Below are 57,671 nucleotides of genomic sequence, written 5' to 3'. Positions count from 1 at the left end.
ACCGTCACGGAGCTCGCCATAGCCGTCGGCCATGGTGGCCAGATTGACGTTGATGAACAGGGTGTCCCAGTCTGCGGTCATGCGTCGGTCTTCGCTTGTGCTTGAGTACTCAAGTAATTAATGGGGGATGATGTCGGCCACCAGCACGGTGGCCTGGATGGTGTCCATGGTCCACGCCTGGTCCGAGTCGAGCACCACGGCGTCGTAGCGCACCAGGGCGATGCGTTCCGTGGCGCTGCTCAGGGTCAGGCTTTCCCCTTCGGCCAGGAACAGCACGGTGGTGGCGCTGCGCCGCACCAGCTCCTGCCGGCCGCGCACCACGCGCCGTTCCAGCCGGTGGCGGCAACGGCCGCGCCGCGTCATGACGTTGAAGTCCGTCGTCAGGCCACCCGTGATGGTCGCTTCGACGGTCGCTTCGCCGGGAAATTCGATCAACGGTTCGCTGGGACTGAGCACGAAGCGTTCGTTGCCGAAGTCCAGCAGCACGCCGTCGCCGTCCACCAGCGCCAGCGAGCGGTCGATGCCGGGGAACGGCGAGAACGGTCCGTCCTGGGTGATGGTGGCCAGGCTGACGCGCCAGTCGAAATGGTCGAAGTCCGCGCCGGGCGGCATGACGACGATTTCCGTGGTGCTGCCGCCACCGTTCTTCCATGGGGTGGGCCGTAGGCTTGCGTACTGGATCAGCTGGGTCATCGGAACTCCCTCAGTTCGGCCAAGGTTTGCCGGAAGCGCGCGGCGATGGCCTGCTGCGCCACGTGCTGCTGCTTGCGCACCACCCACTGGCCGCCCACCATCACGTCCCGCACCAGGTTGTCGTTGCCGCTGAAGATGAAGGTGCCCAGCACCTCGTCCAGCGCCAGCCCGAACAGGTTGGGATGGTCGTCGTCCAGCACGATCACGTCGGCACGCTTGCCGGGCGCCAGCGCGCCCAGCGGCCGTCCCGCCGCCTGCGCCCCGCCTTGCAGGGCGCCCTGCCACAAAAAGTCGCCCACGTTGCGCTGCGCGGACGATACCGCAATATTACGCCGCTGTTGGGCCAAACGCTGCCCATATTCGAGCCAGCGCAACTCCTCCACCGCGCCCTGCGAGATATGGCTGTCGCTGCCGATGCCGAAGCGGCCACCGGCCGCCAGGTAATCCTGCAGGGGGAACAGGCCATCGCCCAGGTTCGCTTCCGTAGTCGGGCACAAGCCCGCCACGGCGCCGCTGGCCGCCAGCGCCGCCACTTCATCGTCCAATAAATGCGTGGCGTGGATCAGACACCAGCGCTGGTCCACAGCCATGTTTTCCATCAGCCACTGCACGGGGCGGCGTCCGCTCCAGGCCAGCGACTGCGCCACTTCCGCCTGCTGCTCGGCGATGTGAATATGCACCGGGCGCTCGGTCGGCAATACCTGCAGCACCTGGCCAATCTGTTCCACCGTCGCCGCGCGCAGCGAATGGGGCGCCACGCCCACCTCCGTCTGCCCGTCGCGCAACGCTTCCAGCGCCTCGATCACGGCCAGCACGTCGCGCACGTCCGTGCGGAAACGCTGCTGCTCCGGCTTGAGCGCCTGCGCGCCGAAGCCCGAATAACTATACAACACAGGCAGCATGGTGATGCCGATGCCGGCCAATCGTGCGGCGGCAATCACCCGCTCCGCCGTCTCGGCCGGACGCGGGTACAGCGCGCCATCCGGCGTGCGTTGCACGTAATGGAATTCACACACGGCCGTGTAGCCGTGGCGCAGGCATTCCGAGTACAGTTGCGCCGCGATGGCTTCCATCTGCGCCGGCGTGATGTTACGGGCGAAGCGGTACATCAGCTCGCGCCAGGTCCAGAAGCTGTCCGGGCCATCGCCGGCCCGCTCCGTCTTGCCGCCCAGCGCGCGCTGGAAGCTGTGCGAATGCAGGTTGATCATGCCTGGCAGCGCGTACTGCGCCACCTCCACGCCGGCCGGTTGGGACGCATCGGGCGTGACGGCCGTCAGGCTGCCACTCGCATCCCATTCCAGCAGCACGTCCTGGCGCCAGCCTTCGGGCAGCAGCGCGTGGCGCGCGTACAAGGCGCGGCCGGCCATCATGCGCGAGCCCAATCGGCTGCGGCCTGTGTCATCTGCTGCAGCAATCCTTTGACCTGATCGGCCAGGTCCGGACGATAAGCGAACGGCGCACGCTCGTTCATGTAAGTGGACTGGCACATCTCCAGCTGGATCGCATGCACGCGCGCATCGGGCTTGCCGTATTGACGCGTGATATGGCCGCCCTTGAAGCGGCCGTTGACGGCCACCGTGTAGTGCTGCTGCGCGCGCGCGTGGGACACGATCGCTTCCGTGAGTCCGGGCGCGCAACTGGCGCCATCGGCCGTGCCGAAGTTCAGATCGGGCAGCTTGCCCTCGAAGAAGCGCGGCACGACGGAGGCGATCGAATGGGCGTCCCACAACACCACCTTGCCGTGGATGGCCAGCAGCCGGTCCAGCTCCGCGCGCAACTGCGCGTGGTAGGGACGCCAGTACAGCTGCAAGCGGCGCTGCACTTCCGCCTCGTCCGGTGCGCCGCCCTGCGGATACAAGGGCTCGCGATGGAAGGTGTCGAGCGGGCACAGGCCCGTCGTGTCCTGGCCCGGATACAGGTTGGTGTTCTCCGGCGGGCGGTTCAGGTCGATCACGTAGCGCGACCAGCGCGCCGACAGCGTGGAAGCGCCCATCTCGGCCAGGAAATCGTACAGCCGCACCAAATGCCAGTCCGTATCGGCCTTCTCCACGGCGGCCGGGGTCATGCGGGCCGCGATCTCGTCCGGGATGTCGGTGCCCACGTGCGGCATCGACACCAGCAGCGGAATGCTGCCCGCCTTGAATTGAAAGTCCATCGTCATCCCTCCCGGATTACGGATGCAGCGGCGCGAACAGGTTTTTGCACGAGGCGCTCAAGTCGCCCTTCAACACCATCTGCTTGGCCGCCTCGATGTCGGGCGCGAAGAAGCGGTCGGCGTCGAAGAACGGCACCTGCTGGCGCAACTGCGCGTGCACGTGCTCCAGTTGCGGCGACGTCTTGAGCGGGCGGTGGAAGTCGATGCCCTGCGCGGCGGCCAGCAGTTCGATGCCGACGATGGTCGCCGTGTTGTGGGCCATGTCATCCAGCCGGCGCGCGCCGAAGGTGGCCATGCTCACGTGGTCTTCCTGGTTGGCCGAGGTGGGGATGGTATCCACGCTGGCCGGGTGGGCCAGCGACTTGTTCTCCGACGCCAGCGCGGCCGCCGTCACGTGGGCGATCATGAAGCCGGAATTGACGCCAGGGTCGCGCACCAGGAACGGCGGCAGGCCGGACAAGGTGGCGTCGATCAGGAGCGAAATGCGGCGCTCGGAAATGCTGCCGATTTCCGCGATGGCCAGCGCCAGCGTGTCGGCCGCGAAGGCCACCGGCTCGGCGTGGAAGTTACCGCCCGAGACGATGTTGGGCAGGCCGCCGGCCGCGTCCTGGAAGATCAGCGGATTGTCGGTGACGGCATTCGCTTCGATCAGCAGCGTGCGCGCCGCGTTGGCGATCAGGTCCATGCAGGCGCCCATCACTTGCGGCTGGCAGCGCAGGCAGTACGGGTCCTGCACGCGCTCATCACCCACCAGGTGCGAGGCGCGGATGGCGCTGCCCGTCACCAGCTGGCGGTAGATGGCGGCGGCGGCGATCTGGCCCGGCTGGCCGCGCACCTCGTGCACGCGCGCGTCGAACGGCGAATCGCTGCCCTTGGCCGCGTCCAGCGACAGCGAGCCGGTAACCATGGCCGCTTCCAGCAGACGCTCGGCCATGAACAGGCCATGCAGCGCCAGCGCGTTCGACACTTGCGTGCCGTTGATCAGCGCCAGCCCTTCCTTGGCGGCCAGCACCACGGGTGCGATGCCGGCGGCCTTGAGCGCGTCGGCGGCCTGCATCAGCTCACCGTTCACGCGCACCTCGCCCACGCCCAGCATGGCCAGCGTCATGTGCGACAGCGGCGCCAGGTCGCCCGAGGCGCCCACCGACCCCTTGGCGGGAATGGCCGGCATGATGCCGGCGTTGTACAGCGCGATCAGGGTGTCGACGATCAGCGGGCGCACGCCCGAGTAGCCGCGCGCCAGGCTGCCGATCTTCATCAGCATCACGAGGCGCACCACGCCGTCCGACAGCAGTTCGCCCGTGCCCACCGAGTGCGACAGGATCAGGTTGCGCTGCAACTGCTCCAGCTTCTCGTCCGGGATGCGGGTCTTGGCCAGCAGGCCGAAGCCGGTGTTGATGCCGTAGGCCGCGTCACCCTTGGCGACGATGGCCTGCACGGCGGCGGCCGATGCTTCGATCACGGGATAGGCTTCGGCGGCCAGCGTCAAACGGCCCGCGTCATTCCAGACGGCCCGCAGTTCGGACAGGGTGATCTTGCCCGGCTTGAGGGTCCATGCGTTTTTCTGTGCTTGTTTCATTGTGGTTTCCTGAATTATCTGATTCGGGCCGATTCACTTGATCATCGGCAGGTTCAGGCCGTTGCGCTTGGCGCAGGCGATGGCCGTCTCGTAGCCCGCATCGGCGTGGCGCATCACGCCCGAGCCGCAGTCGTTGACCAGCACCCGGCCCAGGCGGCGCGCGGCGGCGTCCGTGCCGTCGGCCACGATCACCACGCCGGAGTGCTGCGAGTATCCCATGCCCACGCCGCCGCCGTGGTGCAGCGAGACCCAGGTGGCGCCGCCGGCCGTGTTGAGCAGGGCGTTCAAGAGCGGCCAGTCGGACACGGCGTCCGTGCCATCCTTCATGCTCTCCGTCTCGCGGTTCGGGCTGGCCACGGAACCCGTGTCCAGGTGGTCGCGGCCGATCACGATGGGCGCCTTCAGCTCGCCATTGCGCACCATCTCGTTGAAGGCCAGGCCGGCGATGTGGCGCTCGCCCAGGCCCAGCCAGCAGATGCGCGCCGGCAGGCCCTGGAAGGCGATGCGCTCACGCGCCATGTCCAGCCAGCGGTGCACCTGCGCGTGGTGCGGGAACAGTTCCTTGATCTTGGCATCCGTCTTGTAGATATCCTCGGGGTCGCCCGACAGCGCCACCCAGCGGAACGGACCGCGGCCTTCGCAGAACTGCGGGCGGATGTAGGCCGGCACGAAGCCGGGGAAGTCGAACGCGTTTTGCACGCCCTGGTCGAACGCCACCTGGCGGATGTTGTTGCCGTAGTCGACCACCTTCGCGCCCAGCGCCTGGAATTCCAGCATGGCTTGCACGTGGGCGGCGCACGAATCGGCGGCGGCGGCCTTCAGGCGCGCGTGGCGCTCCGGATCCTGCTGCGCGCTCTTCCAGTCGGCCACGCTCCAGCCGCGCGGCAGGTAGCCGTTGATCAGGTCATGGGCGGAGGTCTGGTCCGTCACCAGGTCGGGAATCAGGCCGCCCTCTTTGGCGCGGCGCACCAGTTCCGGCAGCACTTCGGCCGCGTTGCCCAGCAGGCCGATGGAAATCGCGTCACCGCGCGCCGTGTGGTGCTTGACCAGTTCCAGCGCCTCGTCGATGGTGGCGGCCTGCTTGTCCAGGTAGCGGGTGCGCAGGCGGAAGTCGATGCTGCTCTGCTGGCACTCGACCGTCAGCGACACGGCGCCGGCCATGGTGGCGGCCAGCGGCTGGGCGCCGCCCATGCCGCCCAGGCCCGCCGTCAGGATCCAGCGGCCCTTCATGTCGCCGCCGAAGTGCTGGCGGCCCGCTTCCGCGAACGTCTCATAGGTGCCCTGCACGATGCCCTGGGTGCCGATGTAGATCCAGCTGCCGGCCGTCATCTGGCCGTACATGAACAAGCCCTTGCGGTCCAGTTCATTGAAGTGCTCCCAGTTGGCCCACTTGGGCACCAGGTTGGAATTGGCGATCAGCACGCGCGGCGCGTCCTCGTGGGTCTGGAACACGCCGACCGGCTTGCCGGATTGGATCAGCAAGGTCTGGTTGTCCTCCAGTTCGCGCAGCGAAGCGAGGATCTGGTCGTAGCAGGCCCAGTTCCGGGCCGCGCGGCCGATGCCGCCGTACACCACCAGGTGCTTGGGATTTTCCGCCACCTCCTTGTCCAGGTTGTTCTGGATCATGCGGTAGGCCGCCTCGGCGCCCCAGCTCTTGCAGGTACGCTCGGGGCCGCGCGGGGCGCGGATGTCGCGAGTGGCGTCGTAGCGGGGATCGTTGTCCAGGGCGGTGTTCGGGGTGGTCATGGTATCTCCTCAAGGTTGTTGGGGGCGGCCGGACGCGATACACGACGCGCAGCCTGCGCATCCTTGAAGCATAAGTTGTCTATACAACTAAGTCAACCGAATTTTACCCCCCTGCTAAAAGCAACCAGCAACCGGTGTCAGGTCTGTCATTCGGACACGCAGGCCGCACCTTTGCGTTCGATCAAACAGTGCCGGTATCGCGTATGGCAGGTGGCCCTCGTTGAAGCCGCTATGGCAAATGAGCAAACGCGCCACCGGAAAGATCAAAGAAACGCTGCGACTGTCCGAATGACAGACCTGACACCGGTTTGGACTCTGGTTTGTGCCAACGGCTGGCACCAATGCAAAACGCCGCACGGCCCTGTCGGCACGTGCGGCGTTCGGTGACGCGATGGTGGACTAGAACAAGCCCTGCAGCGAAATGGAAATCAGCTTGGAGTCGCCAAAGAACGGATAGGCATAGTGCGACTTGTCCTTGCTCACGTCGTACTGGGCCTTGAGCGCCATGTTCTTGCGGAAGTCCCAGCGCAGCGACAAATACTGCGTGTTGCGCGCTTCGATCGGTTCCGTCACCGTCGTGTAGCGCGAGAACGTGTACATCGGCGTCCACGCCCCGAACTGGTAGCCCACGCCAATCAGCGCGTACTTGTAGACGTTGTTGATGCCCTTGGCGTCGTCCACCTGCTCATAGCGGTCCAGCTCCGACTTGACCAGCCAGTCCTTGTAGTCCATGTTGGCCGAGATGCCCATGATGCGCGTGCCCTGCGCGTCGACCAGCGTGGTGCGGCCGCCGCCGGGCGCGTCCTGCCAGGTGGTGTCCTTGTACCACATCATCATGCCGCGCACGTCGAACACGCCATTGTTGGCCGACACGTAGCCGCCCACCATGTCCTTCCACGATTCGTGGGTGGGCGTGGTGTAGTAGATCAGCGTGTCGTAGGCGTCGTTGTGCTGGGTGTAGCCGCCGGCCCACACGTGGAAGGTGCCGGCCCAGTCGGTCGCACCCAACTGCGTGCGGTAGGTGACGTTGGCGCCCTGATAGGCGTAGATCGGCCAGCCATACACGTCCGGCGCCGGCCGCACCCACGGGTAGGCGTAGCCGATGTACAGGTAATCGCTGTAGTAGTAGAGCGGGATGCGGAACTGGCCGGCCTGCAGCGTCCATGCCGAATCGGCCGACGGTTGCCATGTCACATAAGCCCAGTCCAGCGTGGGGCGCGAGCCGCGGTTGGGATTGTTGGCCCGCACCAGCACCTGGGCCGTGGCCGACAGCGTGGGCGAGAATTCCTTCTTCAGCTGGAAGCCCACCAGCGATTCGCGGTCGAACTGCCAGCCTTCGCTTTTCTCGTAGACAGAGGCGTATTCCCAGCCCTGCACCGTGCACGGGCACTTCCATTGCTGGTAAGTCCACGGCGTGCTGCTGCCCTGGGCCGAGCCGCTCAGCACCTTGGCGCCGGTCAGGTTGTAAAAGCCGGTCAGTTTCAGCGAACCATCGTCGCTGAGGTCGATGGCGGCGGCGCTGCCGGATGCCAGCAACGCGATCGCCCAAGCCATGATATGTTTGTTCATCGAGCTATCTCCAGTTCAGGACAGGGCGTTCAAGGTACGGTGGCGATGACCTTCACGGTCTCATCGACAGCCGCTTTTTCGATGTAGCCGATGGCGTTCACGTTCTCGGCCACCGCCTTCTTCACTTCGGCGCTGGATTTGCATTCTTTAGGCGGTTTGCCCTTGGCCGTGAACACGATCTTGGACCAGATGGCTTCCACCTGGGCCGGCGTCTTCTCCAGCACCTTCTTGTCGAACTCGGCCCGGATGGCGGATCCCTCGGGTTGCTCGATGGGGGTGAACAACACCGATCCGCCCAGGAAGAACTGGGCCGCCTGCGAGGGGAACATGCGGGTGGCGGCGTTCTGCGGGTTGACGATGATGACCAGCTCCGCCCGCGCCGGCGCCGCCATGGCCGCCAGCAGCAGCGCCGCGGCCGCCCACTGTATCTGTGCTTTCATCTAGCCTCCTGTTGTCATGGCAACAGCCTGCGAAGTACGGCCCGCGGCGCGCTGTGCCTGCACGCCGGGACGAGTTCAGTCTAACTTCATCCTGTTTCATCGCGCGAGTGATATTTGGTGAGAATTAGCTTCTCACATGCAAGGTGTTTCGCGAACGCAACACCGCGCGGCGCCCGCGCGGCGCCAGCCGGCGCCGCCGTTACAGGTACAATGTCGCCTTCGCCGACCACCGCACACCATAGTGAACAGCCGACTCCTCTACCTGCGCCTGCTGCGCCAGTTCCGCCCCTACGTCTGGATCGCCGTCGCCACGTTGACGGCCGTGGGTGTGGCCTCGGCCACCGACGTGCTGCTGATCCGCCAGTTGCAGAATGTGGTGGACGCGCTGGCCCCGGCCAGCAGCCTGACGCGCAGCGCCGGCCCGGCCACCGGCCTGCTGGGCGCCATGCAGGAATTGCTGGGAGTCCTGCTGCCGCACGCCCCCACCCGCGCCGCGCTGTGGACCATCCCCGCCATCATCGTCAGCCTGGCCGTGGTGCGCATGCTGGCCAGCTTCGCCGGCGAGTACGGCGCGGCCTGGCTGTCGAGCCGGGTCCAGGCCAATTTGCGCGAGACCATGTTCGCCCGCATCCTGCGCCTGCCCAACCGCTATTTCGACGGCACCTCCACCGGCACCACGCTGTCGCGCGTGGCGTTCGACGCGGCCCAGGTGGCCCAGGCCGGCCTGAACGTGATCAACGTGGCCGTGCGCGACTCGGTGGCCACGGTCGGCTACCTGATCTCGCTGTTTTCCATCGACTGGCAGCTGGCCGTGTTCTGCCTGGGCCTGCTGCCGCTGGTGGCGCTGATCGTCACCTTCGCCGGGCGCCGCATGCGCCACCTGAGCCAGAGCGCCCAGCACGCGATGGGGGAACTGACCAATGTGCTCGACGAGAGCATCAGCGGCCAGCGCGTGGTCAAGATCTTCGGCGGCCAGCAGTACGAGCAGCGCCGCTTCGACCGCGTGGTCAAGCTCAATCGCCAACTGGCCGTCAAGCACGCGTCCACGGCCGCCATGAACTCGGCCGCCATCATGCTGCTGGTGGGGATCACGCTGTCGTCCGTGATCTACTTCGCGCTGCTGCGCGCGCAGGCCGGCGCGCTGTCGCCGGGCGCCTTCGTCGCGTTCATGGGATCGCTGATGGCCATGCAGTCGCCGATCAAGAACCTCACCAAGATCAACGAACCGATGCAGCGCGGCCTGGCCGCCGCCGAATCCGTGTTCGGCCTGATCGACACGGCGCCCGAACCGGACCGCGGCGAGCGCACCATCGAACGGGCCGCCGGCCGGCTGGCGCTGGAACAGGTCAGCTTCCACTACCGCCCGGACGACGCCGAGGCCCGTCCCGCGCTCGACGGCGTGTCACTGGACATCGCCGCCGGCGAGACGGTGGCCCTGGTGGGCAGCTCGGGCAGCGGCAAGACCACGCTGGCCGGCCTGCTGCCGCGCTTCTACGACGTCAGCGGCGGCCGCATCACGCTCGACGGCGTGGACTTGCGCGACTACCGCCTGGACGCGCTGCGCCAGCAAATCGCGCTGGTGAGCCAGGATGTGGTGCTGTTCAACGACTCGCTGGCGGCCAACATCGCCTACGGCGACCCGGCGCCGTCGCGCGAGCGCATCGAGGCGGCCGCGCGCGCCGCGCACGCGCACGAATTCATCATGCGCCAGCCGCAGGGCTACCAGACCTCCGTGGGCGAGAACGGCTTGCGGCTGTCGGGCGGCCAGCGCCAGCGGCTGGCCATCGCCCGCGCGCTGTACAAGGACGCGCCCATCCTGATCCTGGACGAGGCCACCAGCGCGCTGGACACGGAATCGGAACGGCTGGTGCAGGCCGCGCTGGAGGTGCTGATGCGGGGCCGCACCACGGTCGTCATCGCGCACCGGCTGTCGACCATCGAGAACGCCGACCGCATCGTCGTGATGGACGCCGGCCGCATCGCGGAAATGGGCAGCCACGACGCGCTGCTGGCCCAGGGCGGCCTGTATGCGCGGCTGTACCAGACGCAGAAAAGCGTGCAGACCGCGTCGTAATAAAAGCGGGGTCAGGTCCGGCAACCTGCCAAATTGTGGCGCGATGCCGGACTTGACCCCGCTTCACTACTTCTCAGGTGGCGTCGTGAAAAATCACCCCCAGCGTATGGCGCAAGCCTGACCTGAGCCGGCTCACGCCATGCCGCATGCCGGCCCGGTACACGCCGCGCGCGCCCTGGACCGGGCGCTCGGCCACGGGGAAGATCACCATGTCGCCGCGCGTCAGCGGCACCACTTCCACCCGCGACTGCTGGCGCGGACGCTGCTCCGTCAGCACGAACTCCCCACCCTCGAAATCCGCACCCGGCTGCGACAGCAGCACGGCCGCCTGCAGCGGGAACACGTGCTCGCCGTATAAGTCCTGGTGCAGGCAGTTGTAGTCGCCGGGACGGTAGCGCAGCAACAGCGGCGTGGGCCGCTGCTGGCCGGCCGCGTGGCAGCGCGCCAGGAATTGCGCATGCTCGGCCGGGAAGCGCGTGTCCATGCCCAGCAGGCCATGCCAGCGGTTGGCGATGGCCGCCAGCGGCCCATACAGGGCCTGGCGCAGCGCCGCCACCGTGGACGGCAGCGGATAGCGGAAGTACTGATACTCGCCACTGCCAAAGCCATGCTGCGCCATCACGATGCGGCCGCGGAACAACTGGCCCTGCTCGTACTGGGCCGCCATGGCCGCGCATTCGTCGGCCGTCAGCATGCCCGGCACGATGGCGTACCCGTTCATGTCCAGTTCCTCGCCGATGGCTTGCCAGTCCAGCCCCGCCACGTGGGTGGCGATGCCGACGGCCGCGCCAATGGCGCGCCGCGCGGCGGCCTGGCGGGCTGCCTGTTCGGCAGCGACAGCATCCGCCGCGCTACCCACATTACCCGCGTTGGCCGCGCCAGTCACGCTGGCCGCATCGATCGCGTTGGTCGCACTGGTCGCACTGCTCGCGCCGCGAGCGCTAGTGGCGCCGGCCGGCACCGCTGCCTGTCCCGGTGCCGTCTTGCGCGGCTGGCGCGGCGGCAGGCCGGCGCCGAAATCGAGTTCACCGTTCTTCACTGAGCGCCTCCTCGTGCTCCATCACGCCGCGCTGCACGCCTTCGCGCTCGAGCAAGGCCGCCTTGCGTTCCACGCCCCAGCGGTAGCCGGACAATGCGCCATCGTTGCGCACCACGCGGTGGCACGGCACGGCCACGGCCAGCGCGTTGGCCGCACACGCCCCGGCCACGGCGCGCGCGCCATTCGGCAAGCCCACCCTTTCGGCCAGTTCCGTGTAGCTGACAGTGCTGCCGGCCGGGATGGCGCGCAGCGCCTGCCACACGCGCTGCTGGAACGCCGTGCCGCGCACGTCCAGCGGCAAGTCCAGGCCGATGCCAGGCGCCTCCACCAGCGCCACCACGCGCGCCACCACTTGCTCGTAATCGGGTTCGGCGCCGCGCAGCTCGGCCTGCGGAAAGCGATCCTGCAGGTCGCGCGCCAGCGCATCGGGATCGTCGCCCATCAGGATGGCGCAGATACCGCGCGCCGTGCTGGCCACCAGGATCGCGCCCAGCGAACAGGCGCCGATGGCGAAGCGGATCTCGGCCCCGCTGCCGCCGGCCCGGAACGCGCGCGGGGTCATGCCCAGCACGGCCGGCGACTGGGCGTAGAAACGGCCGCTGGAATTGAAGCCGGCCGCGTAGATCGCCTCCGTCACGGATGGCGCGGCAGCCAGCCCGTCCTGCAACCGGCGCGCCCGTTCGGCCGCCGCATACGCCTTGGGCGTGATGCCCGTGTGGGCCTTGAACAGGCGGTGGAAGTGGAAGCGGCTGACACCGACGGCGGCGGCCAAGGTGTCAAGGTCAAGCTCCGACTCGGCCGCCGCGATCAACCGGCAGGCCTGGGCCACCATGGCGCGCTGGCGCTCGGCCAGCGGCGGCTGGTCCGGCTTGCAGCGCAGGCAGGGCCGGAAGCCGGCCTGCTCGGCCGCCTCGCGGCTGTCGTGGAAGGCCACGTTGCGGCGCAAGGCTGGCCGCGCGCCGCACGACGGGCGGCAGTACACGCCCGTGCTGCGCACGGAATAATAGAACACGCCGTCGGCGTTGGCGTCGCGCTGTTGTACTGCGGCCCAGCGCTGTTCGTCGCTGGCGTAAGGGGTCTGGCTCATGGCCCGCTCCGTTGGTTAAGGATGGATGATGCCATGTTAGGCGCCGCCATGCAGCCCCGCACTCCGGCGCTTGCTTTTGAATCGCGGCGCCGGCCGCCCCACTTACGGCCGCGCCCGCGCCAATGCTAAAATGACGGCGAGCCGTCCACTCCAGGCCGGCCTACGGAGAAGCCGTTTGGACCAGTCAGCCCCGCAAGAAAACACCCCGATTTTCCAGCGCATCAAGGATTACCTGCTGGCCCAGATCGCCGCCGGCACATGGAAGGAAGGCGACGTGATCCCGTCCGAGCAGGCGCTCACGCGCCAGTTCGGCGTCTCGCGCATGACCGTCAACCGCGCCGTGCGCGAACTGACGGCCGAACAGGTGCTCACCCGCCGCCAGGGCGCCGGCACCTACGTGGCGCAGCAAAAGTACCAGGCCACGCTGCTGGAGATCAAGAGCATCGCCGACGAGGTGCGGGCGCGTGGCCACGTGCACCGTTCCAACCTGCGCCTGCTGGAACGGGGCAAGGCCGGCGAGCTGCTGGCCAAGCAGTTCGACCTGCCGCCCGGCCACCAGCTGTTCCACTCCGTCATCGTCCACTTCGAGAACGGGGTGCCGATCCAGGTCGAGGACCGCTGGGTCAACCCGCTGTGCGCGCCGGACTACATGGAACAGGATTTCAGCCACCTCACCCCCAACGAATACCTGATGGCGGCCGCGCCCCTGCAAGGGGCCACCTACAGCATCGAGGCGCTGGCGCCGCCGCGCGAGATCGCCGAGATGCTGGCCATCGACACGCGCCAGCCCTGCCTGGTGCTGAAACGGCAAACCCATTCGGCCGGCAGGGTGGCCTCGCTGGCCACCATGTGGCATCCGGGCCATCGCTACCAGTTCGCCGGCAGCTTCTCGTAATTTAATTTCATCCAGGGCTGTGAAATGAAATATTCTTTCATCGCAGCCCGGCCCGCCGCCGGGCCATCCAGCCTCATCCCACTTAGCACTTTTTCGTCCACACATTCTCACCATTTGTCACCAGAACGCCCGTAACGGCGGGCGAATTTGCGCCAACACACACTGCGCGGGCGCGGCAGTTCCGTATCGCAAAAGTTAACACTACGGGCAAAATTTCGATGCTATAGTTGACCGGAATAAAAGCCGGCGCCGGCGCGCGCCCGCTTGCCGCATGAAAGGGATATCCTTGTTGCCCAACCGTCCAGCGCCCCACCGCATACCGCATCGGCGCCGTCCGCCGCGCTGGCTGGCGGCCGGGGTGCTGTTGTTCGCCACCGCGCTGCCGGCGCTGGGCGCGGAGAAGGTGGTGGTGCAACTCAAGTGGCAGCACCAGTTCCAGTTCGCCGGCTACTACGCGGCCCAGGCCCAGGGCTATTACCGCGAGGCCGGGCTGGACGTGACGCTGCAGGAAGCGCGCCCCGGCGAAGATCCCGTGCAGCAGGTGGTGGATGGCCATGCCCAGTACGGCACCGGCGACAGCACGCTGCTGCTGGACCGGGCCCGCGGCCAGCCGGTGGTGGTGCTGGCCGCCATCTTCCAGCATTCGGCCGCCGCCCTGCTGGTGCGGCGCGACGCGGACGGCAAGCGCCTGCCATGGGCCGGCAGCCGCATCATGCTGGCGCCCGGCAGCGAGGAACTGACGGCCTACCTGCGCCGCGAGCGAGTGCCGCTCGAACGCATGACGCGGCTGCCCTACCAGCTCGATGATAACGTGCTGTTGGAAAACCGGGTCGACGTGCTGTCCGTGTATTCGACCGACGCGCCCTATGTGCTCAGCCGCGGCAACACCAGCTACGAACTGCTGTCGCCACGGACGGCCGGCATGGACTTCTATGGCGACAACCTGTACACCACCGAAACGGAGTTACGCGAGCACCCGGCCCGCGCGCGCGCCATGCGCGAGGCCACCTTGCGCGGCTGGCAGTACGCCATGGCCCACCAGGGCGAACTGGCCGACCTGATCCGCGCCCGCTACCCGGAACGGCACAGCCGCGAACACCTGATGTACGAGGCCCAGCACATCGCCCCCCTGCTGGAGCAAGGCTTGATCGAACTGGGCTACAGCAATCCGCAACGGTGGCGCGCCATCGCCGCCCTGTTCGCGGCCCAGGGCATGCTGCCGGCCGGCTTCGCGCCGGACGGCCTGCTGTACCGGCCGCCGCCGGCCCGCGTCGACCTGCCCTATGGCGCGCTGGCGGCCGGCGCCGCGTTACTGGCGCTGCTGGCATTGGCGGCGGGCGCCCTGTGGCGCGTGCGCGCGCTGAAATCGGCCTTGCAGCAAGCGGAAGACCGGCTGGGCGGCGCCCAGCGCCTGGCCACCCTGGCGCTGGAAGGCTCGGGCGAAGGCATGTGGAACTGGCTGCCGCAGGAGGGCAAGCTGGAGCCGTCGGCCCGCTACTGCGCGCTGCTGGGCTACGAGCCCGGCCAATTCCAGCCCGCAGCGGGCGCCTGGCTGGCCCACGTGCACCCGGACGACCAGGCCCGCGTACGCGCCGCCATCGCCGTCTTCCTGGACCAGGCCACACCCGAGCTCCAGCCGCAACGCCTCATCAGCGAATGCCGCATGCGCTGCCGCGACGGCAGCTGGAAATGGGTGCAGGCCCGTGGCGCCGTGCTCGAACGCGATAGCCAGGGCCGCGCCGTGCGCGCGGCCGGCACGCTGGCCGACATCAGCGAGCACATGGCGGCCGAGCAGGCGCGCGTGTGCGCCATCCTCGAGGCGACGCCGCACGCCATGCTGATCGCCGACCGCGCCGGCCAGGTGCGCTACGCCAACCAGGCCTGCGCCCGCGTGTTCGGCTACGAGGGCAGCGCCATGCAGGGCCGCTCGATGGACCAGCTGGTGCCCGACGCCATGCGCAGCAACGGCCACGTGCGCGAACTGTTCTCGCGGCCCCAGTTGCCGGGCCGGGTGCTGATGGCCTGCCGCGCCGACGGCAGCCGCTTCCCCGCCATGCTGCACCTGTCGCCGATCGCCTTGTCGGGCCAGGACTTGTCGGTGGTGGCGCTGCGCGACATGACCAAGCGCCAGCGGGCCGAGGAGGCGCTCCATTCGAGCACGGAACGCTACCGCCTGATCGTGCAGACGGCGGCCGAAGGCATCTGGATGTGCGACGCGCGCGACCAGACCAACTTCGTCAACCCCACCATGGCCCGCATGCTGGGCTACGACGTGGAACACATGCTGGGCCGCCCCATGACGGACTTCATGGACGCCCCCAGCGCCGAACGGCTGCAGCAGCACTTGCGCCAGCGCGCCTCGGGCCAGCCGGAACAGGGCGACGTGTGCCTGTACCGGCGCGACCGCAGCATGCTGTGGTGTTTGCTCTCGACCACCGTCATCTACGCCGAGGATGGCAGCTACGGCGGCACGCTGGCCATGCTGACCGATATCACGGCGCGCCGGGCGGCCGAGGCGGCGCTGCGCGATTCGAGCCAGCGCCAGGCGTCCATCTTCAACGCCGTTACCAACGGCCTGGTGGTGCTGAACGGGTCCGGCCGCCTGGTCGACAGCAACGCGGCCGCGGCCCGCATGCTGGAACACGGCGCCCCTGGCCTGTGGGACGCGCTGCGCGACGATGGCACGGCCTACGACGTGGACAGCCATCCGCTGCAGCGGGCGCTGGCCACGGGCCTGCCGGTGCGCGAGGTTGTGATGGGCTTGCACCTGCCCGGCGGCGCCGTGCGCTGGCTGTCCGTGAACGCGGAGCCGGTCACGGACGCCCAGGGCGCGGTGTCGCTGGTGGTGGCCAGCCTGACCGACATCGGCGAGCGCAAGGCGGCCGAGGATGCGCTGCGGCGCAGCGAGCAGCGGCTGCAGGAGATCATCCAGATGATGCCCACCGGCCTGTTCATCAAGCACCCGGACGGCCGCTTCCTGCTGATGAACCACGCCTGCGAGCAGCAGCTGGGCTTCGCCTACGCCGACCTGCCCGACGGCGACGACAGCGTGATGCACTCGCCCGAACAACTGGCCGCGTTCCGCCAGCGCGACCGCGAAGCGTTCGCCGGCGGGGTGCTGATCGATTATGAACAAACCATCTGGCACCGCGTGCTGGACCAGCAACGCCACCTGCGCGTGCTGAAAAAACCCGTGTTCGACGAGGATGGGCGGCCGGCCTATTTGATCTGCATGTCGCTCGACATCACCGACAGCAAGCGCGCCGAGCAGGCGCTGCGCGAATTGAACGAGCACCTCGAGGAACGGGTGGCCCAGCGCACCGAACAGCTGGACCAGGCCAAGCGCCTGGCCGAGGAAGCGAGCCAGGCCAAGGGCCAGTTCCTGGCCAACATGAGCCACGAGATCCGCACCCCCATGAATGGCGTGATCGGCATGGCCTACCTGGCCCTGAAGACGGAGCTCGATCCGCGCCAGCGCGACTACCTGGAAAAGATCCGCTTCGCCGGCGAGCACCTGTTGGGCATCATCGACGACATCCTCGACATCTCCAAGATCGAGGCGGGCCGGCTCGACATCGAGCAGACCGACTTCGCGCTCGAGCACGTGATCCAGACCCTGACCACGGTGCTGGCGCCCAAGGCCGCCAGCCGCGAACTGACGCTCACCTTCGACCTCGATCCGGCCCTGCCGCCCGTGCTGCGCGGCGACCCGCTGCGGCTGGGCCAGATCCTGATCAACTACACCAGCAACGCCATCAAGTTCAGCGAACAGGGCGCGATCGATATCCGGGTGCGCCAGCTGGCCGCCGACGCCCACAGCTGTTTGCTGCGCTTTGACGTGCGCGACCACGGCATCGGCCTGTCGCCCGAGGAGATGGACAAGCTGTTCCAGTCGTTCCAGCAGGCCGACGCGTCCACCACCCGCGCCTATGGCGGCACGGGCCTGGGGCTGGCCATCTGCAAGCAGCTGGCCCAGCTCATGGGCGGCGAAGTGGGGGTGGAGAGCGCGCCGGGCCAGGGCAGCACGTTCTGGTTTACGGCCCGCCTGGGCGTTTCGGGCGCCACCGTGCCGGCCATCATCCACCAGGTCAGCGACGCGGCGGCCGAACTGGTGGCGTCGGCCCGCACGGCCACCGTGATGCAGTCGCTCAAGGATGCCCGCATCCTGCTGGTGGAGGACAACAGCTTCAACCAGCAGATCGCGCTCGAGATGCTGGAGGATGCCGGCTCCTCCGTATGCCTGGCCAACAATGGCGCCGAGGCGCTCGAGCTGCTGCGCCAGGCCGCCTTCGACTGCGTGCTGATGGACGTGCAGATGCCGCTGATGGACGGCCTGGAAGCGACCCGCCGGATCCGCGCCGACCCGCGCCTGGCCGACACCCGCGTGCTGGCCATGACGGCCACCGCCACCAGCGAGGACCGCGAACGCTGCATCGACGCCGGCATGGACGATTTCATCAGCAAACCCATCCAGCCCGACCTGATGTACCAGACCATCGCCAGCTGGCTGCCCGAACGCAGCGCGCCGCTGCCGCCGCCGCCGCGCGGCGCCCCCGCGTTCCGCGCCACGCTCGGTGGCGATCCGGCCGTGATCGACCTGTCGATCCTGGCCCGCCTGCTCGGCTACGACCCGCACAAGGTGCGCAAGTTCGCCTTCAAGTTCCTGCAGAGCACCGAGGAAGGCTTGCGCCAGATGGAGGCCGCGCTGGACCGGGGCGAGCTGCAGCCGGTGCGCGAGCTGGGCCACCGCATCAAGTCCGCGGCCCGCACCGTGGGCGCGCTGGGCATGGCCGACCTGTGCCTGCAACTGGAACACCTTGGCGGCGACGCCACGGCCGACGCCACGGCGCGCGCGCTGCTGGCCCAGTTGTGGCCCTTGCTGGGCCAGGTAACGGAGCAGATCATGACCCACACCACGTTCGCCGACGAGCGCTGAGCATGCACCGGCCCGCCCCCACTCCCACGACGACGCCCGGCGCCGCGCCGCGCGCACTGCAAGTGCTGCTGCTGGACGACGACCTGTTCACGCTGGAGCTGCTGGCCGACATGGTGGCCGGCCTCGGCCCGCACGCCGTGCGCTGCGAAACGCGCAGCCTGCGGGCGCTGGAGCTGTTGCGTGCCGATGGCCCCGACCTGCTGATCTGCGACCTGGGTTTGCCGGAGCTGGACGGCATCGAACTGCTGCGGCTGCTGGCCGAACAGGGTTACGACGGCGCCGTGGTGCTGCTGTCCGGGCTGGACGTGGGCGTGCTGCAGGCGGCCGAGCGCCTGGCGCAGGCCCACGGCCTGGCCTTGCTGGGCGCCTGCGCCAAGCCGCTGGCGCGCGAGCGGCTGGCCGGCTTGCTGGCGCAGGCGGCGGCCCGGCCACGGCGTGCCGGGGCCGGCGCGCCATCGGGCGTGGCGCCATGAACGCCGCCCCGCACCCGGCCATCATCGCCAGCGCGCCCTGCGTGCTGGTGGTGGACGACGACGCCTTCCAGCGCGCCATGCTGGCCGACATGCTCGGTGAGCTGGGCGTGGCCACCGTGTTGCAGGCCGGCGACGGCGCCGCTGGCGCGGCCGCGCTGGACGGCGCCCAGCCGCGCCCGGCCGTGGTGGTGGCCGACCTGTGCATGCCGGGCCAGGATGGCTTCCAGCTGCTCGAGGCGCTGGCCGCGCGCCGCTACGGCGGCGGCCTGATCCTGCTGTCCGGGCAGCAGGAAGCCGTGCTGCACGCGGCCAGCGCGCTGGCCCGCTTCCACCAGTTGCATTTGCTGGGCGCGCTGGCCAAACCGCTGCGGCTGGACGCGCTGCGCACGGCCCTGGTCCGGCTGGCCTGACGGGTCATTCAAACATTTGCGGCAATCCGCCCCCTTTCCTGAAAAATGGGTTATTATTTCAGCCATCCCCGCCTGCCGACCTTTCTTGCCACCCCTTCCGCAGATTGAATTCCAGCAGACCGCCACCACGTGCTCCTTGTCGTTCCAGCGCGTCGATGGCCAGGAAAGGCTGAGCCATAGGCGACCACTAATCCCACTTTGACCCTCTGACTGAGGAAAACATGAGCGAAAATATCAAACACATCAGCGATGCCTCCTTCGACACCGACGTACTGAAATCGGACCGCCCCGTGCTGGTCGACTTCTGGGCTGAATGGTGCGGTCCTTGCAAGAGCATCGCCCCCATCCTGGAAGAAGTGGCCAAGGAATATGACGGCAAGATCGTGATCGCCAAGATGGACGTGGACGCCAACCAGGCCGTGCCGGCCAAGTTCGGCATCCGCGGCATTCCCACCCTGATCCTGTTCAAGAACGGCGTGGCGGCGGCCCAGAAAGTGGGCGCCATGGCAAAAGGCCAACTGACCTCTTTCATCGACAGCAATATCTAAGTATCATGCAGCCCACCGGCGGCGCCGCGTTCGCGACGCCGCCGCGACTGGCAGGACGCCCGATGGCGGCGTCCATGTGATCAACCCCACGCACTTCCCTCCCCCACCCTTTACTTTCCCGTCACGGGACACTCAACACATATGCATCTATCTGAATTGAAGGCCTTACACGTCTCGGCGCTGCTGGAGATGGCGATCGGCCTGGATATCGACAACGCGGCCCGGCTGCGCAAACAGGAACTGATGTTCGCGATCCTGAAAAAGCGCGCCAAGTCCGGCGAACAGATCTTCGGCGACGGCGCGCTGGAAGTGCTGCCCGACGGCTTCGGCTTCCTGCGCTCGCCCGACGCCAGCTACATGGCCTCGACCGACGATATCTATATTTCCCCGTCGCAGATCCGCCGTTTCAATCTGCACACGGGCGATTCGATCGAAGGCGAAGTGCGCACGCCCAAGGATGGCGAACGCTATTTCGCGCTGGTCAAGGTAGACAAGGTGAACGGCGAATCGCCGGAAGCGTCGAAACACCGCATATTGTTCGAGAACCTGACGCCGCTGCACCCGAACGAGCCGCTGCGCCTGGAACGGGAAATGAACGGCCAGGAAAACATCACGGGCCGTATCGTCGACCTGATCTCGCCGATCGGCAAGGGCCAGCGCGGCCTGCTGGTGGCCTCGCCCAAATCCGGCAAGTCCGTCATGCTGCAGCACATCGCGCACGCCATCACGGCCAACCATCCGGACGTGACCCTGATCGTGCTGCTGATCGACGAACGTCCCGAGGAAGTGACGGAGATGCAGCGTTCGGTGCGCGGCGAAGTGGTGGCCTCCACCTTCGACGAACCGGCCACGCGCCACGTGCAGGTGGCCGAGATGGTGCTGGAAAAAGCCAAGCGCCTGGTGGAAATGAAGAAGGACGTGGTGATCCTGCTGGACTCGATCACCCGCCTGGCGCGCGCCTACAACACCGTGATCCCGGCCTCGGGCAAGGTGCTGACCGGCGGTGTGGACGCCAACGCCCTGCAGCGCCCCAAGCGCTTCTTCGGCGCGGCTCGCAACATCGAGGAAGGCGGCTCGCTGACCATCATCGCCACCGCCCTGATCGAGACCGGTTCGCGCATGGATGACGTGATCTACGAGGAATTCAAGGGCACCGGCAACATGGAAGTGCACCTGGAGCGCCGCCTGGCGGAAAAACGCGTGTACCCGGCCATCAACCTGAACAAGTCCGGCACCCGCCGCGAGGAATTGCTGATCAAGCCGGACCAGCTGCAAAAGATCTGGATCCTGCGCAAGCTGCTGTACTCGATGGACGAGATCGAAGCGATGGAGTTCATCCTCGACAAGATGAAGGCGACCAAGACCAACGCCGAATTCTTCGACATGATGAGAAGGGGTGGTTAACACCGCCTGACCATGGGAGGCCGCGCGCCTCCCATTTTTTTGCCCGCTTGCCGCGCCGATCGAAGGACTGTATAATCTTCGGTTGCATTAATTCAACCACTGGCAAGTGAGCGGCAATCGGGTCAAGAAGCAGGCGGACCGACGAAGTGCTGTTTGGCTACCTACCCATACCGAGGCGATAAATGAAAGCTGATATCCATCCAGATTACCGCGAAGTTGTGTTCCACGACCTGTCGTGCGACTTCAAGTTCGTCACCCGTTCGACCATCCAGACCCGCGAAACGATCACCCACGAAGGTAAAGAATACCCTCTGGTCAAGATCGAGGTGTCGGCTGAATCGCACCCGTTCTACACCGGCAAGCACAAGATCGTCGACACCGCTGGCCGCGTCGAGAAATTCCGTCAGAAGTTCGGTTCCGTCGGTTCCAAAACGTCCGTCGCCGCCGGTTAATTCCGCCGCGACCACAAGAAAGGCAGCTACGGCTGCCTTTTTTTGTTTTCCGCCCCGTCGCCTGCCCGGTTTTCCTGCATACTCCCGTCTACCTTTTATTTCGCACCGTCTCTGATGAAGCCAGTCCGCCTTCCCGCCGCCGCCACCCTCGCGTTGCCACGCTGGGCCCTGTTCGCGCTGGGCTTGCTGTACATCCTGCCCGGCCTGATCGGCCGCGAACCGTGGAAGAACGATGACGCGGCCAGCTTCGGCGTGATGTGGACCATGGCCCACGGCAGCTGGCAAGACTGGCTGTGGCCCAATATCGCCGGCCTGTCCATGCCCGACGAGGGACCGCTGGCGTTCTGGCTGGGCGCCATCGGCATCAAGCTGACGGGCTGGCTGCTCGGTGACGTGCTGGGCGCGCGCGTGGCCACCGTGGCCGTGTTCCTACTGGGCGTCGGTTCGCTGTGGTACGCCACCTTCAGCCTGGGCCGCCGCCAGGACGCCCAGCCGCTGCGGCTGGCCTTCGGCGGCCAGCCCGAGCCCAGGGATTTCGGCCGCACCCTGGCCGACGCGGCCATGCTGATCTACCTGGGCTGCCTGGGATTGTTGCTGCACAGCCACGAAACCACGTCCGAAGCGCTGCAAGTATCGCTGGTGGCGCTGCTGCTGTACCGCGCCGTGCGCTACATGGAAACGCCGTCGCTGCGCAACGCGGCCATGACGGGCCTGGCGCTGGGCTTGCTCACACTGAACCGCGGCTGGATGACGCCGGCCTTCCTCACGCTGGCCCTGTTCCTGTGCACCCGTTTCCTGGAGCTGCCGGCCGGGCGCAGCCTGCGCGACCTGCTGCTGGCCGTGCTCGTGGCCGGCGCCATCAGCGCCGCCTGGGTGCTGCCGGCCCAGTGGCTGCAACCGTACGGCGCCAGTCCCGTGCCGGGCTGGATGGCGTGGAACCTACTCCAGCTGACCCTGCCCACCGTGCACTCGCTGAAATTCTTCTTCCGGGTCGGCCTGTGGTTCTTCTGGCCGGCCTGGCCGTTCGCCGGCTGGGCCGTGTACGCCTGGCGCCGCCAGCGCCACGTGCTGCACATCGTGGTGCCCGTCACCTTCGTCTCCATGGGCGCGCTGCTGGCCCTGTTCCACCCCAATCCCGAGCAAGGCCAGCTGCTGGTGCTGCTGCCGGCCCTGTCCATCATGGCCGCCTTCGGCCTGCTGACCATGAAACGGGGCGCCATCAACGCCATCGACTGGTTCTCCGTGATGGTGCTGACCTTGGGCGCGGCCATCATCTGGATCTTCTGGTGCGCCAAGCTGACGGGCTGGCCGGCCCAGGCCGCCAAGAACGCGCTCAAGCTGGTGCCCGGCTTCAAGCCCGAACTGGGCCTGGCCGCCTTCCTGGTGGCGGCCGCCGCCAGCTGCGGCTGGATCGCCCTGGTGCACTGGCGGATCTCGCGCCAGCCGGCCGTGCTGTGGCGGGCCGTGGTGCTGTCGTCCGGCGGCCTGATCCTGATCTGGATCCTGCTGATGACATTGTTCCTGCCCGACATGAACTACAGCAAGAGCTACGCCAGCGTGGCACACCAGATCGCCGACAAGCTGCCGCCCGGCGTCGATTGCATCGAAACCAATGTGGGCCCGGCCCAGCGCGCCTCGTTCGCCTACTACGCCCATTTACCGTTCACGGGCATGGCCGGCGGCCGCTGCCAGGTGTTGTTGCTGCAAGACAGTATCCGCGTGCGCGACGACAAGGAAATCCTGCCCCAGCACCGGGGCCGGCAATGGCAATTGCTGTGGGAAGGCCGGCGCCCGGCCGACCGCGAGGAACGCTTCCGCCTGTACCGCCGCGCCGATTGACGCGAAGCAACGCGGCCAGCGCGACAAGGCCGGCCCCTTGCTGCTATGCTAGACCTACCAGCCGGGCGCTTCCCGCCCGGCGCACTCGCCATCCACCATGCCTACCCCATTGCTCCGCCCGGCGGCGGGGCTGGCCGTCGCGCTGCTGCTGCACGCCGGCCCGGCCCGTTGCGACGACCTGCTGACGCTGCTCACTGAGAACGCGGCGCCGGCCAGCATGCGCGAACATGGCCAGGTGACGGGACGGGAGACGGACAAGATCCGCGCGCTCATGGCCCGTACCGGCACGCCCTACCGGCTCGACGTGCTGCCGTGGAAGCGGGCCTACCACATGGCGCAGACCCAGCCGGCCACCTGTGTCTACTCCACCTCGCGCACGCCCGAGCGCGAAGCCCTGTTCAAATGGGTGGGGCCAACCGACCAGGCCGACTGGGTGTTCTATGGCCGGCTCGACCACAGCTTCCCCCTGCGCACGCTGGAGGATGCACGGCCGTTGCGCATCGGCACCTACAATGGCGACGCGCGCGACGACTACCTGCGCAGCCGTGGCTTCCAGGTCGAGGCCACCACCAACGACCTGGCCAATCCCGAAAAGCTATTGCTCAAGCGCATAGACTTGTGGGCCGTGGGCATGCGCCCCGGCAGCCCCGGCCCTGACCGGCCAGCCTGGAAAGGCGTCATCGGTCCCCTGCTCGTCTTCCATCAGGTGCAGGTCTACCTGGCCTGCAACCGGACCGTGCCGGACCGGCTGGTGGACAAGCTCAACATGGCGGCGGCCGACCTGCGGCGCGACGGCACCTTCGGCAAGATCGAACGGCGCTACGCCCACTGGCAACCGGCGCCATAACGCTCACCACGCGGCCACGGCGCGCTCCCGGCGGCCGGCCAGCCGTCAGCGCGACGCCAGGTACACCCGTCCCGGCGTGACGCGGGCCTGCTGCGCGAACGGCATGCGCTCCAGGTGGCTGACGGCGATGGTGTCGCCGCCGTCGCGGAACACGAACAGGGTGCCGTCCGCGGACGTGAACACCCCGGCCGCCAAGGGAAAGATTTCCACCTTCGCTTCATTGCGTATCTGCGTGTAATAGCGGTGCCGCCGCTGTTCGAACGTCAGCACCAGTCCCGTTTCCAGCAGATAAGGCTGGGCATAGGCGCCAAATTCCTGGGGCGCCAGATGGTACGGCGTGGTGGCCGCGACATTCTTGCTGATCCTGACCTGGGCGCTGTCGCCAGCCACGGCCGGCGCTTGCTGTTGCGCGATGGCGGGGCTGGCCAGCATGCCGCAGGCCAGCGCGATGCTCATCATTTTCCCGTACATGATTTCGCCTCCGGACTATCCCGCCCGATACTGCCGGGCCCGCCGCGCCCCCGCGCGGCGCATATTTCATGGTAGCAGCCGGTGACGCTTTTCCTAGCCGAAAATGGCGGCCCCGCAAGCCATCAGGGGCCAGGGCCACGAGATAATGGGCCGCCAGGGTTGCCCTGCAGTTGCAAATCAGTGATAATGCGTGTCGCGTTGCCTCGGTGGTGAAATTGGTAGACGCAGCGGACTCAAAATCCGCCGCCGCAAGGCGTGCCGGTTCGATTCCGGCCCGAGGCACCAAGAACATGTTTATAGAAGTCCAAAGCCGTACACTAGCCCGCGTTTCTCTCTCTGAGAGCGCGGGTTTTTTGTTTATTTAGCGCTATTGCCGTCCATTTACATCCAGCGTTTTTGCATCCATACTTTCATCCATGGATGCAAAACCCGCAATCGGATGGATGCAAAATGCCCAAGCTCGCCACCCCACTCACGGATACCGCAGTCAAGAACGCCAAGCCCAAGGATAAGACCTACACCTTGGCCGACGGCGGCAACATGTATCTTGAGGTCACGCCATCCGGCTCGAAGATCTGGCGCATGGCCTACCGACAGCCCAACCGCAAGCAAAACCGGCTCACTCTCGGCGCCTACCCCGAAGTGACCTTGGCGGAGGCAAGGATAAAGCGAGCGGAAGTAAATAAGCTGCGCGCCAACGGCATCGACCCAGCACAAGCCAAGCGCGCTGAGAAGCAGAAAAAGAACGACGAGGCCACCCACACCTTCGAGGCGGTCGCCCGCGACTGGCTAGCCAGAACGGCGCCGGACCGCGCCAGCAGCACACAACGGAAAAACACCAGGTGGTTGGAGGGCAACATTTTCCCAGCCATCGGCTCAATGCCCATTTCCACCATCCAGCCGATCGACGTGCTGGCTGCCTTGCGCATAGTTGAGTCTCGCGGGGCCAAGGCGTCGGCACATAAGATGAAAGAACTCTGTGGACAGGTGTTCCGCTTCGCAGTCGCCTGCGGCCGCGACTGTCGAGATGTGACGGCAGACCTGCGCGGCGCATTATCGGCCGTGCCGAAAGCGCACTACGCTGCGATCACCGAACCGAAACGGGCCGGTGAGCTGATGCGCTCCATCTATGCATATGAAGGCCACGCCTATACGGTCGCGGCCATCAGGCTGCTGGCCCTGACGTTCGTGCGCCCTGGCGAATTGCGTGCTGCCGAGTGGGCCGAATTTGACTTGGACGCCGCCGAATGGCGCATCCCGGGCAACAAGATGAAGATGAAGGCGGACCACCTGGTCCCGCTGTCCAGGCAAGCCGTAGCGCTCTTACGGACGGCGCATTCAATGACAGGACACGGCAGGTACGTGTTCCCCAGCATCCGAACAGGTGAGCGCTGCATGAGCGACAATACCATCAATGCCGCCCTCCGCGTTATGGGATACAGCAAGGACGTGATGACCGCGCATGGCTTCCGCGCAATGGCCAGGACGATCCTGGACGAGATACTTTGCGAGCGGGTTGACCTGATCGAACACCAGCTTGCTCACGCCGTGAAAGACCCCAACGGCCGCGCCTACAACCGCACCGCACACTTGCCAGCCCGCAGAGACATGATGCAGCGCTGGGCTGACTACCTGGACGAAATCAGACTGGATCGTCATGTGGTGGCAGGAAATTTCAATAAGGCGGCATGAGGTCGAAATCGCCAGCGAACGCCAGCTGTGACTTGCGCAACCAGCTTCAGACCGGCTGTCAACGGACATTAATCCCTGTCCTCGCGTGGAATTTGTATCAAAAAAACGACAATAGCTCCGAATAGTTCCACTGCGCGCCCCACAAGCCCTACTTGTGGTCACGAATCAAAGCCTTTAGGTATAGGCTTTCGCAAATTTGCGCGGCGCAACTAATCGTTGTGACCGGAAAAAACACAAAAAAGCAAGAGAAATATTTTCCAAATATCCTTTGGAGAGCAGAAAACAAGCGGCCTAAAATGGCTTTCAGTTAGCGTTTAAACATGAACGGGGACGTTCAAAAACGCCCAACTGAAAAGGCAACGCCCCATGCACTTTGCCGGTGCCGGGGGCGTTATTTGAAACACACCATACGAACGTAAATCCGGCTGATGTTGTCTAGAGGGACAATATCAAGGTTAACTTCTCAGTCCTGTCAGGTCAACAAATTTCGTGCAGCTTTCTGCATTTGTTATCATTTTGCAAATGCAAAGAATCAGGCGCATTGACTGACATCCTGTGGTTGCTGGACTCTGCGTTCGTTCCATTCAAGGAGCGTTCTATGACGCAAGATATGCAATTCCTCCGCCTCGCCGCAGTAATGGCCAAGACCGGCAAATCCCGCAGCTCGATCTACGCGGATATGAAAGCCGGTAACTTCCCAGCCGCGATCAACGTCGGCCCCCGTGCCGTTGCCTGGCTGTCCACGGACATCGCCGCGTGGCAAGCCGCCCGCATCAACGAATCCAAGGCTACCTAATCCGCCTCACCTGATCCGCGTGCCATCCGTCGTCCTCCCGGCCGACGCCCGCAGCACCATCCTGCTCGACAAGTCCGCCCAGGCGGCATGTAGACCAATGGTGATCGCGTAGGCCAAGGCCAAGAGGACGCGCACGCTGGCAAACCAAGCATGAGATACAGCGTCATCCGGCGACGGAGGCAGGCGCACATCTCACGGAACAGCACGCGGTTTTGAATCGACAGCAATTACTCAAAAGGAAAACGAAATGAGCCTTGAGCTGATTCTCGAAAAGCTGGACGGTGTGCAAAAAAAAGGAAGCGGACAGTATGTCGCCCTGTGCCCGGCACACAACGACAAGCACCCAAGCTTGGCCATCGTGGAGAAAGACAGCGGGATCGTGCTCCTGCACTGCTTCGCCGGCTGCGGTGCTTGCGAAATCCTCGCACAGCTTGGTCTGAACTTCACGGATCTTTACCCTCAGAACGCGCACGCCAAAGCGCATGGCTACCGGCCAGTAAAGCGCCCGTTCAACGCACACCTCATCCTGGCCGCACTGGCAGGAGAAGCACTGACCATCGGCCAATTCTCGCGGCTGATGGCGTCTGGCACGCCGCTGTCGGACGAACAGCATGCCCGCCTCGTCCTCGCTAGCCAACGCTTCTTTTCTGGATTGGACCTCATCAATGCGTAACGAACTCATGCTCGGCCTTGCCGCCCTCGATGAACAGATCGAAAGGCAGGGCGAAACCGTAGACAACAAACCTGACATTGAACGGTGGGGCGCGCCGACCGAACTGCCCAACACCCTGCCCGCCGTTCCTCCTTTCAATCCCTCCCTGCTGCCCGAAAAGCTGCGGCCCTGGGTGATGGACATCGCCAACCGCATGCAGTGCCCGGCAGACTTTCCGGCCGTTGGCGCCCTGGTCGCCGCGTCAAGCCTGATCGGTGCCAGGGCCGTAATCCAGCCCAAGGAGCATGACGACTGGCACGTCGTACCGAACATGTGGGGACTCATTTGCGGTCGTCCTGGCACGATGAAAAGCCCGGCGCTGGCCGAAGTGCTCAAGCCGCTGCATCGTTTGGAGGCCGATCAATATGATCGATGGATCGCGGCTCGCAACACGTGGTTGCTCGACAGCAAGCTGACTGTGTTACAAAGTGCCGACAATGAAAAGAAGGCGAAAGGCCTCGTGGGCAAAGACCCCGCTGCGGCACGCGCCCTGCTCCAGGCCGTGGAAGTACCGCCCGAGCCGACGTTGCGCAGGCATATCGTCAACGACGCCACGTTCGAGAAATTGGGGGAGCTGATGTTAGCCAACCCATGGGGGGTGCTGTCCTACCGTGATGAACTACACGGTCTGTTGACCATGATGGACAAGCCGGGGCAGGAAGGCGCGAGGGCGTTCTACCTTCAAGGTTACGACGGTGACAAAGACTACACTTTCGACCGCATTGGCCGTGGCACGGTGCGGATCAAGCGTGTCTGCCTGGCTATGCTCGGCGGCATGCAGCCCGGCCGCGTGCAAGACTACGTCCGTGGCGCGGTATCAGGGGGACGGTCAGATGACGGCCTCCTGCAGCGGTTCGGCCTTGCCGTTTGGCCCGATCCCAAGGGGCAGTTTCACAATGTAGACCAGTTGCCCGACGTCGCAGCCCGGGAGGACGCATGGCGCATCTACGAACGCCTCGCGGACCTGGACCATGACCCTAATGATGAGCAGGAGATTTGGCGATTCAGCCCTGAAGCTCAACTCATCTTCAACGACTGGCGCGTCGACCTTGAACAGGAGTTACTGCGCGGCGAATTGCACCCGGCCCTGGAATCACACTTGGCCAAGTACCGGAAGCTGATCCCAGCCCTCGCGTTGATTTTCGCCAAGATCGATACGCCAGGCAGCGGCCTGGTGATCGGACAAGCTGAACTGCTGCGAGCGATCGCATGGGGCGTCCACCTCCGTGGCCACGCGACCCGCCTTTATGCGGCAGCGGCTACCCCAGAAACGGCAGGAGCAGCCCTGTTATTAAAGAAGATCCTAGCAGGTCAGCTGGGTACCACGTTCACGCCGCGCCAAGTGGCGCAGAAATGCTGGACGGGTATGGCGACACCCGATGCCGTGAGCAAGGCACTGGAGGTATTGGTCGAGTACGAGTGGCTGCAGCGCGAGGTCCGCCGAACCGGGGGGCGGCCCAGCGAATGCTATCTGGTCAACCCAGCGGCGCTCGTGCAAGCGGCCTAAGATAGGTATTGAAGCAGGTAGGGCATCCGACTGATTTTGAAAAGGATGATGCCCTGCCACCTGCAAAACCTACAAAAGCCCCTTTCGTAGGTTTTGCAGGTTCGGTGCCGGCCGAAATTAAAATTGCGCGCATCAACGCCATTGACCGTCTTGCCAATACTGGCCAGCGGGAACACGTCCCACTCTGGCCCGCCGGACAACTTGAAGATTTACGCTTCCTTTATACTTGGCCATCCAAGTTTTACAATATTTTTAGATTGATGCGGCTATGCTGGCGGCACCGTTTTCTTCCGCATGACCAGGCCGACCTGGCACCGCATCATGACCCTCCATCAATTCCTGCGTTTCTCGCTTGCCATGGTCATCGCCTATGGCACCGTGCTGCTGGTCCCGCTACTGGTCGACTACACGTTCGACACCCGCACCGAATACCTGGCCATCATCTGGCTCAACGTCGGCCTGGCCGTCATGCGCCTCAAGCAGATCCCGTTTCCCTTGCCGGACATGGGTCACATCGACGTTGGCGGCGGCCTGAGAGTGCTGTGGTGGGCGCTGTTCTGGCCCAGCTATTTGCTGCCCCGCAAATAGCGCTCCACGCTATTTCCCTAGTTATCGGACAGCACGAGGTCTAGCCGGCCACCCAGTTCCACCACACGGTTCGGCGGCATACGGAAGTGGGCCGTGGCATCCAACTCATTCTTGTGCAGCCAGATAAATATCCGCAACAGCAGCCGCAGCACGCAGTTGCCATGGGCAGGCAGCGCCAGCGACTCCCGCCCCAGATAGAACGACGTGCTCATGGGATCGTACAAAAGCTGCCCCGATGCCGGCGATGCATGCTCCAGCAACGCCGGCACGTTGGCCTCTTCCATGTATCCATAGCGGGCGACGATCCTGACGAAGCCGGCCGCCATGCAGTCCACCGTCAAGCGCTCGCCCTCGGCCACGCGGGGCGCATCCGTCGTGAGCAGCGTCAGCAACACGACGCGCTCGTGCAACACCTGGTTGTGCTTGAGATGGTGCAGCAACGCGACGGGTGCGGCAGTTCCCGGCGGCATCATGAATACGGCCGTGCCGGCAACGCGGTGCGGGGGCGACAGCGCCAGGCTGTCGATCAGGATGTCGACAGGATAGCCGGAATCGGCGCGAGAAGCGCGCAACACACGCAGCCCGGTGAACCAGGCCACCGTGAGCAGGAAGACCAGCAGACCGATGACGAAGGGCAGCCAGCCGCCATCGACAAATTTCATCGCATTGGCCGCCAGGAAGCCAAGGTCGATGAACAGGAATATGCCCGCTACCAGCGCGATGCGCCAGCGTGGCCAGCGCCAGCGCACGGCGGCCAGCGCGCCAAACAGGATCGTCGTGATCGCCATCGTGGTGGAGACGGCCAGGCCGAATGCGGCGGCCAAATTGGCCGAGGAACGGAAGGCCAGCACCAGCGCGATAGTCCCCACCATCAAGATCCAGTTCAGCGCCGGCAGGTAGATCTGGCCGGCCGTACTGTCGGACGTGTGGCGGGTGGTCACGCGGGGACTCAGCCCCAGCTGGGACGCCTGACGGGTCAACGAGAACACGGCCGTAATCAGCGCTTGCGCGGCCACCACTGTGGCGAGCGTGGCCAACGCCACCATGGGATACAAGGCCCAGCCCGGCACGGTCGCATAAAACGGATGGCTGGCGGCACCAGGGTCGCGCAGCAGCAGCGCCCCCTGCCCCAGATAGCTGGCCATCAAGGCTGGCAGGGCCAGTCCATACCACGCCACACGGATGGGACGGGCGCCGAAATGGCCCATGTCGGCATACAGCGCCTCCCCGCCCGTCAGGCACAGCACAACGGCGCCAAGCGCCAGGAAGCCATGCCAGCCGTTCTGCACGAAGAAGCGCAAGCCGTTGCCGGGATTGAGCGCCCGCAGAATGGCGGGCGTCTGCGCCAGCGATGCCAGGCCCAGCACAAAAATCACGATGAACCAGAGCGCCAGGATGGGGCCGAAGGCGATTCCTACCCGACCGGAGCCGAGCGGCTGAATCGCAAACAGGCCAACCAGGATGACGACCGTCAATGGCACGATGTAGGGCTGGAAGGCAGGGGTCGCCTGTTCCAGCCCCTCGACGGCGCTCAGCACCGAGATGGCCGGGGTGATCAACCCATCCCCGTACAGCATGGCGGCGCCTATCATGGCCAGGTAAATCCAGCGCCGTGCCCGCCTGCTGGCCTCGCGGTCGGTGCGGTCGCCGATCAGCAGGGCCAGCAAGGCGAGCAGACCGCCTTCGCCACGATTGTCGGCCCGCATCAGCACCAGCACGTATTTGATGCTGACCATCAGGATCAGCGACCACAGGAACAAGGATACGACGCCGATCACATTGTCCGGTGTCGCGCCCACCCCGGCGCCGCCGTGAAACGCTTCCTGCAGGGCATACAGCGGGCTGGTTCCGAGGTCGCCGAACACGATGCCCAGCGCGGCCAGAGCCAGTCCGGCGAGCCGGTGACTGGGTGGATGGGTCGCCGGCAACGGGGCGTTCAACTGCGCGGACGCCGGACAGGCGGCGCTCACAGCGCCCTCAGCCAGAACAGCAGCAGCTGGAATATCACGCTGATCAGTCCGGTCGCGGCGAGCAGATAGAGTGCCCGCAGATTCTTGCGATGGATATGCCGTCCATGGTGCGCCGCGACCGGGCGGCTCCAATCGACTCGATGTTCGCTCATATACCTATGACCTCGTGGTTTCGGTATATAAAAGCTTAGCGCGCACGCCCTAAAGATGCTGTAAAAAAATGTCGCCGCTGTGTAAACATTGCGTAAACATCGCCAGCATGGCGGCCGGCGCCGTCAACCAGGCAGCTGCAAGCGGTAGCCAACGGCCGTTTCCGTCAGCAGGTAACGTGGCTGGGCCGGATCGTCCTCCAGCTTGTGGCGCAGATGGCCCATGTAAATGCGCAGGTAGTGGCCGCTCTCGACTTGCGACGGCCCCCAGATCGCCCGCAGCAATTGCGGGTTGCTCATGACCCGGCCGGCATTGCTGACCAGCAGGGCCAGCAAGCGGTATTCAGTCGGCGTCAGGTGCACACGCTTCCCCCCCTTGCTGACCCAGCGTCCCTTCAAGTCCACCTCGACGTCGCCGAAGCGGACGGTGCCGCCAAGCCCTGCCTCCGGTTGGCGCTGGCGGCGCAGCGTGGCGCGCACCCGCGCCAGAAACTCCCCCATGCCGAACGGTTTGGTCAGGTAGTCGTCGGCACCCGCATCAAGCGCACGTATCTTTTCCGTCTCGCTGACCCGCGCCGACAAGACAACGATAGGCACGGCTGACCACTTGCGGATATCCGTAATGAAATCGATGCCGTCGCCGTCCGGCAAACCCAGGTCAAGTACGATCAGGTCCGGGGTGCGGGTGCCGGCGTCGATCAGCCCCCGTTGCAGCAGGCCCGACTCAAACACCTGCCAGCCCTCTTCTTCAAGCGCGGTGCGCAGGAAACGCCGGATTTGTGGTTCGTCCTCCACCAGCAAGGCGGTGGGCATGGGTTCATTCATCGCTTGGTCCTGTGTGGTCGGCGTCCAGATCGGGCATGGGGGGCGGACTGCCCACCGGCAGCGTGAACACGAAGGCCGCGCCGCCGGCGGGCGAAGGCGCCGCCACGATCGTGCCGCCATGCGCCTCGACGATCGCACGGCAAATCGCCAGGCCCAGGCCAACGCCGGGCTTGGCGGACTCCCGTTCGCCACGGGTAAATTTTTCAAAGATCGCGTCTTCGCGGCCCGCCGGTAAACCGGGGCCGTCATCATAGACCGTCACGTCCACGAACATGCCACGCAAGGCTGCGCTGACGGTGATGTGCGAACCGGGCGGCGTGTACTTGGCGGCGTTCTCCAGCAGGTTGCACAGCACCCGTTCAATCAGCACCGCGTCGAAGCGCAGCAGCGGCAGGTCCGGCGCCAGCTCGGTGCGCACCACGTGGTCCTTGAGCTGCAAGCGGTCAGCCCGCAGCGCGCTGCCCACCACCTCCTCCAACGCCTGCCATTGCAGGTTGAACTTGATTTCACCGCTCTGGATGCGCGCCATGTCGAGCAGGTTCGATACCAGGGCGCTCATGCGCAGCGCCTCGAAATGCAGCGCGCCGGCCAGCTCCCGCTGCTGCTCCGATAGCGGCGGACGCGAACCGGCCAGCGATTCGGACAAGCCCACCAGCGAGGTCAGCGGCGTACGCAGGTCATGCGACAGGGCGGCCAGCAAGGAGTTGCGCAGCCGTTCAGACTCCATGTCCACCAAGGCGTTTTGCGCCACCTCGATGTAGTGCACCCGCTCCAGCGCAATGGCGGCCAGCGCGGCGAAGGTATCGAGCTGCTGGCGTTGTTCCGGGATCATGATCCAGCGCCGGTGTTCAGGCTGGATCGCCAGCACGCCCCGCGTGCGCATGGGCGCCACCAGTGGCAGGTAGAAGATGCGGCTGGCCGGCAGCGTGTCCGTTCCCAGGCCGGCACACTCGGCGTGGTCAAAGGCCCACTGGGCTATACCGCTGTCGAACACGGCCAGATGGGCCATGGCGGCGGCATCGGACGGGTCCTGCGGCGGCAACTGCAAGCGCCCGTCGTCATCAGGCACCAGCAGCGTGGCGCGGGCACGAAAAGCGTTCTGGATGAAGCTGCGCGTCGTCTCGAAGATCTGTTCGACCTGCAGCGCGCCGGACAGTTCGCGGGCAAATTCATACAAGGCGCGTGACCGGGCCTCGCGGTGCGAAGCCACCCTGACCTGGAAGCGCAAGCCGGAGGTCAGGCGGCCCGTGATCAGGCCGACCGCCAGCATGACCGCGAACGTGATCAGGTACTGGAAATCCGACACGGCGAACGTGAAGCGCGGCGGCACAAAGAAGAAGTCGAAGCAGGCCACGGAAACACAGGTGGCCAATACCGACGGCCCACGGCCATGGCGCACGGCCACCAGCATGACCACCAGCAGGAACAGCATGGCGATATTGGCCAGGTCCAGGTAGGTCAGCAACGGCGTGGCCAGAAGCGCCGTCGCCAGCGCGGAGCCAGCGGCCCACAGGTAGCCCGCGACGCGCCGCTTGGCGTCGCCCTCCTCCAGCTCGGCGTCGGCTTCCGGCCGCAGCCGTGACGGCGCGACGACAGGCTCATGTGGCGACTCGCCGATTTCGATCAGGTCGATGTCGGGCGCGCAGGCGGCCATGCGCCGGATCAGGGGCTGGCGCCACGGCCGGCCGGCGCCGCCGCGTGCCATCACGATCTTGGACAGATTGTGACTGCGCGCATAATCCACCACCGCAGGCGCGATGTCGCCGCTCGACAGGACGGCCGTCGTGGCCCCCAGCGTCTCGGCCAGCTTGAGCGAATTCAGGATGCGCTCGCGCTGCTGGGCGGACAGGCGCTGCAACGCCGGCGTCTCCACGTAGATGGCGTGCCAATCCGTGCCCAGCTGGCTGGCCAGGCGCGCCGTGCTGCGCACCGTGTGATCGGCGTCCGGGGTCGGCCCCACGCACGCCAGCAGCGACGCGCCGGTCTTCCAGATGTCGTCGATCGATTTCTCGACCCGGTAGGCCCGCACGTCGTCCTCGATCCGGTCGGCCGTACGGCGCAAGGCCAACTCGCGCAGCGCGATCAGATTCCCCTTGCGGAAGAAATTCTTGGATGCGCGCTCGGCCTGCTGTTCCTGGTACACCTTGCCGCCCTTGAGGCGGGACAGCAGTTCGTCGGCGGGAATGTCGACCAGCACCACCTCGTCGGCCTCGTCGAACACCGTGTCGGGCACCGTCTCGGCCACCCGGATGCCCGTGATGCCACCCACCACGTCGTTCAGGCTTTCCAGATGCTGGACGTTGACGGTGGTGAGCACGTCGATGCCCGCGTCGAGCAGCTCATCAACGTCCTGCCAGCGCTTGGGATGGCGCGAGCCGGGCGCGTTCGAGTGCGCCAGCTCGTCCATCAGGATCAGCGGTGGATGGCGCTCCAGCGCAGCGTCGATATCGAATTCGGCGATCTGCTTGCCACGATACTCGATTTTCTTCAGGGGCAGCACGTCCAGCCCTTCGAGCATGGCCGCCGTCTCGCTTCGCCCGTGGGTTTCGATCACGCCCACCAGCACCTGCTGGCCGTCGGCCTGCAGCTTGCGGGCGGCGCCCAGCATGGCGTAGGTCTTGCCCACGCCGGCCGAAGCGCCGAAATAAATGCGTAGCCTGCCCCGCGCCGCCTTGCGCTCCTGCGCCTGCACTTGCGCCAGCAAGGCGTCCGGGTCGGGTCGTTCGCTATCGTTGGGGAACATGGATACTTGTGGAAATGGCCGGCAGCGGCCAGTTTAACGCTTCTGGCCCGGTTCCGCGTCCAGCGCCAGGTTCAGCGCCAACACGTTCACCCGCGCCTCGCCAAAGAATCCCAGGTACTGGTTCTGGCGCTGCGCCTCGATCAAGGCTTGCACCCGTGCCGTATCGAGCTGGCGCGCTGCGGCGATGCGGTGGACCTGGTAGTTGGCGGCGGCCAGGCTGATTTCCGGGTCCAGGCCACTGCCCGAGGCCGTCACCAGGTCGACCGGGATGGGCAGCTTGTTGCCGGGATCGGCCGCCTGCAATGCGGCAACGCGGCCCTTGACGGCGTCGGTCTGGGCCGGGTTGTTCGGCCCCAAATTGGAACCGCTGGAGCCGGCGCCGTTGTTGGGCATGGGGGAGGTGGCCGACGGCCGGCTCCAGAAATACTTGGGCGAGGAGAATGCCTGGCCGATCAGGCTGGAGCCGACCGGCTTGCCGCCGGCTTCAACGATGCTGCCGGCCGCTTGCGCCGGGAAGGCGGCGGCGCCGATGCCGGTCACGGCCAGCGGATAGAGCACGCCGCAGATGGCGGTCAGCGCGCCGAACAGGACGACGGCGGGACGAATGATGGAAGACATGGTAACTCCTGATTAGGGTAGCCGCGCCGCCCGCTCCGGGCAAGGAACAGGCGGCGCCGGCGGTTAGACGAGATGCAAGGTGGCCAGGATCATATCGATCAGCTTGATGCCGACGAAGGGCAGGATGACGCCGCCCACGCCGTAGATCCAGATGTTCCGGCGCAGCAGCGCGGCAGCGCCGATGGCGCGGTACTGCACGCCCTTGAGCGCCAGCGGGATCAGGAACACGATGATCAGCGCGTTGAAGATCACGGCCGACATGATGGCCGAGTTGGGGCTGGCCAAGTGCATCACGTCGAGCGCCTTCAAGGCCGGATAAGTGCCCACGAACGCGGCCGGGATGATGGCGAAATACTTGGCGATGTCGTTGGCGATTGAGAAGGTGGTGAGCGAGCCGCGTGTCATCAGCATCTGCTTGCCGATTTCCACAATCTCCAGCAGCTTGGTGGGGTTGGAATCGAGGTCCACCATGTTGCCGGCTTCCTTGGCGGCCTGGGTGCCCGAGTTCATGGCCACGGCCACGTCGGCCTGGGCCAGCGCGGGAGCATCGTTGGTGCCGTCGCCCGTCATGGCCACCAAGCGGCCTTCGGCCTGGTAGCTGCGGATCAGCTTCAGTTTGTCCTCGGGCGTGGCCTCGGCCAGGAAGTCGTCCACTCCGGCTTCAGCAGCGATGGCGGCAGCCGTCAGCTTGTTGTCACCCGTGATCATCACGGTCTTGATGCCCATGCGGCGCAGTTCCGCGAAGCGCTCCTTGATGCCGCCCTTGACGATGTCCTTCAGCTCGATCACGCCCATCACGCGGCCGCCATCCACCACCACCAGCGGCGTGCTGCCACGGCGCGACACGTCGTCCACGGTGCGCGTCACTTCAACCGGATACGGCATGCCCAGCGCCTCCACATGCTTCTTGACCGTGTCGGCCGCACCTTTGCGTACCTGACGGTCACCCACGTCCACCCCACTCATGCGGGTGTTGGCGGAGAACGGCACGAAGACGGCGTGCAGCGCGCCCATTTCGCGCTCGCGGATATTGAAGCGCTGCTTGGCCAGCACCACGATGCTGCGCCCTTCCGGCGTCTCATCGGCCAGCGAGGCCAGTTGCGCCACGTCGGCCAGCTGCTGCTCCGTCACACCCGGGGCGGGGAAGAAGGCCGATGCCTGGCGGTTGCCTAGCGTGATGGTGCCCGTCTTATCGAGCAGCAGCACGTCCACATCGCCGGCCGCCTCCACGGCGCGGCCCGAGGTGGCGATCACGTTGGCCTGCATCATGCGGCTCATACCGGCAACGCCGATGGCCGACAGCAGGCCGCCGATGGTGGTGGGGATCAGGCACACCAGCAGCGCGATCAGCACCGTGATGGAAATCGGGCTGCTGGCGATGCCGGCGGCCTTGGCCGCGTCCACCGAGAACAGCGAGAACGGCAGCAGCGTTACCGTCACCACCAGGAATACGATGGTCAGCGCCACCAGCAGGATGGTCAGGGCGATTTCATTGGGGGTCTTCTGGCGCTTGGCGCCCTCCACCATCGAAATCATGCGGTCGAGGAAGGTTTCACCGGGGTTGGCCGTCACTTTCACAACCAGCCAGTCCGACAGCACGCGAGTGCCGCCCGTGACGGACGAAAAGTCACCGCCCGACTCGCGGATCACGGGCGCCGATTCGCCCGTGATGGCGCTCTCGTCGACCGATGCCACGCCTTCGATCACTTCACCGTCGATGGGAATCACGTCGCCAGCTTCGACCAGGATGTAGTTACCCTTGCGCAGATCGGTGGCGGCCTGCGGCAGCCAGGTGGTGCCGTGCTTGGGGCTGGCTAGCTTCTTGGCCGTGACGGTCTGCTTCAGGCTGCGCAGCGAGGCCGCCTGGGCCTTGCTGCGGCCTTCGGCCAACGCTTCGGCGAAGTTGGCGAACAGCACCGTGAACCACAGCCAGATCGAGGTGGCCAGGATGAAGCCGGATGGCGCCTCGCCCTGGCCCACCAGCGACTGCACGTACAGCAGCGTGGTGATGATGCTGCCCACGTAGACGACGAACATCACGGGGCTGCGCAGCTGGGTGCGCGGGCTGAGTTTCTTGAACGAGTCGATGATCGCCGGAACCACCAGTTCGGAATCGAACAGCTTGAGCTTTTTGGCTGGCGGGTTGGTAAAGATCGTCATCTCTTTCTGAGACGTTTGAGCTTGTGACATCTTGTACTCCTGAGATTAACGAGCGAACAGCTGCAAGTGTTCGACCACGGGGCCGAGCGCCAGCGCCGGGACGTAATTGAGCACGCCAACCAGGGCCACCACGCCGACCAGCAAGCCGACGAAGATGGGGCCGTGGGTGGGCATGGTGCCGGCATTGGCCTCCAGGCGCTTCTTACCAGCCAGCGACCCTGCCACGGCCAGAATCGGCACAATCATGGCGAAGCGACCGAACCACATGGCAATGGCCAGCATGGTGTTGTAGAACGGCGTGTTGGCGGACAGGCCGGCGAAGGCGCTGCCGTTGTTGTTGGCCGCCGAACTGAAGGCGTACAGGATTTCGGAGAAGCCGTGTGCACCAGGGTTGGCAATGCCTGCCTTGCCCGCGTCCGTCAACACGGCAATGGCGGTGCCGGCCAGCACCAGCGTGGGCGTGACGAGGATGGCGATCGAGGTCATCTTCATTTCGTACGACTGGATTTTCTTGCCCAGGTATTCCGGCGTACGGCCTATCATCAGGCCGGCGATGAACACGGCCAGGATGGCGAAGATCAGCATGCCGTACAGGCCCGAGCCAACACCGCCGAAGATCACCTCACCGAACTGGATCAGCAGCATGGGGATCATGCCGCCCAGCGGCATGAAGGAGTCATGCATGGAATTGACGGCGCCGCAGGAAGCAGCCGTGGTAACGGCGGCGAACAGGGTCGATGCGCTGATGCCGAAGCGGGTTTCCTTGCCTTCCATGTTGCCACCGGCCTGCAGGGCGCTCATACCCTGGTCCACACCCATGGCCTGCAGGGCGGGGTGGGCCTGCTGTTCAGCGCCCATCACGGCGACGGTGCAAACGACGAACAGCAGCGTCATCGCGGCCAGCACGGCCCAACCCTGGCGCAGGTCGCCCACCATGCGGCCGAAGGCGAAGCACAGGCCGGCCGGGATCAGGAAGATAGCGATCATCTGGAAGAAGTTCGCCAGCGGCGTCGGGTTTTCATAAGGGTGCGCGGAATTGGCGTTGAAGAAGCCGCCGCCGTTGGTTCCCAGCATCTTGATCGCTTCCTGCGAGGCGACCGGCCCCATGGCGATGGTCTGGGTGGTGGTGGTCAACGTTTCCGTCACAGGTTCGCCCTTGGCGTCCTTCAGCGGCTGGCCGTCTGCGCCCACTTTTGGTTGGGTGTAGGTGACGGGATCGAGCAGGGTCACTTCCTTGTAGGCCGAGAAGTTCTGGATCGCGCCCTGCCCCACCAGAAACACGGCGAACACCAGCGACAGCGGCAGCAACACGTACAGCGTGGAGCGAGTGATATCGACCCAGAAGTTGCCGATCGATTTGGCCGAGCGCGACGAGAAGCCACGGATCAGGGCATAGGCCACGGCGATGCCGGTAGCGGCCGAGAAGAAGTTCTGACCCGCCAGCACCAGCATCTGGGTCAGGTAGCTCATGGCCTGTTCGCCGCTGTAGCCCTGCCAGTTGGTGTTGGAGACGAAGCTGACGGCCGTGTTGAAGGCCGAATCCGGGCTGACGTTGGCCATGGCCTGTGGATTCAGCGGCAGCCATTGCTGCACGCGCTGCAGGCCGTACACGGCCAGCGCGCCCAGGGCGTTGAACGCCAGCAGAGCGACGGCGTAAGCCTTCCAGTTCTGGCCTTCAACCTTGCCGTCCTTGCCGGCGATGCCGGCGGCGCGGTACAGCAGCTGTTCCAGCTTGCCCAGCCAGCCCAGCCCGGGCACGGCAGAACCGTCGCCCACGCGGGCCAGCACGATACCCAGCGGGTAGGCCAGCGCCAGCAGCACGGCCAGGAAGACCGCCAGCAGCATGAATGATTGCATGGTCATCACAGTTCCTCCGCTTTCAGCAAGGCCACCACCAGATACACCAGCAGGCCAGCCGAGGCCAGCGCCCCGATCACATAAAAGGTGTTCATTGCGTGCCTCCCAGTTTGTCGCAACCGGCGGCAAAGGCCACCGTCACGGCCAGGAAGGCCACGATCGCACCGATAAATACTATGTCCATCGTCATCACCCTAAAAGGTCTTGTTTTGATAGTAAGAAGGTTAGCGGAGACGGCCTAAAAGTGTTGTAAAGACTAGGCGCCGCCGCGTAAACAAGGTGTAAAAATTCAGACGCGGCAGCGATCTTGTCTGTCGCGCCTGTCTCCGGCGAAAAAAACCGGGGCCGGACTGCGGATCCGGCCCCGGCAAGCAGCCCGGGGGAGTGTCTGACCAGTCGGCAAGGACCGGCCGGAACGGGCTTAGAAAGTCTTGCTGACGGTCAAGACGAGTGCTGTCTTGCCCAGGAACTTGCCGTTGGCGGGCGAAGCGTAGGCCGTTTCATTGGCGTTGGTGCCGATCACGGCCAGCGCACCGCTGACCACGCCGAAGTCCTTGGTGGCGCCGATCTTCCAGTCGGTATAGCTGGCCACATCCGTGCCCTTCACTTTCTGGTGGCCGGCGTGCAGGTTGATGGTGATGCCTTCGCCCGCTTCGATATTGGCGCCGATGTCCAGGTAGCCGCTGTTCTTGCTATCGACGAAGCCGAACAGGTTCGTCAGCGCGTGCGAATATTTCACATAGGCAGGGCCGGCGCCGATCTGGCCGTAAATTTCGGTGGTATTGGCGTTGGCGAAACCGGCCACATGGCCCAGGTCGTTCGACGGATAGACGTAACTCAGCACGCCTACGTCATAGGACACGGCCTCCGTCACCTGACCGCGCTTGCCCGCATACAGGTCCCATTCGATATCGCCGCTGCCACCCGCGTCCTTGGTCCACTTGATGGTCGACAGCCAAGTGCCGGCATAGAAGCCGGTGGGGTTGTTGGTGTAGTCGAAGCCACCTTGCAGGGCAGGCTTCAGGCGGGTCTGCGAAATGCCACGATAGCGGTAATCCGACACGACGGCGGCATTGAAGGTCGTCTCGTTGTCAGGCTTGGCGGCCGGTGCGGCGTCCTCGGCGTGGACTTGGCCGCCGGCGAATGCGGCCAGAACAGCGGTTGCGAGAATCAGTTTCTTCATGTTGCGGTCTTCCTGTGGTGGGTATAAAAAAGCCGCCGGCACACACCAGCGGTCAAGGTTGAAAGGGGCTGGCGCTCGCGTTCACATCAGCTTGCGCGCAGCGGCGGCGCCACCGGCGCGGATCGAGAAGCGCCCGATTTCCGCATCCGGCAACACATGCAGCACGGTATCCATCACCTGCAATACCAGCACGCGGCTGGCACAGAGCCAGACCTTGATCCGGGCACCGTGTTCGCACGCTTCGATGCGCAAGAAGTCGAGCGCATCGCCGCAAATCTGCATCACAATCTGCCGTAACGCCGTCGCGGAATCCGTCGCCACCGTCATCTGCATCAGGCATGGCGCGCTGGCGTTCCGGCCTGGCGGCGTGCTGCTGACAGGACCGCGCAACGGCCGCCGCTGCGCGGCCTTCGGATAAAAATAGGGATGCATTTGCGCCCTCCGCTTCGATCATTACGATAGGAAACAGCTTATCGGCTTCCCCGTAAAAACGGTCTAAAAAGTGGGGGGCGTGGTGTAAACAGGGCGTATAGATTGATGGAAAAGCCGGGTGGTGCGCCCTCAGCCTCCCGCAGACACGCGCCGCGCCAACTCCCGCAACACGATGCGGTACAGCTCATCGCCCTGCACCCCGTCCTCGATGCCGGCATCGATGTTGGGGTTGTCGTTCACTTCGATCACGACCGGACCGCGTGCCGTCATCTTCATGTCCACGCCATACAGGCTGTCGCCAATCAGGTTGGCGGCCTCCAGCGCGCAGCGCAGCAGCTCCGGCGGCACGGCGTCGAGCGCCACCCCGCGCCCCATGCCGAACTCCGACTTGCCGCTGGCATCGCGCTTGGCCACCTGCCAGTGGCCCTGGGTCATGAAATACTGGCAGGCGAAAATGGGGCGCCGGTTCAGGACGCCGATGCGCCAGTCGAATTCGGTGGGCATGTATTCCTGCACCAGCAGCAGCGAAGAATGGCGCCACAATTCGGCGGCGCCAGCCAGAAACTGCCCCCGGTCGGCCACCTTCGAGACGCCCCGCGAGAACGCGCCGTCCGGCACCTTCATCACCATCGGGTAGCCTATCTCCTGCTCAAGACGGGCGATGTCCTCCGTATCTCCGCGCTGCAACACGTAGGTGCGCGGCGTGGGAACACCGTGCAGCCGCAGCAAGTCGGCCAGGTAGATCTTGTTGGTGCAGCGCAGGATGGAGGTCGGGTCGTCGATCACGGCCATGCCTGCCCGCGCCGCCTGTTTGGCGAAGCGATAGGTGTGGTGCCGGATCGCCGTGGTTTCGCGGATCAGCAAGGCATCATATTTTTCCAGCTGCAGGAAGTCCTTCTTTTCGATCAGCGTGACGTCGATGCCAAGTTCTTGTCCAGCCCGGACAAAGCGTGCCAGCGCCGCCGGGTTGCTGGGCGCCAGCGCCTCCAGCGGATCGTGCAGGATGGCGACGTGGCAGGGGCGTTGACGGGGCGCGTCGTCCGGCCAACCGGCTGCCTCAAAATCCTGCAGTGCGTCATCGAGGCGCGCCTGATGCGGCGGCTCCAGCGAGGCCGGCGACAGGGTGCGCACGGCGCGGATATGCCACCTGTCCGCCAGCTCGATTTCCACCCGCAGCATGGGCGCGGGAAAAGCGGCAAAGACCCGTCGCGCCAGCGCCGCCAGCGGCGCATAGTCGGCCTGGCCAAGGAAGACGTCGACCGACATCCTGGTGGGCACGGCCAGCTTGGCACACTGCGCCAGCGCCGCCTGCAGCGTGTGTTCCAGTTCCCCCAGATCGAGCTGGTAGATGGCCTTGCTGGACAAATCGTTGATCGTCTTCGCCGAGGGGAACACCTGGTGACCGCGTGCCTCTGCCAGCAAGGAGCAGTAGTAACCCGGCGACAGGTACTTGTAGCCCCGGCACAGGTTGATCACCCGGGTTCCGGCCGGATAGTGCAGCGCTTCCGCGCTCAGGTAGCTTGCGGCGTTGACACAGCGTTCCGCCGGCCAGCCTGGCGGCCGGTCCTTGTCGCACTCCAGCACCAGCAGCGGCGCCGGCTCGGGTTCATCGGCGGGGACGTGTTCCAGGCGGTGCCAGCGCGGCTGGGCGGATTGATGGGGAACACTGGCATCGTTCAGTTGAAAGGTAGACATGGATGTGCGGTCAAGTGCGCGTAAGGTGAGAGAGGGCTAGCGGCGGAACAAGTCGAGCCAGTTGCTGGAACGACAGTCAACGCTGGCGCGTACGGCGCTGGCAAGGCAAGGCCGCGAAGTCATTGGGCATCCATCGCCGGCGGCGTGACGCTGGGCGGGTAGATCACCACGACCGCCTTGTTCCCAAGCCGCCCGTATCGCGCCATGCGTTCCAGCTCGTGCCTGGCGATCGCCATGTTGATGCGCTCCTCGCCGCTGCGGTTGCCGGAGTTGTCAGGATCGTGGATGTAGAAAAAATGATCGTCGCAGCCGGTGATGATGACCCAATGCGGCGCCCGCTCGCGGGTCAGCCGGTAGGTCGAAATGAGCACCAGCGCGATGCCGCCCGCCGCGTAGCATTGCAGCAGTTCGGCGGCGCCGGCAAAGCGGTAATGGGTGGGGATGCGGCTTTCGGCCGCCTGGCGCATGAAATCCTCCTGCACCAGTCGGATGACCTCGCGCTTTTCCGCGCTGCGCACGGAATCCTGGAACAGGATGCCATGGCCGTTGACATAGATCGCGCAGGGAAAGCCACGGCGGCGGGCCGCCAGCGCCAGTCCATGCGGGCCGCAGCCGCCATGGCCGGCGGTCATGAAGATGGTGGTCGCCTCGCGCCACAGTTGCAGTTCCAGCGTGCGGTTCAGTTCCAGCCCAGGCTGGAACGCCTTCATGGCCATCATCAGACAGGACGAGCCGCACGTGAAGCCCAGCGTCTGCCGGTAATACGGCGCCCGCGCCAGTTCCGGCCGCAGGTGACGGGTCAGGGTCTTCTCCAGCCGGAAGGCATCCATGCCGTCCTCGTAATAGCCAGCGTGCTGGCCAAAGATGCGGTAGCCACGACTTTGGAACAGGCTCAGCGAAGCCGCATTGTCCTTGCGGATTTCCAGCCGCATGGCCAGGCAGCCCCGTTCCAGCGCGGCCTGCTCGGCCGTCATCAGCAGCGCGGCGGCCACGCCCTGTCCCAGGTACTGCGGGTGGGTGGCGATCGAATACACACGGGCACGCGGCAAGCCTGCCCGGAACAGCAACGTGACGTAGCCGCGCAGTGCGCCGCCGGAGGCATCGAGCAAAGTCAGCGCGCTGCCGCCCGTCAGCAGCCGGCGGAAACTGCGGCGGCTGATGCGGTCGCCGTGAAAGCTGGCCTGTTCGATATCAAGCAAGGCGGGGATGTCATCAACGGTGGCGCGACGTATCATGTGCATCGTGTCCGGCAAGCGCTGGGACGGCTACTGCACGCCGGTGGCGGCCAGGTCCAGCGTCAGGTTCAGTGCCAGCAGGTTGACTTGCCGCTGGTCGTCGCGCCTGGCCTGCGCGCTGGCGCTGACCAGTTGCCGCACCGCTTCCACACTCAGCCTGCGACCGGCGGCAACGCTTTCCGCCTGCCGCTGCGCCTCTGCCAAACTGATTTCCGGCGCGGCAGTGCGGGCGTCCGTCACCAGTTCGATCGGAATCGGCATGATGCTGCCCGGCGCCGCGTTCTGTACGGCGTTGATACGGCGCTGCACCGCCTCCAGCATGCCGGCATCGGTGCCGTTCAATGGCGATTTGTCGCGCTGCCCTGCGGCCTCGCGCCGCGTATCGTGAAAATAAAGCTGTGGCACAGGCCCAGTGGTCGACGGCGTCGGATTTGCTGCCTGGCGTGCTAGGGGCGCGGAGGTGGCACGTCCGGTGTCGGCGGCGACATGCCCCTTGTCGGCGACCGGAAAGGCCAGACCGCAGGTCAGCGCCACAACGCCGAGCAACAGGTAGGCGCGCAGATTGGCGCTGTGGGCGTAACGCAAGCGGTCATGCACCGGCAGGTTGCGCCGTTCGGCATCCTGGTGCTTGGTGCGATAGATTTGTTCATCCATATCCCCTCCCACGAAGTGGTTTCGGTATGAGGCAGGTTAGCGGGAAACGTCTAAAAGATTTATATAAAGTGGCGGCCGCCGCGTATATGTCCAGTAAAGGCCGGCGCTTGCATCGTCATCGGTCGTCGTCGCGGAGCGAGCGCACCAGGTAGCGCAACTTCGGCTCGCGGATCGTGCCGAAGTGGGCGTCCGGCAGATTGAGCGCCACCGCGTCCAGCATCGGCTCTGCAGCGCGCTGCGCTATGCACAGGCAAACGTGGGTCTGGCGGGTCTGGGCGCAGTGTTCGATGCGCATGAACTGCAAGTCGTCGCCGCAGACGCGGCTCACGATCTGGCGCAACATGGTGACGGATTCTGCTGCCACGGTCAGCTTCATCAGGTACAACGGTCCCGGCAGGAGCGGGACGCGACGCTTGGCAGGCTTGATGGCGTGTGAGGGTTGCATTGCGGTACTCGATATCAAAAAATCGATAGCGAGGAGCTTAGCAATTGCCCCGTAAATTATTTCTAAAATGTGCGCCGCTACCTATAAACGCGGCATATATTTTTCTGGACGGGATGCGCCGCCTTTAACGGCGCTCGCCAGCAGCGAACGACTGCATGGGGTGGTGGGATGGTATTGGCATCAAGCGATGAGGGGGAAGCGGGACGGCCAGTCGAACGAGGTACGCATGCAGTACGCACAGCCAACGCGCACGTACTTCATTTCCGCCTCAATTCGTCATGCAAAAGTCGTTGCGCTGCGCCATGCGCACACTTGACGTAACACGCCGCGCAACACGCACGCAACAGCGCCACGATAGGCGCCTATCCGCTATTGGCCGCGAATGTAGTTCTGGCACATGGCCACCAGGTTCGACAGGTCGGCCACGTCCCGGCGCTGACTCAAGAGTTCCAACACAAGTTCCACCTGGACCCGGCTCGGAATAATTTCCGTCGGACTATGTACCATCCAGCCGATGAGGAGCGGCGCAAGTTCTTGCGGGGACAGCGTGGAAACTTCTTTTCGGGTCGGGACGCGGGTGTGATACAGATACTTTCCTCGCTGCTTGGTCGCCCATCTTTCCGCCGCCTTGATGTTTTCAACGGGAATTCCGAACCGATCAAAATCTGCTTGCATGGTTTTTCCGTCAATGACTGCCTGCGCGTCAGGATAGCATGAAAAAATCCGCGTCTCGTTTGGCCCTATCGATGATGCACTGGCGTTGAGCCATTTTGGCATATTCGTAATCACGCCGACGGCTCCTCAGCTCCACCGTCACCAGGCGCCCGCTTCACCCAGAGCCTTCACCAGGGCATCTTGATTTTCGTTTCCGTTGGGCACCTTGTGGCGGGCGCGGCGCAACGCGGCCGTATAATGGGACATCATCGTTTCCAGCTGCCGGTGGCGCCATGCGCGTTCTGCACTACATAAACCGCGTTGTCGTGAGACGCGCTACGGCCCGGCTCGCCAACTTCCTTGCGCTCCGCCCAAGCTTGCAGCCTGGCCCGGCTGTCAGCCTATACCCGGCATTTCTCTATCCAGAACAAGATGAGAAAAATGATGCAGGAAAGAAGCGCCTAGCTTATGTGAGCAATGATGCTGTCCGCATCGTCGTCCCCCATGGGGAAGTGTGGATTTTCCCTGATGGCCATCGCCTGCTCCTGCGACGCGCCAGCAATTAGACCGTCGGGTCGTGGGCTGCAACTGACGCCTTTGGCCCGGCCGTATCCGGGCTGGGATCGGCAACAGCGTGGCGCCGCGTAACCCTGTAGGCCAACATCAGGAAACTATCGCTGCGAAATTTTAATCAAGAAATACAATGGGTCGCTGCCGTCCACATTGACGGCTTGTGACGGCAACGCTCCCGTCGCCACGAATGAAAAACCTTTTGCATCCATGTTTGCATCCATGCGGCATGAGTAACATCGAAGAATCAAGCATTCATGCGGCTTTCAGCGCACTTTTCGATTTCGGCCCGAGCACCAGTAGACTAAAGCTCCTTCATGGGGCTTTTTTCTTTTGAAATCAAGAAACTAAGGTACTGACCAGTACTGAACTAGCCCTCCCCCCGTACCCGCCAATGATGTCCTGGATGGGCTGCCGAACAGAAAAATTGTTCCGGCAAAGCTTGCTGAGTAATCTCCGGACAAACTTTCTTGGTAACACACCCCGGCCTTATTTGGCCGGGCGTGAAAGCAGTCGCCACATTCAAATAGCGCCAACTCCGCTTACTCCCCACCAGTCATGCCACCGATCTACTGTTCGATGGCATACATGGCCGTAATGCGCTGCATGCTGTACAAAGAGTTCAAGTCGTCGATATACCAACCGCTGCCCCTGCGCTTTGGAGCGCATCAGCACCGCCCCGACGTCGTCGATATTCTCCGGAACAAGTCTAATTCAGCGATCACACGCCTGCCACCTGCTCTGGTGCCGCCGATCATGGACCACTGGGGGCCGCAATCATCCCGGACCGGGCCCGCCATCACGCCGAGAATCTGGGTACGTAAATGGCAATGGGGTCCAAGCTCAGGAAACGCCCATGTTTGCGCCACCGCGCATATTAAGTTGGCAATGGCGACGCCATGTACTTGGAGGCAGGCCATGCTGGACCAGGAACCATCGGGTAAATGAAGTTGGCTGAGTGTAGCCGAGCAGCGAAGCGACCTGATCTATGCTATAGCGCGAATGTTGCAGGTACAGTTTTGCGCGCTCGCGACGAATCTGGTTGAGCAGGTCGCCGAAATTGGTGTGCTCGGCTGCCAAGTCCAGCTGAAGCTTACGCACGCTACATTTGAGCGCCTCCGCCACCGGTCGGATGCCGGCGCGCTGCAAGGGCATGAACAAATGCAGCAAGCGGCGTACTCGCATCGTGGTGGTTTCCTCTCTTTGATCAGGTAGGGCGCCGATAAGATGTTCCGCATAGTGCGCCATGTCCGGATCTGCTGTGGTATTCGGGCGATCCAGTTCATACGCAGGGAAGCTCATGCCATTGAACTCGCTGTTAAATACGCAGCGGCAGTGGAAAATCTGGTTATGCAGTTCCAGCGAGCGCGGCGCCCCATGGCGAAAATATATGCAGCGCGGGCTCCACTCCGCACCTAGCAGGGTGCGAAACAGCTTGAGGTTGGAGGCCAGTGCCAACTCCACTGATTGGTGCACAGGCATGACCGTGGTAGTCAGTATTTCCTCCGTTAGCAGGGCCACTTCGCCATCCAGTTCCAGCCGCAGGGCCAGCGATTCATTGATCAACGGCAGGTAACGCAACACCATCTGCAGCGCCGCGCGCAGCGTTGGCTGCTGGGCCAACACCAAGCCCACCACGCCGAAGCCGGACATGCTGCGCGGTTGCGATAGGCGTAGCCCCACCGTGTCGCAAGAAGAGTTCTTGGCGAGATCTTCGATCAGCCGAACCACGTCATCACTAGGTAAGTGGCGGTCTGGTGTGGTCAAGTATTCCAGCGACAATCCTACCTTGTGCAATTCCGTCTCTGGGTCCAGGCCCAGTTGACGTGCTACGTCGGGAAAATTGGCTAGCACGGCGGCACGCATGAAGGTCATTCTGTGTTCCTTGGTTACATACGCCGTATTCGGCGTCTTTTTGCGCAAAATGATGGCATATTTTCGTCAAATGGCATTCTAACGTAATGAAATATAGCCAGCCCGGTCTGAATAATTCAAGAAAATCGAACTGTTGCCGCAGTCGGCAAGCATGCGCAACTGGCAACGCAAGTATCGAACCGAGGCCGTCAGGCCTCAGCAGCCCGTACTGGACCGGCCGCAGCAACTAACCTCCTCGAGTGGCAGCCCTGGCCGACGGGGCACATCGGGGAAATTGGCCAGGATGACTGTCCGCATTGGGGCTCATCAGAATGTCTTGGCAGCTTATTTGCCTGGAATTGGGCACTTTGCACGAAATGACAGTTTTTTTTCGCCAAAAGGCAGGCCAAATAAATGAGGTAAAGCTATAGTAAGCCAACGTCCAAGCGCGCCGTATAGGTAGGCGACGATTTAAGACGATAACTGCGTGCTATGAACATGCTATCTTGGAGACGAATCGATGAAGATCAAACAACGCATCTGCGCCTTGGGCGCTGAGCTAAAAAATATCCACCCGGTCGATGCCATCGACAATGACGGTTTGTGTGCTTCCATCCAGCAAGCATTTCTCGAACACAAAGTGCGGTTCCTGCGCACCTACCCAGTCTGAGCAGGGGCTATTCATGACACAAGCACTCTCCCATCATTACGCCCAACTGGGTGACGTCCGGCTGCATTACGTGACCGCTGGCAGCGGGCCGACTGTGGTGTTCCTGCACGGCTGGCCGCAGACCTGGTACATGTGGCGCGACATCCTGCCCGCGCTGGCGGCCGACTACCGCGTGGTGGCGGTGGACTTGCGCGGCCTGGGCGACTCCAGCCGCCCCGCCGGCGGTTACGACACCCGCACCGTGAGCCAGGACGTGTGGCGCCTCATGCATGACGAACTGGGTTGCGAGCGGTTCCATGTCGTGGCGCACGACTGGGGCGGACCGGTCGCATACGCGCTGGCAGCCCAGCACCGGCGGGCTGTGCGTAGCATCTCCGTGTTCGACGTGCCGGTGCCGGGCGACGGCGCGCCGCTGGCGGCGATGGCGCGCTGGCATTTCGGTTTCCACGGCGAACCGGACTTGCCGGAAGTACTCGTCGCCGGACGCGAAGACGTCTACCTGCGCTACTTCTTCCGCAAGGGAGGGGCCCGCCCCGACGCCATCAGCGAGGATGCGCAGCGCGAATATGTGCGCGCCTACAGCCAGCCTGGCGCCATGCGGGCCGGCTTCAATTACTACCGGGCCTTGCCGCAGGACGTGGCCGACAACCAGGCCTTCCTGGCCGAAGGCAAGCTGGACATGCCCGTGCTGTGCTACGGCGGCGGTGCCCCCGGCGTGGGGCGCGGCATGGCCGCCATGGAATCGTGGCAACGTGTGGCGCATACTGTACGGGGCGGCGTGGTCGAGGACGCTGGCCACTGGATCGCCGAGGAACAGCCAGCCTGGGTGGTGCGCCAGTTGCAAGCTTTCTTGGGTGAACAGGGCCGCGACTGAGACGGCGCCGGCGGCACGGCTTCCTCGCGGGGAGCCAGCCTGCCATTTCGTGCGCCGCATGCGCGGCCGCGTTACCGCGCCAGTCGGCGCAACGATACATTCCTTAGAGGTCACAAGATGCTCACGCGTTATCCCAAGCTGGTACTGACCGTACTTCTGTTTATCAATATTATTGCCTATGTGGACCGCAGCATGCTGCTGGGCTTTTCGCCCCAGATCACGCAGGACCTCTCTCTGACCAACACCCAGTTCGGTTTTCTGTCCGGGGCCGCATGGGTGCTCAGCTACAGCGTCATGGTGCTGGTGTTCGGTACGCTGGCAGACCGCTACAGTCGCACAGTCATTATCGCCGGCGGCATGTTGATCTGGAGCTTCTGCACGGCCGCCTCTGGTCTGGCGAATGGCTTTGGTGCAATGCTGGCGGCGCGCTTCCTGGTGGCGGCCGGCGAGGCGGCCCTGGTGCCGTCAGCAACGGCCATATTGGCCGACCTGTTTGACCAGCGCCGGCGCAGCACGGCCAACGGCCTGTTTTTCATGGGCATACCACTGGGCATCGGCCTTGCATATCTGCTCAGCGGAACAGTCGGGGCCAGTATCGGCTGGCGCGGCACCTTCCTCGTGCTCGGTGGATTGGGCGTGGCGATGGCCTTGGGCGTGGCGCTGGTGCGCGATACGGGCCCGCGGGGTCATGCCGCACGCGGCGAGAATTTCCTACCGCAACTGGGCGCCGTATTGCGTTGCATACGCAGCCAGCCGGCCCTGATACTGGTGCTGGCAGGCTTTGTCGTGGTGCACCTGGTGCTGGCGGAGAGCACGTTCCTGCAGCTATGGCTGGTACGTGAGCGGGGCGCGGCCGAAGCCCAGATCGCCCGCCAGATCGGCATGCTGCAAATCGCATTTGGCTGCGTCGGTGCGGCCGGCGGCGGCTACGTGGCCGATCGGCTGGCGCGTGGTTCGCGCTGGCGCCTGGCGCTGTTTCCGGCGCTGTCGACCCTGCTGTGCGCGCCGCTGATGCTGGCCAGCCGGTTCGTTGCGGCCGACAGCGCGCTGCTGACCGTGGGCTTGGCAGCCAGCGCATTCCTGCCGTTTTCCGTGTACGGCAGCGCACTCAGCCTGATCCAGGGCAGCGTACCTGGTCATCTGCGTGCTTCCATCGTCGGCTTCACCATGATGTGCATTAACGTTATCGCGCTCGCGTTGGGAACGCTGCTGCTTGGCTTCGCAAGTGACCGGATGGCCGCCTTCGGTGTCGCCCATCCATTGACCACGGTCCTGATGGGCACGGACATGGCTGTCGGCCTGGCAGCAGTCTGCTTCGGACTGGCTGCGCGCCAAATCATGAAGGCGTCAGCCCACAGCCATAGCAAGTCGATGGCGACACGGGAAGCCTGACGCCGGTCGCGCCGCCGCAAGCGCGGCGCAAGAAGACACCACGCGTTCGACCATTGCCCGCTGGTGGCAATGGTCTTTGCGCGTCCAACTCAATGAAAATGTACCTGAGAATGAAAAGAAAAGGACTCTACGCGACCGGCCTTGCAGTGATGGCCGGGCATGTCATGGCCCAATCCGATGTCCGGTTGTATGGCGCACTGGATGCGGGGCTGCTAAACATCACGAACACCAGTGGCGGGACGGGCTATCTGCCGGGCAAAGTCAATGCTGGCACCTTGCGGGCGTTGAAGGACGGCGGCATCAGCACCAGCAATTGGGGCCTGAGCGGCAACGAGACCTTGGGCGGGCAGCTCAAGGCGCTGTTCCAATTGCAGGGCAACGTGAACCTTGCGAACGGCAGCGGCGGTGGCCCCAACAGCAATTCGGCCACCTCTCTGTTCAACCAAATGGCGGTCATCGGCCTGTCCGGGGACTTCGGCACCATCAAGCTGGGTCGGCAGGCGTCGCCGACGTATTTTGCCATGGCTAGCACGGATGCGCGTGGCGCCCGCTATTTCGGCAGTGCCTTGAACGGCCTCGTGGCCTTGAACAGCGCCAGCAAGGCATTCATCGGCAATAATTCCAATGTCGCATTCGGCACCATCTACAACGACAATGCCCTGGTCTACACATCGCCGACAATCGGTGACGTGACGTTCAACGTCGGCTATGCGGCAGGCGAAAGCGGAGGGAGCGTTCGTGCCAATTCCCAGCAGAGCCTCACCGCCGTGTATCGGGCGAACGACTGGACCTTGTCGGCGCTGTACTACAACGGTTATGGGAATGATGTACCGGTTGCCACCGCGCTCTATGGCAAGGCGCTCGGCGACAAGGCGCCGGCCGCTGTGGCCGCCGCAGGGCTGGTGCCGACCGCCAACACCAACCGCCTGGTATCGCTTGGCGCGCTCTACCGTTGGAACGCCTACAAGGTAAGTGGGGCGCTCTACCGTGCCACCAATCCGGCCCATGCAGTATTGCCGGGAGGAGCGGCGAGCCTGGGGATGTGGACGCTGGGCGCCGGGTGGGATATCTCGCCCGCTGTCAACCTGACGACCGGCTATTACCGCATCACGGATCACACGAATGTGGGTAACCAGGCCTCGCAAAGTGCCGTCGGCCTCGACGTCCTGTTGTCAAAGCGCACCCTTCTTTACCTGGTGGGCGCACGGGTGCGCAACCAGGGGGCGAACATGAACTTCAGCCCGGTCTACGCCACCGCCGTTGCGGCCAACAGCAATGCACGCGCCGTCATGGCCGGCACCCGCCACACATTTTGACCTGGGGCGTAGCCGCCGCAAAGGCAGCGCCGCGGCCCCGCCGTGGCAGCCTCGCCCATCACTCACGGAAGAGACCAAGAAGATGAACACCGCAGTAGCAGCAAGCACGGCCCAGGCCATGCAATCGTCCGCAGCCGGGGCGGGGGAATACCTGAGTTTCCGCAACGGTGCCGAAGAGTATGGCATTGACATTCTCAAGGTGCAGGAGATACGCGGCTATGAAGTCCCCACGCGTATTGCCAATGCGCCGGCGCACGTGCTTGGGGTGCACAACCTGCGCGGGCTCATCGTTCCTGTGCTCGATATGCGCATCCGTTTGGGGATGGCCGACGTGGCCTACGACGGTCACACCGTGACGATCGTACTCAATATTGGCGATCGCGTCGTTGGCATGGTAGTGGACGGCGTTTCCGACGTGGTGGAGCTGCGGCACGACCAGATCAGGCCGGTGCCGGAATGCGGCGTCGCCGCCGCCACCTTGCATGTCAACGGCATCGCCACCATCGATCTGCCAGAGCGGCAACGCATGTTGATCTTGCTCGACATCGAGCAACTTGTCGCCAGCGGCGCGGTGCTGCCGGCGCACGCGGCCGACGCGCACACTCCGGTGGCCTGAACCAGATTGTATGCAACACCAAAGAAAGACTAATCCATGAAATTCAAGAACATGAAAATCGGCACCCGCCTGGCGGCCGTCTTTTCCCTGCTGACGGTGCTCATCATCGCCATTGCCGCCGTTGCGCTTACCAGCATGGACAGTGTCAACACTGCCACCGACGTCATCGTCAACGACCGGTACGCGAAGGTGGCGCTTTCCACCGACATCCGCAATGAGGTGAACTTGCAGGCGCGCTACCTGCGCAATGCCATTATCGGCGCACAGGACCCGGCGGAGTTGAAGTCCTCGCTGGCCAAGGTGGATGAGTCGACGGCCAGGATTACGCCCATGTTCGACCAGCTCAAGGCCCTGGCCAACACCCCCCAGGGCTTACAGCTGGCCAATGACCTTGAGCAAAAGCGCAACGCCTACATCAAGGCGCGCCAGGCAGCCGTGGCGCTGCTGACGGAGGGCAAGGTCGAGGCGGCGGGGGCCTATGTGCTCAACGAGTTGCGCGAGCCGCAGAACATCTATGTTGCCACGCTGGGCAAATTGATCGAATTCCAGACCCAGAAGATGCAGGAGGCGACCACCAAGGCGCTGGCCGACGGTCGGGTCACCACGCGGCGCGTGTTGGTGTTGAGCGCGCTGGCGGTGCTGGTCGCCGTGGCGGCCAGCATCGCCATTACCCGGTCGATCGTCGGGCCGCTGGCACAGGCTGTGCAACTGGCGGGTAACGTGGCCGCCGGCGATCTCACGTCCGTGGTGCGCGTCGAATCCAGCGACGAGACCGGCCAGCTGCTGACGGCGCTCAAAGCCATGCAGGATGGCCTGGTGCGCGTTGTTGGCCAGGTACGCGGCGGCTCCGAGAGCGTGGCATCGGCCAGCGCCCAGATCGCCAGCGGCAACATGGATCTGTCCGGTCGCACGGAGGAACAGGCCAGCGCGCTGGAGCAAACCGCAGCCAGTATGGAGGAACTGGGCACGACCGTTCGACAGAACGCTGACAATGCCCGCCAGGCCAACCAGCTGGCGCAAAGCGCGTCGGCGGTCGCACAGCAGGGGGGCAGCGTGGTGGCACAGGTGGTCGATACCATGAAGGAGATCGATGCGGCCAGCAGGAAGATTGCCGACATTATCGGCGTCATCGACGGTATCGCGTTCCAGACCAATATCCTGGCGCTCAATGCCGCCGTCGAGGCGGCGCGCGCCGGCGAACAGGGGCGCGGCTTCGCCGTGGTGGCCACGGAAGTGCGCTCGCTGGCCGGGCGCAGTGCCGAGGCTGCCAAGGAAATCCGTCAGCTGATCGGCGCCAGTGTGGAGCGAGTCGAACGTGGCAGCGCGTTGGCCGACCAGGCGGGCAGCACAATGCGCGACGTCGTCGAGAGCATCGTGCGCGTTACCGACATCATGGGCGAAATCAGCGTCGCCAGCGGCGAGCAGAGCACGGGCGTGGCGCAAGTCGGTGAGGCGGTGGGGCAGATGGATCAGGCTACCCAGCAGAACGCCGCCCTCGTCGAGGAAATGGCGGCTGCTGCGGCCAGCCTGAAGGACCAGGCCGGCGATCTGGTGCAAGCAGTGAGCGTGTTCAAGTTGACCGACGTTCCGGTGCCTGCCAGCGTGCAGGCACTGGCGGCGCCGCGCCGCCCGGCGCGGTCCGTCCTGCCATCGAGCGTTCGCAAGACCGGCACGGACAATTGGGAAGAGTTCTAAGCGGACCGCATCCGACGCTGGTCAGCCTTGGCCGGCGGTCTCTTTGTTTGATGGCGCTTGCCCAAGGCGCCAATGCCATCGCGTGCCCGCTTGCTGCGCACGCGGTTTATTTTTTCAAGGCAGCATCTCTTAATCTTGAGGTACAACGGCATGCGCACCAATTTGCCCATCACTCAAATCGAATATATCCTGGCCCAAGGCATGACGTTGGTGTCGACGACCGACACCAAGGGGCGCATTCTCTATTGCAACCCCGCTTTCATCGAAGTGAGTGGGTTCAGTCGGGAGGAATTGCTGGGCCAGCCGCATAATCTGGTGCGGCACCCGGATATGCCGGCGGAAGCGTATCGCGACATGTGGGCCACCATCGGCGCCGGCAAGCCGTGGGCGGCGCCGGTCAAGAATCGCCGCAAGAATGGCGATTACTACTGGGTGATGGCCAACGCCACGCCGTTGATGGAGAACGGCAAGCCGGTTGGCTTCATGTCAGTACGCACGAAGGCGACACGCGAACAAATACGTGCCGCCGAGGAGCTCTACGCCCAGCTGCGGCTGGCACCGGGCAGCGGCAGGCGGGCGCCGCGCCTGTCCGGCGGCCGCCTGGTGCGCGACGATTGGCGGGGGCGGCTGGCGCGCTGGCTGCGCTTCGGCCTGTCCACCGATATCTTGCTGGCGCTGCTGGCGGTGGTGCTGACCAACGCGATGGCCACGGCTCTGATGCCGCAAGACGGGGGCATGGCCACTGGTCTGCTGGCTGGCTTCAAGCTCTTGACCCTGCTGTGTGGCTGGCAATACCTGACGCGGCGCGTCGTCGAGCCGCTTGATGCGTTGATCAAAGCCGCCAATACCATGGCCGCAGGTGACCTGAGTCAGACCGTGCAACACAGCCGTCACGACGAGATGGGCCGGTTGCAGCAAGCCCTGAGCCAGTTGAACGTCAACATGCTGTCTATCGTGCGCGATGCGCGGGAACAGAGCCTGGCGCTGCTGCAAGGCGCAGGCGAAATAGCGCAGGGCAACTTGGACCTGTCGTGCCGCACGGAGCTGCAGGCGGCGAATCTGGAAAAGACGGCTACCGCCATTGAGCAGATTACCGGCACAGTACGCCAGACCGCCGACGCGGCCGAACAGGCCAACCAGATGGCCGAGCAGCTGAGCGCCGTGGCCGAACGCAGCAGAGTCGCAGTGGATGATGTCAACGGCACGATGTTGGAAATTCAGGCCGCGTCCGGACGCATCGGCGAGATCACCCAGATGATAGACAGCATCGCGTTCCAGACCAATATTCTGGCGCTCAATGCCGCAGTCGAGGCGGCACGGGCCGGTGAGCAGGGACGCGGCTTTGCGGTGGTGGCGACCGAAGTTCGCGCCTTGGCGCAGCGCACCTCCAGCGCCGCCAAGGAAATCAAACAGCTTATCGACGACTCCGACGACAAGGTGCGGCAAGGCTATGCGAAAACGGAAGCAGCGCAGGCAACTTTGCACGATGCCGTCACCGGCGTGCGCAGTGTCACCTCCCTGGTGCATGAAATCAGCGGCGCGGCCCGTGAGCAGTTGTCTGGCATTTCGGAGATCAATCTAGCGGTCGCGGAACTAGATGGGATCACACAGCAGAACGCCGCGATGGTCGAGCAGATCGCGGCGTCGGCCAATTCACTCAAGGAGATGGCGCGTTCTGTGACTGAGACCGTGCAGATATTCCGTGTCCAGTCCGGGGCGCCGGCCGCACCTGACGCGGTGGCGCTGCGTCGCGAGATGAAACAACAATACATCGCAACGACGCTTCGCTGAGGCTGCCGCGTTTCCCTTGCTTACTCATTTTTTGAAGTTCAGCCACTCACCACGCGTAAGGCAGCCTGCCAGTGCCAAGACGTCGAGAGTGAGCGCTACTGTAAAGACTGCATATGGTTTCACCCTCTAGTTCAAGCGACGCACCCCGCCAGCGACGGCCGAAGGATTATGCGGCGATTTCGTGGCTACTGGCCTTCCTGGCTTGCCTGTACGTCGGCACCAGCATGGTGCGGCTTTATTACCAAAAGCGGCAGCTGGAGGATCAGGTTGCCCAGCAATTGCAAAACATCTCGGTCAGCATGAAGCGCAGCCTTGCGTTGC

Annotated in this window: 51 protein-coding genes and 1 tRNA gene (1 of these 52 running past the window's edge); 24 read left to right on the top strand and 28 right to left on the bottom strand. The window is 64.7% G+C overall.

Going from position 1 to position 57,671, the window contains the following annotated elements:
- The 8 genes from hutI to H3H36_RS13985 all read right to left on the bottom strand — a co-directional run.
- Window positions 1-81, bottom strand: partial view of an imidazolonepropionase gene (hutI, locus tag H3H36_RS14020; RefSeq protein WP_182218603.1) — the start only. Its footprint begins 1,146 nt before the window's first position; the window shows 81 of its 1,227 coding nt (coding positions 1-81); its start codon is at window positions 79-81; the stop codon falls past the left edge of the window.
- Window positions 82-117: 36 nt separating this feature from the next.
- Entirely contained in the window at window positions 118-693 is a 576-nt protein-coding gene (locus tag H3H36_RS14015; protein ID WP_182218600.1) for a HutD/Ves family protein, read from the bottom strand.
- A complete protein-coding gene (locus H3H36_RS14010) occupies window positions 690-2,063 on the bottom strand; it encodes a formimidoylglutamate deiminase (RefSeq protein ID WP_229219910.1) in 1,374 nt (457 codons plus the stop codon). Before H3H36_RS14010 ends, H3H36_RS14015 begins: the two co-directional genes overlap by 4 nt.
- Window positions 2,060-2,848: an N-formylglutamate deformylase gene (gene hutG, locus H3H36_RS14005; RefSeq protein ID WP_182218598.1), complete on the bottom strand. Its 789-nt coding sequence runs from the start codon at window positions 2,846-2,848 to the stop codon at window positions 2,060-2,062. Before hutG ends, H3H36_RS14010 begins: the two co-directional genes overlap by 4 nt.
- A 16-nt stretch (window positions 2,849-2,864) precedes the next feature.
- Complete coding sequence (gene hutH / locus H3H36_RS14000; RefSeq protein ID WP_182218597.1) at window positions 2,865-4,427, bottom strand: histidine ammonia-lyase; 1,563 nt, start codon at window positions 4,425-4,427, stop codon at window positions 2,865-2,867.
- A 33-nt stretch (window positions 4,428-4,460) separates the two neighbouring features.
- A complete protein-coding gene (gene hutU / locus H3H36_RS13995; RefSeq protein WP_182218596.1) occupies window positions 4,461-6,173 on the bottom strand; it encodes a urocanate hydratase in 1,713 nt (570 codons plus the stop codon).
- A 399-nt stretch (window positions 6,174-6,572) separates the two neighbouring features.
- Entirely contained in the window at window positions 6,573-7,742 is a 1,170-nt protein-coding gene (locus H3H36_RS13990; RefSeq protein ID WP_182218582.1) for a porin, read from the bottom strand.
- Between the two features lie 29 nt (window positions 7,743-7,771).
- Window positions 7,772-8,182 carry a type 2 periplasmic-binding domain-containing protein gene (locus tag H3H36_RS13985; RefSeq protein WP_229219909.1) on the bottom strand — a complete coding sequence of 137 codons (411 nt, stop codon included), beginning with the start codon at window positions 8,180-8,182 and terminating at the stop codon, window positions 7,772-7,774.
- Between the two features lie 241 nt (window positions 8,183-8,423).
- Here H3H36_RS13985 and msbA point away from each other — a divergent pair, with 241 nt between their 5' ends.
- Window positions 8,424-10,256: a lipid A export permease/ATP-binding protein MsbA gene (msbA, locus tag H3H36_RS13980; protein ID WP_182218579.1), complete on the top strand. Its 1,833-nt coding sequence runs from the start codon at window positions 8,424-8,426 to the stop codon at window positions 10,254-10,256.
- 73 nt (window positions 10,257-10,329) lie between these two features.
- Here msbA and H3H36_RS13975 read toward each other — a convergent pair whose 3' ends face one another.
- Together H3H36_RS13975 and ada are read right to left on the bottom strand one after the other, a co-directional pair.
- Window positions 10,330-11,049, bottom strand: coding sequence for a 2OG-Fe(II) oxygenase (locus H3H36_RS13975; RefSeq protein ID WP_311196636.1), 720 nt, complete (start codon window positions 11,047-11,049; stop codon window positions 10,330-10,332).
- A 232-nt stretch (window positions 11,050-11,281) separates the two neighbouring features.
- Window positions 11,282-12,382, bottom strand: coding sequence for a bifunctional DNA-binding transcriptional regulator/O6-methylguanine-DNA methyltransferase Ada (ada, locus tag H3H36_RS13970; protein ID WP_182218577.1), 1,101 nt, complete (start codon window positions 12,380-12,382; stop codon window positions 11,282-11,284).
- Between the two features lie 175 nt (window positions 12,383-12,557).
- Here ada and hutC point away from each other — a divergent pair, with 175 nt between their 5' ends.
- From hutC to H3H36_RS13925, 9 genes are all read left to right on the top strand, one after another.
- On the top strand, window positions 12,558-13,277 hold the full coding sequence (gene hutC, locus H3H36_RS13965; protein WP_229219908.1) for a histidine utilization transcriptional repressor HutC: 720 nt from the start codon (window positions 12,558-12,560) through the stop codon (window positions 13,275-13,277).
- A gap of 289 nt (window positions 13,278-13,566) precedes the next feature.
- Window positions 13,567-18,213, top strand: a complete 4,647-nt coding sequence (locus H3H36_RS13960) for a PAS domain S-box protein (RefSeq protein WP_182218572.1) — start codon at window positions 13,567-13,569, stop codon at window positions 18,211-18,213.
- A gap of 2 nt (window positions 18,214-18,215) precedes the next feature.
- On the top strand, window positions 18,216-18,686 hold the full coding sequence (locus H3H36_RS13955) for a response regulator (protein ID WP_229219907.1): 471 nt from the start codon (window positions 18,216-18,218) through the stop codon (window positions 18,684-18,686).
- Window positions 18,683-19,096: a response regulator gene (locus H3H36_RS13950; protein ID WP_182218569.1), complete on the top strand. Its 414-nt coding sequence runs from the start codon at window positions 18,683-18,685 to the stop codon at window positions 19,094-19,096. Before H3H36_RS13955 ends, H3H36_RS13950 begins: the two co-directional genes overlap by 4 nt.
- A 221-nt stretch (window positions 19,097-19,317) precedes the next feature.
- Window positions 19,318-19,644, top strand: a complete 327-nt coding sequence (gene trxA / locus H3H36_RS13945) for a thioredoxin TrxA (protein WP_182154087.1) — start codon at window positions 19,318-19,320, stop codon at window positions 19,642-19,644.
- A 141-nt stretch (window positions 19,645-19,785) separates the two neighbouring features.
- The gene (gene rho / locus H3H36_RS13940) at window positions 19,786-21,048 is read left to right on the top strand and encodes a transcription termination factor Rho (protein WP_182154088.1); all 1,263 of its coding nucleotides are present in this window, start codon (window positions 19,786-19,788) and stop codon (window positions 21,046-21,048) included.
- 182 nt (window positions 21,049-21,230) lie between these two features.
- Window positions 21,231-21,500 carry a type B 50S ribosomal protein L31 gene (locus tag H3H36_RS13935; protein ID WP_182166338.1) on the top strand — a complete coding sequence of 90 codons (270 nt, stop codon included), beginning with the start codon at window positions 21,231-21,233 and terminating at the stop codon, window positions 21,498-21,500.
- A 114-nt stretch (window positions 21,501-21,614) separates the two neighbouring features.
- Entirely contained in the window at window positions 21,615-23,339 is a 1,725-nt protein-coding gene (locus H3H36_RS13930; RefSeq protein WP_182218567.1) for an ArnT family glycosyltransferase, read from the top strand.
- Window positions 23,340-23,436: 97 nt separating this feature from the next.
- Window positions 23,437-24,186 (top strand): substrate-binding periplasmic protein, encoded by a 750-nt coding sequence (locus H3H36_RS13925; RefSeq protein WP_182218564.1) that lies wholly within the window; start codon window positions 23,437-23,439, stop codon window positions 24,184-24,186.
- Between the two features lie 45 nt (window positions 24,187-24,231).
- On the opposite strand, the gene H3H36_RS13920 is transcribed toward H3H36_RS13925, so the two are convergent.
- A complete protein-coding gene (locus tag H3H36_RS13920) occupies window positions 24,232-24,657 on the bottom strand; it encodes a hypothetical protein (protein ID WP_182218562.1) in 426 nt (141 codons plus the stop codon).
- Between the two features lie 200 nt (window positions 24,658-24,857).
- On the opposite strand from H3H36_RS13920, the gene H3H36_RS13915 reads away from it, so the two are divergent.
- The 6 genes from H3H36_RS13915 (at window position 24,858) to H3H36_RS13890 (ending at window position 29,952) form a co-directional block, all read left to right on the top strand.
- Window positions 24,858-24,942: transfer RNA gene (locus tag H3H36_RS13915), tRNA-Leu, on the top strand.
- 165 nt (window positions 24,943-25,107) lie between these two features.
- Window positions 25,108-26,349: a tyrosine-type recombinase/integrase gene (locus tag H3H36_RS13910; RefSeq protein ID WP_182218559.1), complete on the top strand. Its 1,242-nt coding sequence runs from the start codon at window positions 25,108-25,110 to the stop codon at window positions 26,347-26,349.
- Window positions 26,350-26,947: 598 nt separating this feature from the next.
- A complete protein-coding gene (locus H3H36_RS13905) occupies window positions 26,948-27,145 on the top strand; it encodes a helix-turn-helix transcriptional regulator (protein ID WP_182218557.1) in 198 nt (65 codons plus the stop codon).
- A 226-nt stretch (window positions 27,146-27,371) separates the two neighbouring features.
- Window positions 27,372-27,818 (top strand): CHC2 zinc finger domain-containing protein, encoded by a 447-nt coding sequence (locus tag H3H36_RS13900; RefSeq protein ID WP_311196635.1) that lies wholly within the window; start codon window positions 27,372-27,374, stop codon window positions 27,816-27,818.
- Window positions 27,811-29,364, top strand: a complete 1,554-nt coding sequence (locus H3H36_RS13895; RefSeq protein WP_182218553.1) for a YfjI family protein — start codon at window positions 27,811-27,813, stop codon at window positions 29,362-29,364. Before H3H36_RS13900 ends, H3H36_RS13895 begins: the two co-directional genes overlap by 8 nt.
- 321 nt (window positions 29,365-29,685) lie before the next feature.
- Entirely contained in the window at window positions 29,686-29,952 is a 267-nt protein-coding gene (locus H3H36_RS13890; protein ID WP_182218551.1) for a hypothetical protein, read from the top strand.
- A gap of 17 nt (window positions 29,953-29,969) precedes the next feature.
- Here H3H36_RS13890 and H3H36_RS13885 read toward each other — a convergent pair whose 3' ends face one another.
- The 17 genes from H3H36_RS13885 to H3H36_RS13810 all read right to left on the bottom strand — a co-directional run bounded on the left by H3H36_RS13885 (window position 29,970) and on the right by H3H36_RS13810 (window position 49,017).
- Window positions 29,970-31,892, bottom strand: coding sequence for a potassium transporter Kup (locus H3H36_RS13885; protein ID WP_182218549.1), 1,923 nt, complete (start codon window positions 31,890-31,892; stop codon window positions 29,970-29,972).
- Between the two features lie 26 nt (window positions 31,893-31,918).
- Window positions 31,919-32,074, bottom strand: a complete 156-nt coding sequence (locus H3H36_RS13880) for a hypothetical protein (protein ID WP_182218547.1) — start codon at window positions 32,072-32,074, stop codon at window positions 31,919-31,921.
- Window positions 32,075-32,197: 123 nt separating this feature from the next.
- A complete protein-coding gene (gene kdpE / locus H3H36_RS13875; protein WP_182218546.1) occupies window positions 32,198-32,896 on the bottom strand; it encodes a two-component system response regulator KdpE in 699 nt (232 codons plus the stop codon).
- The gene (gene kdpD, locus H3H36_RS13870; protein ID WP_182218545.1) at window positions 32,889-35,639 is read right to left on the bottom strand and encodes a two-component system sensor histidine kinase KdpD; all 2,751 of its coding nucleotides are present in this window, start codon (window positions 35,637-35,639) and stop codon (window positions 32,889-32,891) included. The genes kdpE and kdpD overlap by 8 nt, the downstream gene beginning before the upstream one ends.
- Window positions 35,640-35,672: 33 nt before the next feature.
- Entirely contained in the window at window positions 35,673-36,257 is a 585-nt protein-coding gene (gene kdpC, locus H3H36_RS13865) for a potassium-transporting ATPase subunit KdpC (protein WP_182218544.1), read from the bottom strand.
- 63 nt (window positions 36,258-36,320) lie between these two features.
- Window positions 36,321-38,417: a potassium-transporting ATPase subunit KdpB gene (gene kdpB / locus H3H36_RS13860; protein WP_182218830.1), complete on the bottom strand. Its 2,097-nt coding sequence runs from the start codon at window positions 38,415-38,417 to the stop codon at window positions 36,321-36,323.
- A gap of 45 nt (window positions 38,418-38,462) precedes the next feature.
- Window positions 38,463-40,280 carry a potassium-transporting ATPase subunit KdpA gene (gene kdpA / locus H3H36_RS13855; RefSeq protein ID WP_182218541.1) on the bottom strand — a complete coding sequence of 606 codons (1,818 nt, stop codon included), beginning with the start codon at window positions 40,278-40,280 and terminating at the stop codon, window positions 38,463-38,465.
- Window positions 40,280-40,369, bottom strand: coding sequence for a K(+)-transporting ATPase subunit F (gene kdpF, locus H3H36_RS13850; RefSeq protein WP_182154005.1), 90 nt, complete (start codon window positions 40,367-40,369; stop codon window positions 40,280-40,282). Before kdpF ends, kdpA begins: the two co-directional genes overlap by 1 nt.
- Window positions 40,366-40,458 carry a potassium ABC transporter ATPase gene (locus H3H36_RS26695; protein WP_220459736.1) on the bottom strand — a complete coding sequence of 31 codons (93 nt, stop codon included), beginning with the start codon at window positions 40,456-40,458 and terminating at the stop codon, window positions 40,366-40,368. The genes kdpF and H3H36_RS26695 overlap by 4 nt, the downstream gene beginning before the upstream one ends.
- A 237-nt stretch (window positions 40,459-40,695) precedes the next feature.
- A complete protein-coding gene (locus H3H36_RS13845; RefSeq protein ID WP_182218538.1) occupies window positions 40,696-41,457 on the bottom strand; it encodes a TorF family putative porin in 762 nt (253 codons plus the stop codon).
- Window positions 41,458-41,538: 81 nt separating this feature from the next.
- Window positions 41,539-41,889, bottom strand: coding sequence for a hypothetical protein (locus H3H36_RS13840; protein WP_182218536.1), 351 nt, complete (start codon window positions 41,887-41,889; stop codon window positions 41,539-41,541).
- 129 nt (window positions 41,890-42,018) lie between these two features.
- Complete coding sequence (locus H3H36_RS13835; protein WP_182218533.1) at window positions 42,019-43,584, bottom strand: RimK family ATP-grasp domain-containing protein; 1,566 nt, start codon at window positions 43,582-43,584, stop codon at window positions 42,019-42,021.
- Window positions 43,585-43,703: 119 nt separating this feature from the next.
- Window positions 43,704-44,819, bottom strand: coding sequence for a GNAT family N-acetyltransferase/peptidase C39 family protein (locus tag H3H36_RS13830; RefSeq protein WP_182218530.1), 1,116 nt, complete (start codon window positions 44,817-44,819; stop codon window positions 43,704-43,706).
- 30 nt (window positions 44,820-44,849) lie between these two features.
- Window positions 44,850-45,473 carry a potassium-transporting ATPase subunit C gene (locus H3H36_RS13825; protein WP_182218528.1) on the bottom strand — a complete coding sequence of 208 codons (624 nt, stop codon included), beginning with the start codon at window positions 45,471-45,473 and terminating at the stop codon, window positions 44,850-44,852.
- A 115-nt stretch (window positions 45,474-45,588) separates the two neighbouring features.
- A complete protein-coding gene (locus H3H36_RS13820; RefSeq protein WP_182218525.1) occupies window positions 45,589-45,918 on the bottom strand; it encodes a hypothetical protein in 330 nt (109 codons plus the stop codon).
- 369 nt (window positions 45,919-46,287) lie between these two features.
- A complete protein-coding gene (locus H3H36_RS13815; protein WP_182218523.1) occupies window positions 46,288-46,707 on the bottom strand; it encodes a hypothetical protein in 420 nt (139 codons plus the stop codon).
- Window positions 46,708-47,985: 1,278 nt separating this feature from the next.
- Entirely contained in the window at window positions 47,986-49,017 is a 1,032-nt protein-coding gene (locus H3H36_RS13810) for an AraC family transcriptional regulator (RefSeq protein ID WP_182218521.1), read from the bottom strand.
- Between the two features lie 499 nt (window positions 49,018-49,516).
- Here H3H36_RS13810 and H3H36_RS13805 point away from each other — a divergent pair, with 499 nt between their 5' ends.
- From H3H36_RS13805 to H3H36_RS26690, 8 genes are all read left to right on the top strand, one after another.
- Complete coding sequence (locus H3H36_RS13805; protein WP_182218518.1) at window positions 49,517-49,666, top strand: hypothetical protein; 150 nt, start codon at window positions 49,517-49,519, stop codon at window positions 49,664-49,666.
- Window positions 49,667-49,679: 13 nt separating this feature from the next.
- Entirely contained in the window at window positions 49,680-50,540 is an 861-nt protein-coding gene (locus H3H36_RS13800; RefSeq protein ID WP_182218516.1) for an alpha/beta fold hydrolase, read from the top strand.
- A 117-nt stretch (window positions 50,541-50,657) separates the two neighbouring features.
- On the top strand, window positions 50,658-51,932 hold the full coding sequence (locus H3H36_RS13795) for an MFS transporter (RefSeq protein WP_182218514.1): 1,275 nt from the start codon (window positions 50,658-50,660) through the stop codon (window positions 51,930-51,932).
- Window positions 51,933-52,024: 92 nt separating this feature from the next.
- A complete protein-coding gene (locus tag H3H36_RS13790) occupies window positions 52,025-53,248 on the top strand; it encodes a porin (protein WP_182218512.1) in 1,224 nt (407 codons plus the stop codon).
- Between the two features lie 82 nt (window positions 53,249-53,330).
- A complete protein-coding gene (locus H3H36_RS13785; RefSeq protein ID WP_182218510.1) occupies window positions 53,331-53,864 on the top strand; it encodes a chemotaxis protein CheW in 534 nt (177 codons plus the stop codon).
- Window positions 53,865-53,900: 36 nt separating this feature from the next.
- The gene (locus tag H3H36_RS27555; RefSeq protein WP_182218507.1) at window positions 53,901-55,559 is read left to right on the top strand and encodes a methyl-accepting chemotaxis protein; all 1,659 of its coding nucleotides are present in this window, start codon (window positions 53,901-53,903) and stop codon (window positions 55,557-55,559) included.
- A gap of 150 nt (window positions 55,560-55,709) precedes the next feature.
- On the top strand, window positions 55,710-57,350 hold the full coding sequence (locus tag H3H36_RS13775) for a methyl-accepting chemotaxis protein (RefSeq protein ID WP_182218505.1): 1,641 nt from the start codon (window positions 55,710-55,712) through the stop codon (window positions 57,348-57,350).
- 113 nt (window positions 57,351-57,463) lie between these two features.
- The coding region (locus H3H36_RS26690; protein ID WP_220459735.1) for a hypothetical protein at window positions 57,464-57,671 on the top strand (208 nt) is incomplete at its 3' end.

This window comes from Rugamonas fusca (genome assembly GCF_014042365.1).
Lineage (GTDB): Bacteria > Pseudomonadota > Gammaproteobacteria > Burkholderiales > Burkholderiaceae_D > Rugamonas > Rugamonas fusca.
Note: the sequence above shows the minus strand (reverse complement) of the source record. Positions and strands in the feature narration are given on the sequence as shown.

What these genes read in the sequence shown, in the direction of transcription:
- H3H36_RS13835 (WP_182218533.1), bottom strand. Translation starts at nt 43,584, where the DNA reads ATGTCTACCTTTCAACTGAACGATGCCAGTGTTCCCCATCAATCCGCC.
- hutH (WP_182218597.1), bottom strand. Translation starts at nt 4,427, where the DNA reads ATGAAACAAGCACAGAAAAACGCATGGACCCTCAAGCCGGGCAAGATC.
- H3H36_RS13895 (WP_182218553.1), top strand. Translation starts at nt 27,811, where the DNA reads ATGCGTAACGAACTCATGCTCGGCCTTGCCGCCCTCGATGAACAGATC.
- H3H36_RS14015 (WP_182218600.1), bottom strand. Translation starts at nt 693, where the DNA reads ATGACCCAGCTGATCCAGTACGCAAGCCTACGGCCCACCCCATGGAAG.
- H3H36_RS13955 (WP_229219907.1), top strand. Translation starts at nt 18,216, where the DNA reads ATGCACCGGCCCGCCCCCACTCCCACGACGACGCCCGGCGCCGCGCCG.
- H3H36_RS13990 (WP_182218582.1), bottom strand. Translation starts at nt 7,742, where the DNA reads ATGAACAAACATATCATGGCTTGGGCGATCGCGTTGCTGGCATCCGGC.
- H3H36_RS13845 (WP_182218538.1), bottom strand. Translation starts at nt 41,457, where the DNA reads ATGAAGAAACTGATTCTCGCAACCGCTGTTCTGGCCGCATTCGCCGGC.
- H3H36_RS13820 (WP_182218525.1), bottom strand. Translation starts at nt 45,918, where the DNA reads ATGCAACCCTCACACGCCATCAAGCCTGCCAAGCGTCGCGTCCCGCTC.
- kdpE (WP_182218546.1), bottom strand. Translation starts at nt 32,896, where the DNA reads ATGAATGAACCCATGCCCACCGCCTTGCTGGTGGAGGACGAACCACAA.
- kdpB (WP_182218830.1), bottom strand. Translation starts at nt 38,417, where the DNA reads ATGACGATCTTTACCAACCCGCCAGCCAAAAAGCTCAAGCTGTTCGAT.
- H3H36_RS13930 (WP_182218567.1), top strand. Translation starts at nt 21,615, where the DNA reads ATGAAGCCAGTCCGCCTTCCCGCCGCCGCCACCCTCGCGTTGCCACGC.
- kdpF (WP_182154005.1), bottom strand. Translation starts at nt 40,369, where the DNA reads ATGAACACCTTTTATGTGATCGGGGCGCTGGCCTCGGCTGGCCTGCTG.
- H3H36_RS13905 (WP_182218557.1), top strand. Translation starts at nt 26,948, where the DNA reads ATGACGCAAGATATGCAATTCCTCCGCCTCGCCGCAGTAATGGCCAAG.
- trxA (WP_182154087.1), top strand. Translation starts at nt 19,318, where the DNA reads ATGAGCGAAAATATCAAACACATCAGCGATGCCTCCTTCGACACCGAC.
- H3H36_RS13805 (WP_182218518.1), top strand. Translation starts at nt 49,517, where the DNA reads ATGAAGATCAAACAACGCATCTGCGCCTTGGGCGCTGAGCTAAAAAAT.
- hutG (WP_182218598.1), bottom strand. Translation starts at nt 2,848, where the DNA reads ATGGACTTTCAATTCAAGGCGGGCAGCATTCCGCTGCTGGTGTCGATG.
- ada (WP_182218577.1), bottom strand. Translation starts at nt 12,382, where the DNA reads ATGAGCCAGACCCCTTACGCCAGCGACGAACAGCGCTGGGCCGCAGTA.
- H3H36_RS27555 (WP_182218507.1), top strand. Translation starts at nt 53,901, where the DNA reads ATGAAATTCAAGAACATGAAAATCGGCACCCGCCTGGCGGCCGTCTTT.
- H3H36_RS26695 (WP_220459736.1), bottom strand. Translation starts at nt 40,458, where the DNA reads ATGGACATAGTATTTATCGGTGCGATCGTGGCCTTCCTGGCCGTGACG.
- H3H36_RS13985 (WP_229219909.1), bottom strand. Translation starts at nt 8,182, where the DNA reads ATGAAAGCACAGATACAGTGGGCGGCCGCGGCGCTGCTGCTGGCGGCC.
- H3H36_RS13795 (WP_182218514.1), top strand. Translation starts at nt 50,658, where the DNA reads ATGCTCACGCGTTATCCCAAGCTGGTACTGACCGTACTTCTGTTTATC.
- kdpD (WP_182218545.1), bottom strand. Translation starts at nt 35,639, where the DNA reads ATGTTCCCCAACGATAGCGAACGACCCGACCCGGACGCCTTGCTGGCG.
- H3H36_RS13925 (WP_182218564.1), top strand. Translation starts at nt 23,437, where the DNA reads ATGCCTACCCCATTGCTCCGCCCGGCGGCGGGGCTGGCCGTCGCGCTG.
- H3H36_RS13920 (WP_182218562.1), bottom strand. Translation starts at nt 24,657, where the DNA reads ATGTACGGGAAAATGATGAGCATCGCGCTGGCCTGCGGCATGCTGGCC.
- H3H36_RS13790 (WP_182218512.1), top strand. Translation starts at nt 52,025, where the DNA reads ATGAAAATGTACCTGAGAATGAAAAGAAAAGGACTCTACGCGACCGGC.
- H3H36_RS13880 (WP_182218547.1), bottom strand. Translation starts at nt 32,074, where the DNA reads ATGAGCGAACATCGAGTCGATTGGAGCCGCCCGGTCGCGGCGCACCAT.
- H3H36_RS13825 (WP_182218528.1), bottom strand. Translation starts at nt 45,473, where the DNA reads ATGGATGAACAAATCTATCGCACCAAGCACCAGGATGCCGAACGGCGC.
- H3H36_RS13810 (WP_182218521.1), bottom strand. Translation starts at nt 49,017, where the DNA reads ATGACCTTCATGCGTGCCGCCGTGCTAGCCAATTTTCCCGACGTAGCA.
- H3H36_RS13935 (WP_182166338.1), top strand. Translation starts at nt 21,231, where the DNA reads ATGAAAGCTGATATCCATCCAGATTACCGCGAAGTTGTGTTCCACGAC.
- kdpA (WP_182218541.1), bottom strand. Translation starts at nt 40,280, where the DNA reads ATGACCATGCAATCATTCATGCTGCTGGCGGTCTTCCTGGCCGTGCTG.
- H3H36_RS13890 (WP_182218551.1), top strand. Translation starts at nt 29,686, where the DNA reads ATGACCCTCCATCAATTCCTGCGTTTCTCGCTTGCCATGGTCATCGCC.
- H3H36_RS13785 (WP_182218510.1), top strand. Translation starts at nt 53,331, where the DNA reads ATGAACACCGCAGTAGCAGCAAGCACGGCCCAGGCCATGCAATCGTCC.
- H3H36_RS13840 (WP_182218536.1), bottom strand. Translation starts at nt 41,889, where the DNA reads ATGCATCCCTATTTTTATCCGAAGGCCGCGCAGCGGCGGCCGTTGCGC.
- H3H36_RS13775 (WP_182218505.1), top strand. Translation starts at nt 55,710, where the DNA reads ATGCGCACCAATTTGCCCATCACTCAAATCGAATATATCCTGGCCCAA.
- H3H36_RS13910 (WP_182218559.1), top strand. Translation starts at nt 25,108, where the DNA reads ATGCCCAAGCTCGCCACCCCACTCACGGATACCGCAGTCAAGAACGCC.
- H3H36_RS13830 (WP_182218530.1), bottom strand. Translation starts at nt 44,819, where the DNA reads ATGATACGTCGCGCCACCGTTGATGACATCCCCGCCTTGCTTGATATC.
- kdpC (WP_182218544.1), bottom strand. Translation starts at nt 36,257, where the DNA reads ATGTCTTCCATCATTCGTCCCGCCGTCGTCCTGTTCGGCGCGCTGACC.
- hutU (WP_182218596.1), bottom strand. Translation starts at nt 6,173, where the DNA reads ATGACCACCCCGAACACCGCCCTGGACAACGATCCCCGCTACGACGCC.
- rho (WP_182154088.1), top strand. Translation starts at nt 19,786, where the DNA reads ATGCATCTATCTGAATTGAAGGCCTTACACGTCTCGGCGCTGCTGGAG.
- H3H36_RS13800 (WP_182218516.1), top strand. Translation starts at nt 49,680, where the DNA reads ATGACACAAGCACTCTCCCATCATTACGCCCAACTGGGTGACGTCCGG.
- H3H36_RS13950 (WP_182218569.1), top strand. Translation starts at nt 18,683, where the DNA reads ATGAACGCCGCCCCGCACCCGGCCATCATCGCCAGCGCGCCCTGCGTG.
- H3H36_RS14010 (WP_229219910.1), bottom strand. Translation starts at nt 2,063, where the DNA reads ATGATGGCCGGCCGCGCCTTGTACGCGCGCCACGCGCTGCTGCCCGAA.